We start from the raw sequence: 43,501 nt of genomic DNA on the forward strand, positions 1-43,501 counted from the left end.
ATGGCGAATAATCTGCCACTTTTTTTGTTAATTTATTGTAAAGATTTGTTAGGGTAAGAAAGCGTTGCTTTGGTTTTTTTGGGGGAGTGGCGTTTTTTATGGGGTTGGGTGGTTTTTAAAGGAAGTTATAGTTAAGCGTTTGGCACTGAGTCGTTTGATAAAGGTATAAATTGTTCTATAGATAGTAATATCGGACGTGCAGTAATTAATCATTATAAATTATTGCTTATGATTAACAAGAAAAAGATTTTTCCTATCTAACGAATAAAAATTTAGATTACTTATTTTGGTATTTTCCATCCTAAAATAGCTTTCAGTATAAAATTAGCTTTTCAATGGAAAAAACGCTCTGCTTTATAAAACAGAGCGTTTGGAAGAAAATAGAAAATAGAAAATAGAAAAAAGAATAGAAAAATTAGAACTCCATTAGTTCCTTTTCTTTGTCAGCAAGCACTGCATCTAATTTTTTAATTGCGGCATCGGTCGCTTTTTGGATTAAATCTTGTGCTTTACGCTCATCATCTTCAGAGATTTCTTTATCTTTTAGTAACGCTTTGATTTGGTCGTTAGCATCACGGCGAATATTACGGATTGATACTCGGCCTTGTTCTGCTTCGTTACGGACAATTTTAGTTAAATCGCGACGGCGTTCTTCAGTTAATGGCGGTAGGGGGACACGAATAACAGTACCAGCTGACGCTGGGTTAAGCCCTAAATCTGATGTTAAGATTGCTTTTTCAATTAGTGGCGTAAGTGATTTGTCAAATACAGTAATCGCTAGCGTTCTTGCGTCTTCAGCAACAATGTTAGCTAGTTGGCGTAGTGGCGTAGGACTGCCGTAATATTCGACCATGATGCCATCTAATAAGCTTGGTGATGCGCGCCCTGTTCTTACTTTAGAAATGTGAGTTTGAAACGCATCGATGCTTTTTTCCATGCGCGTTTGCGCTTCTTTTTGAATCTCGTTTAACATAATAAAAACCTTATTTAAAATAAAAATAATTAGCAGGTTACGGTTGCTTTGTTATTAATTAATGTTCCTTCTGGTTCACCTAAAATGACACGACGCAATGCGCCTGGTTTATTCATGTTGAAAACACAGATAGGTAAATTGTGGTCACGCGCTAGCGTAAAAGCAGCTAAGTCCATGACTTTTAATTCGTCTTCGAGTACTTTGTCATAATTGAGTGTTTTGTAAAGTGTCGCATTAGGATCTTTTACAGGATCTGCAGAATAGACGCCATCAACTTTGGTAGCCTTTAAAACAACATCGGCTTCAATTTCAATGCCACGCAAACACGCTGCCGAGTCGGTTGTAAAAAATGGATTACCTGTACCTGCAGAAAGGATCACCACTTTACCATGACGAAGTAAGCTAATTGCTTCAGTCCAACGGTAATCATCGCATACGCCATTTAATGGAATGGCTGACATTAGGCGAGCGTTTACTTCAATTCGGTGTAATGCATCACGCATTGCAAGACCGTTCATGACAGTTGCTAGCATTCCCATGTGATCACCAACAACACGATTCATTCCTGCTTTTGCAAGACCTGCACCACGAAATAGGTTCCCCCCCCCAATCACAACTGCAACTTGAACGTTCATTTCAATTAATTCTTTGATTTCTTGCGCCATGCGATCAAGAACCGTTGCATCAATACCAAAGCCTTCGTCGCCTTGTAGCGCTTCACCACTGAGTTTTAGAAGAATACGTTTATAAAAAGGGGTTGCCATATAAAATCTCGCTATTTCGTTACTTGATTATTTAGCCAGTAAATACTAACAAATAATTATTTTAAGATATTTTGTAGATAAACAAAACCGCCTTAACGGCGGTTTTTTTAAACAATTAAGATTGTTTTGATATCGCTGCAACTTCTGCTGCAAAGTCAACTTCGACTTTTTCAATACCTTCACCCACTTCAAAACGGATGAATGAAGCAACTGCTGCGTTCTTTTCTTTTAATAAGTCACCAACAGTTTTTGATGGTTCCATTACAAATGGTTGACCAGTTAAAGAAACTTCACCAGTAAATTTACGCATACGACCTTCAACCATTTTTTCAGCGATTTCGCGTGGTTTACCAGATTGCATTGCAATGTCGATTTGGATGTTACGTTCATGTTCAACCACATCAGCAGGAACATCACTTGGATCAACGTATTCTGGTTTGCTTGCAGCAATGTGCATTGCGATGTGTTTAACTAACTCATCGTCAGCACCGTTTGCAGCAACTAATACACCAATACGAGCACCGTGTTGGTAACTACCTACTACGTCACCTGCAATTTCAGCAACACGACGAATACCGATGTTTTCACCGATTTTAGCGACTAATGCTGTGCGCTCTTCTTCAAATTTTGCTTGTAGGGTTGCAACATCAGTAATACGATCAGCTAATGCTGCTTGTGCTACTTTGTCACTAAATGCTAGGAAGCCTGCATCTTTTGCAACGAAGTCTGTTTCACAGTTGACTTCTAAAATAACACCGAATTTTTTGTCAGCAGCGATTTTAGAAATAATCACACCTTCAGCAGCAACACGGCCTGCTTTTTTAGCCGCTTTTGCTTGACCTGATTTACGCATGTTGTCAATTGCAAGTTCAATGTCGCCATTAGCTTCAACTAATGCTTTTTTACATTCCATCATGCCTGCGCCAGTTCTTTCGCGCAGTTCTTTTACCATAGAAGCGGTAACTTCAGCCATTTTTTAATCCTCTATTTAACCATTGTGATGATTTTCATTAGAATGGGTCGATTTGATTATTTTACAGATCGACCCTGAAAATATTTGAGTTTATTATTCAGCTGCTGGAGCTTCTTCAACAAAGCTTGCTTCAGAGACTGGAGATTGGTTTTGCTCACGACCCGCACGAACTGCATCAGCAACCGCATTTGCATATAATTGAATTGCGCGGATTGCGTCATCATTACCAGGAACGATGTAATCAATACCATCTGGATCTGAGTTAGTATCAACAACAGCAATGACTGGAATACCTAAATTGTTAGCTTCTTTGATAGCGATATGTTCATGGTCTGCACCAATAACAAAAATCATATCGGGTAAGCCACCCATATTTTTAATTCCACCCAAGCTATTTTCTAATTTAGCCATTTCACGAGCACGCATTAGTGCTTCTTTTTTGGTTAATTTGTCAAATGTACCATCACTAGCTTGTGTTTCTAAATCTTTTAGACGTTTGATTGATTGACGTACTGTTTTCCAGTTAGTCAACATACCACCTAACCAACGGTGATTAACGTAGTATTGTCCACAGCTTTCAGCCGCTTGTTTGATCGCTTCGCTAGCTGCACGCTTTGTACCAACAAATAAAATTTTACCTTTACGAGCGGCAACCTTGTTTAATTCAGCTAATGCTTCGTTGAACATAGGAACTGTTTTTTCAAGATTGATGATGTGAACTTTGTTACGTGCACCAAAAATAAATGGTTTCATTTTTGGGTTCCAATAACGAGTTTGGTGTCCAAAGTGTACACCCGCTTGTAACATATCGCGCATTGATACTGTAGTAGTCATGATTTCCTCATTTTGACGTTGGGGTTATGCCTCCACATATCCGCTTTATCCGACCTAATTGCATTAAGCAAAAGGCACCCCGGAAAAGTGTAATAATATGTGTGTGTTATAACGTTAATTAATCATTAAAAGTAATGCTGTTATTCACAGTTATTTTTGTAAAAAAATAATGCGAAATGTAGCGCGCGTTTTATACCATAAATTGTATAAAATTGCTAGCTTTTTATCTTTGCTGTTGGTGATTTTGTGTGGTTTGTTTTTTATTCGTTCGTGATTAGGCTGTTTATTGGTGGTAAGTATGGTAATAAATCGGAACAAAAAACTTCAATAAAATCAATGCCTTTCCTGACGGTTTTTTAGTGATTGTTAACGTCGTTCTGTAAGTAAGCACTTACAGAACGTTTATAGTAATTCGTTTATAATTAGTTGAATAACTTATGGCATTGTAGGCAGATCCAATCCCATATTCCGCCAAAGAATCCAGTTTCTTCAATATCCTGTAATGCAACAAGCGGTTGTTCGTTAATAACTTTGCCGTCTAGTAAAAATTGCATTTTACCTACGGCATTGCCTTTGGCGATTGGGGCATAGATATAATCGTCAATTTTATATTCTACTTGTACATCAGCAGCTCGTCCTTTTGGTACAGTAATAAATGCGCCATTAACGGCACCAAGTTGGATTTTGTTTTGATCACCATACCAAATCGATTCGGTAGCAACTGGGTTACCTGCTTTTACAGGATTTGCGGTTTCAAAAAATCGAAACCCCCAGACTAATAGCTTTTTACTTTCTGCTTCGCGACCTTTAAATGTGCGTCCGCCCAGTACCGCTGAAATTAAGCGGGTGTTGCCTTCTACCGCCGAGGCAACTAAGTTGTAGCCTGCAGCATTGGTGTGACCTGTTTTTATTCCGTCAACGTTTAATGTGGTGTCCCAAAGTAATCCGTTTCGGTTTAATTGTGGTTTGGATAGCGTGTAGGTAAATTCTTTTTCTTTATAAATAGAATATTCTTCAGGTAGGTCACGAATTAGTGCTTGACCTAAATATGCCATATCTTTGGCTGTGGTGTATTGTCCTGGTGCATCAAGTCCGTGTACAGTTTCAAAATGCGTATGGTTTAGTCCAATTTTTTTTGCATAATCATTCATTAAGTTAACAAATGCACCTTGGCTACCTGCTACATGTTCAGCCATAGCAATACAAGCATCATTACCTGATTGAATAATGATACCTTTGTTTAGATCAGAAACAGAAACCGTTTTACCGACTTCTAAAAACATTAGTGATGAGCCTTTTAATATTGGGTTACCCGTTGCCCAAGCATCTTTACTGACAACAACCATATCATCATTTTTTATGCGACCTGATTGTAATGCTTGCCCAACCACATAGCTGGTCATCATTTTAGTTAAGCTTGCAGGATCGCGCTGCTGTTCGGCATTATATTGTGCTAAAATTTCACCTGATTTTGCATCAATTAGAATGTAAGCTTCTGCGTCTAATTGCGGAATAGCAGGAATAGGAAATGCCATTTCAGCCGATGCCGATGAACAAATTGCAAGCGCTAAGAACGTAAAAGATAATTTAAATTTCTTTTTCATTTATTTAAATTCCGTTAAATATTTTTGGATAACATGTATCGATGAGTGTGTATAGACATCATAATGCCAAAACTTGCCATTAATACAATTAGGGATGAGCCACCGTAACTTATTAGTGGTAATGGTACACCAACAACAGGCAAGATTCCACTGACCATACCAATATTAATGAACACATAAATAAAAAATACTAAAATAAGTCCACCAGAAAGGATCCGTCCAAAGGTGGTTTGCGCCTGCGCTGCAATAAATAGCCCTCGCACAATTAGGCATAAAAATAAGATCAGTAAGATGACGGAGCCAATAAAACCAAACTCTTCAGCAATAACTGAAAAAATAAAGTCGGTATGCCGTTCAGGTAAAAATTCAAGTTGCGATTGTGTGCCTTCAAGCCATCCTTTTCCCCATATACCGCCCGATCCTATTGCTATTTTTGATTGAATAATATGGTAACCAGCCCCACTTGGGTCAAGTTCAGGGTTGATGAGCATAAGTACACGTTTTTGCTGATAATCATGCATTAAACAAAACCACATAATCGGTAAAAAAACAGCAATTAAAATAAGTGCAATAAGAATATAGCGCCAGCTCATGCCTGCTAAAAAGATAATAAAAATGCCTGACATGGCTATCAATATAGCAGTCCCTAAATCGGGTTGCATAGCCACCAGTAATGTGGGTACCCCAATGATAGCAAGTGTTTGTAACGTGGTCTTTAATGGTGGTGGACATCCATCACGGTGAATGAATTTAGCAACCATTAATGGTACAGCAATTTTGGCAATTTCAGAGGGTTGAAATCGCAATACACCTAAATCTAACCAACGTTGGGCTCCTTTACTGGTATAACCAAAAATATCTACCAGTAATAAGATTAAAATACAAACCACATAGAGATATGGCGCCCATTTTTCATAAGTTCTGGGCGAAAATTGCGCCAATATAATCATAGCAGCAAAACCAAGTAATATTTGTATTGCTCGCTTTTGTATCATGTCGATACTTTGTCCTGTTGCACTCCAAAGAATATAAAGGCTATAACCCAGTAATAACGTTATAAATAAAAAGAACAGGGGATCAATATGTATTTTTTGCCAAAAACTCTTTTTAATATTATTCATTATTAGTCCTCTGTTTCTGTATTGGTTGACGGTTGGTTGAGCTCGGTAGAATTGTTGCCTAAAAGGTAAAAATCCAATATTTTACGTGCTACCGCACCACCGTTCGAGCTACCACCCCCGCCGTTTTCTAAAACAATGGCTAAGGCTATTTTTGGTTTATCATAAGGCGCATACGCAATAAATAATGCATGATCGCGTAAATGTTCAGGTATTTTATGGGCGTTATAGATTTCGTCTTGCTTTAAGCCATAAACCTGTGCAGTACCCGATTTTCCCGCTGCTTGATATTTTGCATCAGCATAAATTTTGCGTGCTGTTCCTCGTGCACCAAACATAACTCGGTGCATACCTTCTTTAACAAGCGACCAATAAGCTGGGTTAACATCAACTAGGCTAGTTGCTTCGATATAATTATTTGAATCAACTTGAGGTTGCTGTTCATTAGAATTTAAAATATCGCTCTTTTTATATAATAAAAAGTGTGGTGTATAGGTTTTGCCGTTATTGATCAACGTTGTTAGTGCTTTGGCCATTTGTATTGGAGTTGCTGTCCAATAACCTTGTCCTATGCCAACAGGTATAGTATCACCTTGTAACCAAGACTTTTTATGCCGTTTGATTTTCCACTCACGACTAGGCATTACTGCTCGTGTTTCTTCATTTGGCGAAATATCTATGCCTGTTCGCTCACCATAACCAAATTTACTCATCCATAAGTTTAAGCGATCAATGCCCATGTCATAAGCAACTTGGTAAAAGTAGGTATCAACCGATTCCTCAATGGCTTTTAATACATCAACACGACCATGTCCCCATTTAAGCCAATCTCGATAACGTCGTTCTGTACCCGGTAATTGCCACCAACCAGGATCGTTAACTACGCTTTTTGGGGTCACTACACCTTCACTTAATGCCGCAATAGAAATAAACGGCTTAACAGTCGAAGCCGGTGGATAAGCACCGAGTAAAGCTCGATTAAAAAGCGGTTTACTTGGGTCTTTGAGTAATTCACTATATTTAGTGCTTGATATCCCACCCACAAACGGGTTGGAATCATAACTTGGGCTTGAAACTAAAGCTAATATTTCACCATTATTAGGGTCAATTGCCACCACAGCTGCTTTACGTCCAGCTAGTAATTGTTCAATATATAGTTGCAATTTAAGGTTGATAGATAAATAGATATCTTCGCCCGCTTGGGGGGGATTTTTATTTAGTTGACGAACAATACGTCCGCGGCTGTTAACTTCAACTTTTTCATAACCCGGGGTTCCGTGTAATACATCTTCGTAGTATTTTTCGATACCCATTTTACCAATATTAAAAGTAGCTACATAATCGCTGGTTTTATTTTCATCTTCTAGACGTTGTTTATCTTGGCTGTTAATTTTAGAAATATATCCAAGAATATGGGTTAGTGATGCCCCATAAGGGTAATAACGATGCTGTATATCCACTATGGAGACATATGGAAAGCGGTGTTGATCAACAACAAAACGCGCAATCTGTTCTTGAGTTAAGTTATTTTTTAATGGGACAGGTCTGTGCGCTTTATAATTTCGGCGCTCTTTTTGGAAATTTTCGATATCTTCGTCAGTTAAATCAACAATTTTTTTTAATTCATTAAATTGTTCATTCAGGTTTTTTACCTTATCAGGAATGATGTTTAATTGATATGTGATATTGTTAATGGCCAATGGGGTGCCATTACGGTCATAAATCATGCCGCGATTAGGTGGAATAGGTATAATTTCAATGCGATTATCATTGGATTTGGTGCTGTAATAACCGTAATTTACAATCTGCAATCCAGCAAGGTTTACAAGCAAAACAATAATTAAAATGATAATGACAATAAATGAAAACAACGCTCTACGAAAAAATAAATTTGCTTCTGCTGAGTGATCTCGAATGTTTGTTTTCCTTTTTTTGCTTGAAATAGGGATAACAATACTCCTCTAAATGTTTTTTTCTGTTTGTGGTTTATGTTGCTGTTCTTCCCATTTATCATAAGCATTAACAATTTTGGCAACCACTGGATGGCGTACCACATCTTCGCTATTGAAAAAATTAAAGCTGATTTCATCAACTTTACTTAGTACCTCAATGGCATGGCGTAAGCCCGATTTTTGATGACGTGGTAAATCTATTTGAGTAATATCACCAGTAATTACCGCTTTAGAATTAAAGCCGATACGGGTTAAAAACATTTTCATTTGTTCAATTGTGGTGTTTTGGCTTTCATCAAGAATAATAAAGGCGTCATTAAGCGTACGCCCACGCATATAAGCTAGTGGTGCGACTTCAATCACGCTTTTTTCAATCAGTTTTTCAACTTTTTCAAAGCCAAGCATTTCAAATAAAGCATCGTAAAGTGGACGTAAGTAAGGATCCACTTTTTGACTTAAATCACCTGGTAAAAAGCCTAACTTTTCACCAGCCTCGACAGCGGGTCGGGTTAGTACAATGCGGCGAATTTGCTGTTTTTCAAGTGCATCTACTGCTGCCGCCACAGCTAAATAGGTTTTACCTGTTCCTGCTGGCCCTATACCGAACGAGATGTCATAATCTAAAACATGAGCAATATATTGAGCTTGATTAGCCGTTCGGGGTTTGATAATACCCCGTTTGGTTTTTATCATCACTAGCTTTCCGCCTTGATGATCAATATAAGCAGGTAAGTGTTCACTTGCTTTTTGTAAAGCACCTGACTCTTTTATTGCTAGATGTATTTGTTCAGGCTCAATATCAATAACTTTATCTTTGATTTGGGTATGTTGATAAAGGGATTGTAAAATATCAATAGTTGCTTGAACGCAGATACTGTCACCTGTTATTGTAAATAAATTACCTCGGTGATTAATTTCAATACCAAGTCTGCGCTCTAGCTGTTTAATATTGTCATTATAAGGACCACAAAGACTATTAAGACGCTGATTATCAGCAGGTTCTAGCATGGTTTCATTTGTCGTAATATTCAAAGATAAGTCCTCTAATTTTAATATTAATCACTAATGCGTCCTTCACACAAAGAACACTTTTCAACACCTTTTAAAAAGTCCATATTGCACTGATGGCAAGATACGATGTTTCCGTTAACAACATTGTCAACAGCTCTTATTGATTGACTTCCATCAAATCCTTGTGATTTTAATTTATTGACTAACATTGAAATAGGCGTTCCGCTTTTTAACTCTTGCTCAACATATGATGCAACTTGTTCTTCAAATGTTGGTGGTACATATTCAAGTACCTTTTCGTTATAGTCATTATTACATTCATTACACTTGATATAACGACCTAATGTTTCAAAACTAAAAATAGGAATAAAAAACAACGTAAAATATTTTGCCATTTTTATTTGTGTGTATTTTTGCTGTTTTTCATCAGTAGTAATATTTTGTTGCGAACAGCAATTTGGGCAATTAAATTGTCCACTATGTTCGTTAACTTCCCTTCCACGAGTTCCAAAAATAATAAACATTTTCTTTCCTATCCTTTTATTTAATAACTTTTTAATTTTTATTATAAAAACTAGTTAAATGGTTTTCTTTTTATGGTTGATAAATACCAACACCTAAATCGTTTTCTTTTCGAGTTCGCGATATCACTGACATTGGAGATTCATTTACCCGCAAATCCATTTCATCTTCGGTACGAATAACTTTACCACGCAATGAATTTGGATAAACATCAGTTATTTCAACATCAACAAATTTACCAATCATATCAGGATTGCCTTCAAAGTTAACAATTCGATTGTTTTCAGTTCGGCCTGTTAATTCCATCAGGTCTTTTTTAGAAGGACCTTCAACTAAAATGCGTTGTACAGTATTTAACATTCGGCGACTAAATTGCATGGCTTGTTGATTGATTCGTTCTTGAAGAATGTATAAACGTTGTTTTTTCTCTTCTTCTGATACGTTATCTTCCATTTCAGCAGCAGGTGTACCTGGGCGAGCTGAATAAACAAAGCTATAGCTTAAATCAAAATTTACATCGGCAATAAGCTTCATAGTTTGTTCAAAGTCTTCTTGTGTTTCCCCAGGGAATCCAACAATAAAGTCAGAGCTAATTTGAATATCTGGTCGAACTTTACGTAGTTTGCGAATAATTGATTTATATTCAAGCGCTGTATGCGTTCGTTTCATTAGGTTTAATATGCGATCTGATCCACTTTGTACCGGTAAATGTAAAAAACTCACCAGTTCAGGCGTATCACGATAAACATCAATAATATCATCGGTAAATTCAATTGGGTGACTGGTAGTAAAACGAATGCGATCAATCCCGTCAATAGCCGCAACTAAACGTAATAACTCAGCAAATGAACAAATATCACCATCAAATGTTGGTCCACGATAAGCATTAACATTTTGCCCAAGTAAATTTACTTCTCGCACACCTTGTTCAGCAAGTTGTGCTATTTCATAAATTACATCATCACAAGGTCTGCTAACTTCTTCCCCTCGAGTATAAGGGACAACGCAATAAGTACAATATTTATTGCATCCTTCCATAATTGAAACAAATGCTGTTGGACCTTCGCTACGCGGTTCAGGTAATCGATCGAATTTTTCTATTTCAGGAAAGCTGACATCAACCACATGATTGCCGTTACCACTTTTTATTTGTTCTATCATTTCTGGTAAGCGGTGGAATGTTTGTGGTCCAAAAATAATATCTACAAATGGGGCACGTTTGCGAATATGCGCACCTTCTTGAGATGCCACACACCCCCCGACACCAATAATGATATTTGGGTTGTGCTGTTTTAAGTTTTTCCAACGACCTAACTGGTGGAAGACTTTTTCTTGAGCTTTTTCCCGAATAGAACAAGTGTTAAGTAATAAGATATCGGCTTCTTCAGCGTTGTCTGTTAAGGTTAATCCGTGGGTAGATTCAAGGAGATCGGCCATTTTTGTCGAATCATATTCGTTCATTTGGCAGCCCCAAGTTTTGATATGTAATTTTTTGCTCATCAATAACTCAGCTATATTAATTGTTAAAATGAAAACGGGTTTAAATCCGCGATTTTAGCGTGCCATATTGTAATCTTTTGTTATTGTAGGGTCTATAATAAATTAAAAAATGACAATATAAAGTAAAGCTTGTTTTTATGACTTTAAATAAAAGGTAATAAGTGAGTTAAATAAGTTGTCATTAAAAATATTAAATATAAAACAATAAGTTAATTTAGTGTTCTTTTTTTTGTTAATAAAAAATATAAAAAAATTAAAAAAGGTTTATTTATTTATCAAAAAACAATCAATTATGATAATCATTCTTTTTTATATATTTTTATTTTATGCTATTATCCGCGGCAAATTGCGGTAACAAATGAAGTGTTTAATATATGACAAAGACATTTAGTCCAACAAAACGCCTTTTTATTAAAGGTATTATTGCTACATGTTTGTTATCTGTTACTCGTGTTGGCTTTGCTATAAATAAAGCCCAAGTTGTTGCTGTGCGTGTTTGGCCTTCGTCAACCTATACACGAATTACGTTAGAATCTAATATTGGCTTAACTTATAAGAGTGCTTCGCTTTTTAATCCTAATCGTATTGTTATTGATATTGATAATATCGATTTAACCCCTACACTTAAAACGATTTCATCAAAAGTACTAAATCACGATCCTTTTATAAAATCAATCAGCGTTATTAAGCTAAATTCTAATACAATCAGAATTATGATCGAATTAAAGCAAGAGGTAGAGCCTAATACCTTTAAATTATCACCTGTTGCAGAATTTAAACATCGTTTAGTTATGGATCTTTACCCATTAAAATCATCTGCAACACAAAACGATGATCCTTTACTTTCACTATTAGAAGAATATAAAGCAGGCGATCTTAGTAAAAAACAAGCTCAAATAAAAACACCAATAAATAAAAAGAAAAATGCACCTATTATTGTTATGCTCGATCCTGGCCATGGAGGGGAAGATCCCGGTGCAATCGGCTACAGTAGAACCCGTGAAAAAGATATCGTTTTGCAAATTGCTCGTCGAACTTATAACTTGCTTAGAAAAGAGCCTAATATTAAAGTCTATATGACTCGTAATGAGGATGTTTTTATTCCCTTAAAAGTAAGAGTTGCTAAAGCAAGATCACTTCATGCTGATCTGTTTATTTCTATTCATGCAGATGCTTTTGCTAATCGTTCAGTAGGAGGGTCATCTGTTTTTGCTTTATCAACCCGTGGAGCAAGTAGTTCCGCTGCTAGTTATTTAGCACAAACTCAAAATGAAGCCGATCAAATAGGTGGTGTTAGCCGTAGTGGTGATAAGTATTTGGATAATACTATTTTAGATTTGGTTCAAAAAACAACACTAAGCAATGGAGTGTTACTTGGTAATGCTATTTTAAATCGAATGAAAAAAGTGAATAAAATGCATAAACCATCACTTGAAAAGGCAGGATTTGCCGTGTTAAAAGCACCCGATATTCCATCTGTTTTAGTTGAAACAGCCTTTATTAGTAATATCAGTGAAGAAAAGAAATTAAAGACTGCTTCGTTCCAAAATCAAGTATCTAAATCAATTGTTGATGGTATTAAAGATTATTTGAAAAAACGTAAAAATTAAAACTATTGAATAATAATTAAACATCTTTGGGCTTCTAATTCCGGTATTGTCAGTTTGATATTTTGCTTAATGGTAAAACCCGTTGGTATAGGATCTATATCACTTCCTTTTAAAGCATAGAAAGCTCCTTTTTGATTTGGTAAATGTTTACACCAACTAAGCATATCTTGTAAAGAAGCAAAAGCTCGGCTAATAACACCATCAAACTTTTTATCGTTATACTCTTCTATTCGGCTTTGTATTGGTGTGATATTTGTTAATTTGAGTTCAAACTGAACTTGCTTTAAAAAGCGAATACGTTTACCTAAACTATCAACTAGATCAAATTGTTTATCTGGATTAATAATTGCCAGTGGAACTCCCGGTAATCCAGGGCCAGTACCAACATCAATAAAGGTGTTTCCTGTTAAATAAGGTGATACCATTAAACTATCCATAATGTGTTTGACTAGCATTTCATTAGGATCACGTACAGCGGTTAAGTTGTAAGCCTTATTCCATTTATTGAGCATTTCAACGTAATGGATCAATTGATCTATTTGTGATCCAGTAATCAAAAGATCCGTTTGATCAATTAGGTTAGTGAGTTTCTTTTTTAACATAATTCTTCTTTTTTAAATAAACTAATAACATTGAAATAGCTGCAGGCGTTATTCCTGATATGCGTGAAGCTTGCCCTATAGAAACCGGTTTGTGTTGCTTTAATTTAGCAACCACTTCGTTTGATAATCCTGATATTTCAGCATAATCAATATGTTCAGGAATTAGTGTTTCTTCGTTGCGTTTTTGGCGTTCAATTTCTTCAATTTGCAGTTTAATATAACCATCATATTTAACTTGAATTTCAACTTGTTCAGCAGCTTGTGCATCAGTTAATCCAGGTGCAAATAGCGAAAGTGATTTTAAGGTTTGGTAATTCATTTCAGGCCGTTTAAGTAGCTCTTCACCATTGGCTTCTTTGGTTAAATTAGCACTTAATACTGCGTTGACTTCGTCAATTGTTTCTATATGAGGATGAACCCATATATCACGCAGACGTGCTCTTTCTTGTTCAATGGCTTCGAATTTTTCATTAAAACGTTGCCAGCGATAATCATCTACCATGCCAAGGTTACGGCCAATTTCTGTTAAACGAATGTCTGCATTATCTTCACGTAACATTAAACGATATTCAGCACGAGAAGTAAACATACGATATGGCTCGTTAGTACCAAGTGTGCAAAGATCATCTACTAGTACACCTAAGTAAGCTTGATCCCGTGTTGGATGCCATTGATCTTGATCATACGCAAAACGAGCTGCATTTAAACCTGCTAGCATGCCTTGAGCGGCAGCTTCTTCATAGCCTGTTGTGCCGTTAATTTGTCCAGCTAAAAATAAACCTTTGATCACTTTACTTTCAAGTGTTGGCTTAAGATCTCTTGGATCAAAATAATCGTATTCGATCGCGTAACCTGGTCTGACGATATTTGCATTTTCAAGCCCTTTCATGCTACGAACAAAAGCAAGCTGAGTGTCAAAAGGTAGACTTGTTGAGATCCCATTTGGATAGATTTCATTGCTATCTAATCCTTCCGGCTCTAAATAGATCTGATGTGAATTTCGATCAGCAAAACGCATGATCTTATCTTCGATCGATGGGCAATATCTTGGCCCTACACCTTCAATGATCCCTGTATACATTGGGCTACGATCTAAATTAGATCTGATTATATCGTGTGTTTTTTCGTTTGTACTTGTTATATAGCAAGGGATCTGTTTTGGATGATCACTTGAATTGCCTAAAAATGAGAAAACAGGTACAGGATCGTCGCCATATTGTGTGCCTAATTTTGAAAAATCAATCGTTCTTGCATCAATACGGGGTGGGGTACCTGTTTTTAAGCGTCCCATTCTGAATGGATATTGATGTAGTGATTTTGATAAACCAATTGAAGCAGGATCACCTGTTCTGCCACCACTATAATTATCAAGTCCTATGTGGATCTTTCCGTCTAAAAAAGTACCTGTTGTTAAGACTACAGTTTTAGCTTTAAATGATACTCCCATTTGGGTTTTAACACCGATGATCTGATCGTTTTCAATGATCACATCTTCAACTGATTGTTGAAATAACATGAGGTTTTCTTGATTTTCAAGTGCTGTTCTAATTGCTTTGCAATAGAGGGATCGATCTGCTTGTGCTCGTGTAGCTCTAACCGCAGGACCTTTACTGCTGTTTAATATTCTAAATTGGATCCCAGCATGATCAATAGCCTGAGCCATTAAACCACCCATGGCGTCAATTTCTTTAACCAAGTGACCTTTGCCAATACCACCAATGGCAGGATTACAAGACATTTGTCCTAATGTATTGATATTGTGGGTTAAAAGTAGTGTTTTTCTTCCCATTCTTGCTGATGCCATTGCTGCTTCTGTTCCTGCATGGCCTCCACCAACGATGATGACATCAAAAAGATCTGGATAAAACATAAAAAGCCTCATATTTATTTTGTGTACAGGTGATCTCTATTTTAGATCGGGTGATTTGGTTTATTTAGCGTAGGGAATTTTACTCATCTTTTTGGTTACGTCAAATGATCTATTTTGATCGCGCTTTAAATTAAATAAGATCTTTTAGATGATCTTTTTATTTTTATTATTATTACGTTGGATCCTTTTTGTGGGTAACTCTATTTTTTTATTATTTTATTAGATCTTAACGATCGCTTAATTGTGTTAATTGATCGGATCTTTTTTGTTTTAATTCTGTTGATAAGTGTTATTGTTATTCACAATTGATTTTTAGTTTTAGGTTGTTAATAGGCTTATAACAACTTATGATCCCGTTTTGTCACAGAGTTATCCACAAAAAAATAAATCTGTTTGCTTAATTTTTAACTTTTATTGGTTTTATTTTATACTTAGGTGAGTGGTTTACTATTTTATGATCTTATTATGTGCTCAAAATGATTCTATAAAGTTTAAAGTTATTAAATTATATTTTTTTAATTAAAATTATTTAGTTTAGCTTATCTTTATTTTTTATTAATGGGTAAATTAACTTGTATTTGTGTGACTTAAAAGTATGGGGTAGATAATTTAGAGTGTAGGATATTTTTCTTTTCTATAAAACTTATTGATTTTTATAAAAGCAAATTTATACTTAACATAATTGTATTTTTATAATGAGGTTATTTTATTACTCTTTCGCAGCTGCCTTTGCCATTTTTGTTACCTAATAATGAGACTTTTGATAGTTTTTATGTAGGTGATAATCGATTATTGTTTGATTCATTACAAACTTTACTAAGTAAAGAGGGTTTTAATGTCTTTTATATATGGTCGGCTAGTGCTGCGGGTCGAACTCACCTTTTACATGCCTCAAGCCAACATAAGTTAGCTAGTTATATTCCATTAAAACAGTATTATCACTTAGTGCCAGAAATATTACAGGGACTAGATAATTACGATTTGGTTTGTTTAGATGATATTGATGCAATAGCAGGTCATAAATATTGGGAAGAGGCTATTTTTGATTTATTCAATCGGTTGACTGAAAAAAATGTGAGCAAATTATTAATAACTGCAAATGCACCACCTAAACAAATTTCTTTTATATTACCTGATTTAGTTTCTAGATTATCTTGGGGACAAGTTTATCAATTAAAAGAGCTTAGCGATGATGATAAGCTTAAAGCTTTACAATTAAGAGCACAACTAAGTGGGTTTGAATTATCAACAGAAGTTGGGTTATTTTTATTAAAGCGCGTTAATCGTGATATGCGTACACTGTTTTCTTTGTTGGAAAAGTTTGAAGTAGCTACGCTTGCGCAACAACGTAAGTTAACTATCCCCTTTATTAAACATATTTTGGATTTGTAATATGATTAAAAAACCTGAAGCTATCGTTTTTTTTGATTTAGATGGAACATTATTTAATAGTCAAATTGATGTATCCCTCAGTTCTCTTGAAGCCATAAAAAAATTAAGACAAAATAATATAGCACCAATAATTGCAAGTGGTAGAACACCTTGTGAAGTTACTGGTTTAATAGAAAAAACTAAGATTGATTCTATTATTGGTATGAATGGGCAAGTAGTTATTTACGAAAAGGAATTGGTTTATACTAATAGTATTGATAAAAATGTTATCGCAAGAATTTATGAATTTTCTAAACATGAAATGAATATACCGCTTTCATTTTATAATTATCAAAAGATGCGAGTTTCAGAAGATAGCCTGCCAACTAAGACCTTTTATAATTATTTAAAACAAGAAGTCCCGCTTATTGATCATGAAATCTATTTAAGAGAGCCAATCCAAATGCTGTTATTGTTATGTGAACAAGGTGAGTCAAATTATCGGGATAGGTTTCCTGAATTAACATTTATTCGTAATACGCCTTATTGCGTTGATGTCTTTAATCATGGTGGTTCTAAAGGTAATGGTATTACTAAACTATTACAAAATAAGGGGTTTACTGATGTACCAACTTATGCTTTTGGTGATGGAATGAATGATTTTGAAATGTTTTTAACGGTTGATCATCCTATTGCTATGGGGAATGCTGTTGATGAATTAAAAGATAAAGCTGAATTTGTGACAGATACCAATGATAATGATGGCATTGCTAATGCATTGAAAAAATTTGGATTGATTTAATTTTCTATTTAAAAAAAATCATCTAATATTAACAATTAGATGATTTTTATAGTTAGATTTTATTTATTGTTAGTGATGCTTAAAACCAACATTATTATTGCCAAAGCAGTTGTCATAGTCATATCCCGTTAGTTCTTTGACTAAGTTTCTTATTTCTGGTGTTGCATCTTGTTTTTTACCACCATTTTTCAGTCTTTCTAGTTCTTGAATAATTTGTGCGTGAGTAGATTTATCTAATTTCATGCGGTATGTAAATATAATACCTAAAATGGCCATTCCACATACCCCAACAATCATTACTAAGTTGATGGCATCTACGGCACTTTGTGGTTGTACACTGTTGACCCCTGAGACAAATCCAGAAAACTTCAATACGAGTCCTAGAATAAAAACAATTGTTGCTCGCATTAGTTTACCAGCCATGGTCATTGCACCTGCGTAGATACCTTCACGGCGCCTTCCAGTTAATACTTCATCAATATCTGCTAGAAATGTATAAACACTCCAAGGAATGTAATAAACCCCACCAGTACCTAATCCAAACCAAATTGTGATACCAACAACAATCCAAGTTATATTTGGCATATTAAAGTAGTAGATACCAATATAACCAATTACAGAAGATATAACGATTAATATAGCAATTACAAAAGGACGTTTGAATCCGCGTTTTACACACCATGCCATAAAAAATGCAGTCGAAATTAACTGGCATATACTACTTAAACTATTCATTTCTGATACAAATGTTTTTGGTTGACCTAAATTGAAAACCACAAAATAGGTAAATGTTGCAGCGAACAACCATTCAGCACCAAAACCGAATAAGTACATGCCTAAATGGTTTCTGAATGTTTTTAAGCGGAATGTTGAAAATACGTCAGAAAATAATTTAATTATACTTTCCCAAAGACCAGATGTTGTTTCGTCTTCTATTTCATCAACAGATTTTTCCCAACTATTGGTATATAGTAAAATAAGTGCTATAGCCATAATAGTGGCATAGGTAATACCGGTAAGTAAGAATGGTAATGGTGAGTCTTTACCATTGAATAGATAGAAAAATATACCCGGTATTGCTGCCGCTAAGAAGTTTGCAACTTTACCAAACATCGCTTTTGAACCTGCTAAATAGGTTCTTTGATCAAAGTTTTTGGTCATTTCTACTGGTAATGTGTTGTATGGAATCATTATCATTGTATAAATGAACTCAAATAGAATATAGGTTGTTAAGTAGTACCAAAAGTTCATTCCATCAACCCATAGTAACGGGTAAATAATCATACAAGGGATTGCTAATAAGATGAAAAACCGACGACGTCCAAAACGACGTCCTAGTTTGGTATGATTAAAATTATCGGTAATAAACCCCATCAATGGATTTAAGATAACATCTAAATAGGTTGCTATTGAAAATATTAATGTTGCTTGAAAAGCCGAGAGGTCACAAAAAGTTGTATAAAAGTAAAGTAGCCAAGCAGCACTAATAGCCAGCGCACCACTTCCTATTAAGTTACCACTACCATACGAAAATCGAGTTAGTGTGGTTATTTTTTTTTGATTGTCAGCCATAAATTACTTTCCTTTAATAATGAAATGACGTTTTAAAAATATTGCTTAAAGGATACTAAATTTATTAAAATTTACTTTAATTTTTTTTTAGAAATGTGATATTGGTAACAAATTATTTATTTTTTAGGGATTAATTTATTCTTTTATTTTAAATAAATTTATATATATCATTGAGTTACAAAAAAACACTGATTGTTTTTCTAAACTGTGATCTTATTAACAGAAAAATTTATTAAAAACATAAAAAATATAAAACAATATTTCAAAAATAAAAAAACTAAAAATAAGGTAATGGTAATGGGGAAAATAAAATTAAAAAAAATTTCTTTAATGATATTTATTTCAACATTTTCGGTATATGCATTTGCTGGCCCAGGTCAAACTACTTTTCAATATGAACATAACTGGAAGTCAATGGATAGGATTCATGCTGATACTTTAAAGTTAATCCATAAAACGGATGATAATTGGCAATATGAATTTAAATTTGGTGTGAATGAAGGTGGTGGAAATAAACGTGATGTTTTATATGATGATATGTATGGTGGTTCAGGTGGAGTTGTGATCCAAAAAACATTTGGTCTTCCTAATGGTTGGGGGGCATTAATTCCTGCATTAGAGTTAGGGTTTGGTAAAGATTTAACCCTTTATCAACCTGGTTTGAAGTATAGCTATAAATTCAATAGTGATTGGTCAAGTAGTTTGCGTTACCGCTATGAATGGAAAAAAATATCTCAAGCAGAGCGGTATAAAATTGCAAAAATTTCCGGTAATGAAGTTAAATATATTTCAAGTAGTAATACAGGAAGGCATCGTTTAGATTGGGCATTAGCTTATTCAGGAATAAAGGCATTTAATCTTGCCTATACCTTTAATTACTATATTGGTGACTTTACCAATCAATCATATAAGGCATTGAAAAATGAATTAGTCAAAAATAAATATAAGGCTTATAACAATAAAAAAACAGATTATGAACAAGAATTTAAAGTAACTTATAACTACTCAAAATTGCTTCGCCCATATTTTTCTATTTCTGATGTTTCCAAAAACAAAACAACTGATACTCGACAAGCAAAATTTAAAGTCGGTTTTAATTACGCTTTTGGAAAATCAAATAATACAGAGTCTAATTTTACTTATAAAACTTATTTTAAATATGTTCATAATTATGGTTTAAGCTCTCGTTATCATAGTGATAATTTTGGTTTGCATCTTGACTTTGATAAGCAAGGTTATCTTGGTATTGGGGTAACAACTTATAATCAATTGAAGGATAGAGTCTTTTTTGATGATTTAGTTTCAAACTATTATCAAATATATGGTGGTTATAATTTCTATCTTGCTGATAATTGGATTTTAACACCAAATATGGAAGTAAGATTTTATTCCGGTGGTGGATATAAAGCTAAAAGCAAAGAAAATATTCCTCATTATCAATTAGGTGATGTTAGTGATTCACAACGACCAGGTATGCGATACGCACCAGCATTGAAATTAACTTGGTTATCAAACAACGATCTTTCATTTTATGGCCAATATCGATTTGAGTATCGTAAAGTTTCCCGTAATAAACGAGAAGATAGTGTTCAAGGTTATGTTGATAATCGTTCACGTAATCGTTTTGATATTGGAGCTCATTATGTTTTATCTCCTGATTGGAATATAGGATATCGCTTTTCATATCTAAAGGGTAATTATGTATTACAAAATGATAAAAAATATGATTATCAACAAGAAGTAGATATTAATTGGCAAGCCACAAAAGATTGGCAAATTAATTTTGCTGCGGAAGATATTGCTAAAAAAGTACATTCTAGTGCCAGAGAAACAAAGTTAGCTCTTGGATTAAGTTACTTATTTTAGTGATATAAACAATAATAAAATATGTATTTGTGGTGTAGCTATGATAAAAAAATCAATTTTAAGCCTTTTAATTTTTGCTTTTTCAGGAAACCAAGCTATTGCTAGTACGTTATTACAAGGCTATGTTTATGTTAATAAACCTGTTGCTAATGCATCAGTGATAATTCGTGATGTAAATAATAAAACCTTAACTACTACGACTGATGAACAAGGATTTTATCAGCAAGATATTTCACAATTATCTGCACCATTAGTTTTGTTTTCTGATAATAATTTACTTCATAGAGGTGGGCAAAAAGGAAGATGTGCTGGTAATTGTATTACATCATTAGTTAATGTATTACAAAAAGATAAGGTTAATACAGCTAATATTAACCCATTTACAGATTATTTTGTAAGTGAAGTTGCTAACCAAATGTCTTTTATTGGTCCAGAACAGTTGATTGAGAGTGGTGTTTTTTCAACTATAAGCGATGATATTTTAATCAAAGCAAGGCAGAAATTTTATATAAGGTTTAATCATGCATTGCAACAAGTTGGGATTACTGATCAATTATTTGATCCTGTGAGTGGAAGTGATCCTAATATAAATCGTTTATTTGATTTAATTATTTTTAATCGAGGGTATGATTCTTCTAGTGGGCAAGTTGGGGCTACAGTGCTATTGGATATGCGTTTTAAGCCTATTAGTGAGCAATCTATTTTTGATTATGGACTCGTTGTTGAGCAAAAAAATGAAAATATTAATGCTCAAAAAAGGATATTTATTCTTAGTGATTCAACAGCTTCTCATTATGATGCTAAAGTCTATCCGAGAATGGGGTGGGGGCAGGTTTTTGATCAGTTTATTGATAAAAGTGCCAATATTGTGGTGATAAATGGTGCTCAATCGGGACGTTCTAGTCGTAGTTTTTATGATGAAGGATGGTTTGATTTAATGGCTCCGTTAATGAAAAAAGGTGATTATATGATCATCGCTTTTGGTCATAATGATGAAAAATGTGATTCAAGTAATACCAAGCGAGGACAGGCCGATGTAAGCCATTTATGTACATATCCTAATGATGCAAATAATCGTAAGCAGTTTCCTGCTGATAATGAAAATATGTCTTTTCAAACTTCACTTGAGCGCTATATTAATTTTGCTAAACAGAAGCAAATGACGCCAATTTTAATGACTCCTGTTACACGATTCCGCGATGCTAATAATAAAATTGCTTTTCAAAATCAAAGTATAGATCCAGTTAGCCATACTCATTATACGAGTAATAAATTAGGTTTTGCTTACTGGGGGGATTATTCTCAAACAATAAAATATACGGCTAAAGTTAATAAAGTTGCTTTAATAGATGTAGAGTCATTAAGTATTGAATTTGCTAATCAACATAAAAATGATTGGCAATCTTACTGGCTGGTTGTTGATCCTAATGATCCAAAATTTCCGTACTACAAAACACAGTCTTCAGGAGTAATTGATCATCCTGATACGACTCATTTTCAAGAAAAAGGTGCATTAGCAATAGCTAAAATTATAGCTAATGCTATTAACCATTATTTTACCTTAAAAAAAGGCGTCGTTATTGATCAAAGTCAGGTCAATCAATAAAAAGTAAGGTATTTATTAAATGAAAAAATTAATGGTAGTCATTTTTATTTCTTTTGCTATAAATTTATATGCTTCAACAAGCCATGCTTTATTGCCTGCACAAATAAAAGTTAAACAAGCTCTTGATGTTGCTCCAATAGGAGGGTTTGGTAGCTATGATTTAAAGAAAAATAGCGGAACGATCGGTGGATCTCAAGCTAATAAAAATATGATCTTTTTGGTAAGCAATAAAAAAGATCTTTTGGATGCGATCATGATAAATAAAGATCAGCCGCGTATTATTCAAGTCGTTGGGAAAATTGATCTTAGTGATAATAAGCCATATAAAAACTTTGAAGATCAAAAGTCACGATCCTTAATAAATATTCCTAGTAATACAACATTAATTGGTATTGGTGATAATGCTGGCTTTATCAATGGTTCGATAGTGCTGTCTAAGGTAAATAATGTCATTATTCGTAATTTGAAAATTGAAGCGCCGGTTGATATTGAACCAAAATTTGAAACGGGTGATGGATGGAATGCTGAATGGGATGGTATTAACATTATTACTTCAACTTATGTTTGGATTGATCATGTGACTTTTACTGATGGTCAATTCACCGATGATAAGTACCTAGAAAAAGACGGATGGAAATATGTTCAGCATGATGGTTTATTAGATATTAAGCGAGGTAGTGATTTTATTACTATTTCTTATTGCTTATTTGAAAACCATGATAAAACCATGCTGATTGGCCATAGTGATAAGAATGAAGCTCAAGATGGAAATAAATTAAATATCACTCTGCATCATAATGTTTTTTCTAATATTCGCCAACGGGCACCAAGAGTAAGATTTGGCAAAATCCATCTTTATAACAATTTGTTTAAAGGCTCTGTTTATCAGTCAAAAACAGCTTATCCTTATCTTTATTCAATAGGTTTAGGCGTTAAAAGTAGTGTTATTTCTGAAAGTAATCAGTTTATGATTGATGGTCTGAAAGACAGCTGCAAAATTGCTAAGTCGTTCAAAGGCGATAACCTCCGTGATAGTCATTCTTTATTTAATCAACTAACTCTTAATTTGTCATCCTGTGGTTTTGATAACAACGTTACTTGGTCTGTTCCTTATCAATATCATTTAGATGATATTAGTTATTTTACTAATAATTACAATAAGTTAGTTGGTAATGGAAAACTTTGATAATTCAAAATAAACAAAAATTAGGATATATAATGAAAAAAATATTAACTTCGGCGCTTTGTATATCAGCGCTTTATGTTGGTACTGCTGGTGCACAAGAATGGAAAGTGGTAGCTTTTGGTCAATCAACTGATTTAAATTTTGCTTCACTTATTAAACCTGAAAAAGTAGGAATAAATAATGCTTGGATAGCAGGTCAAAAATCATATTTAATTCCTAACCAGACTTATGAATTACCTGCTGATTTTTATCTTGAAAGCAGAGGCGGTAAAATTGCCAACTCTCATGATGGGATGGTTGTTTTTTATACTAAACTTCCAGTTGATCAGACCTTTACATTAGAAAGTGATGTGACATTAGAACAAATTGGCCCTGAAGTTGATGGTAAAACTCCCGCAGCGCAAGAAGCGGTTGGCTTATTTGCTCGAGATACTATTGGCGTTGCCAGAAAAGAGCCTCAGCCAGCTGGCTATGAGGAGTTTCCTAATGCTTCGAATGTAATTATGAATGCATTAATTACGCAGAATAAAAGAAATGATGATTTAGTAAAAGTAACAGCATTAGTACGTGATGGTGTGATAAAAGCTTGGGGTAATGAAGGTATATCAATTAATAAAAATGATTATGTTCAAAACGTGAATTATGTTGAGGTTAAAAATATGCATTTAACCCTAACAAGAACTTCAGATAAATTCATGTTAGAGATGAAGGACAATACAACAGGTACAGTAAAAAAATGGCAAATGAATGATTATTCTGGTTTTATGAATCAACAAGATAATGAGAATATTTATGTCGGTTTTTTTGCTTCTAGAAATGCTAAAGTTGAATTTAAAAATTCTGCTTTAACGCTTGGCAATGAACATGTTAATTATGATAAATTGCCAGTGAAACCACCTGTAATTGCGGATATTAAACCCACTTTAATATTATCTTCACCGCAAGAGGTATACAATAAAGACTATACGTTACAATTTTTTCCAAATACTTCTGGTACTGTTTTTGTAAAAGAGCTTAATAAAACACTTAATGCCAAAGTTGGTGAATTATTACAATTTACAACTGAGTTAAAACAAGGAAGTAATACTTTTAGCGTTGAATTTAAAGATCAAACTAAAAAAAATAACCAAAACTTTACTATAAATTTGGGTAAATCAACTATTGAAAACTTATCTAATATTATTGTTTCACCGACAGGTAAAAATAACAATAAGGGAACAAAACAATCACCTGTTGATTTACAAACAGCAATTAATAGTATTGAACCCAATGGGGTGATTTATTTAATGGATGGTTATTATGATGGTGTAACTATTCCTGCAACATTAAGTGGTTTACCTGGAAAATTTAAAACTATTGAGGCGATGAATAAACATAAAGCTGTTTTTATTAATAAAACATTTGATTTGGACAGTTCTTATTGGTCGATAAAACAAGTTATTTTTGACGGTAATATTGATGGTAAAGACAATAAACCTGCTTATTTAAGAATTTCTGGTAATCATAATATAATCGATCAAGTTGTCACTCGTAATAATAGTGATACAGGATTAGCTATTTCAGCTAAAAGTAAAAATCGACTATTTTGGCCTTCTTATAATTTAGTTATGAATTCAGATTCTTATAATAATATGGATAAATCAGGTAAAAATGCTGATGGTTTTGCCGCAAAATTGGGTGTTGGAAAAGGCAATGTTTTTAGAGGATGTATTGCTCATAATAATACAGATGATGGATTTGATTTGTATAATAAAATTGAAGATGGTCCTAATGAACCTGTTTTGATTGATAGTTCTGTTACTTATTCTAATGGTTTTCCTTTTTCTAAACCAAATATTGCTAAAGGTAGTATTGGTAATGGTTTTAAATTAGGTGCAGAAGGGCAACCAGTTAACCATAAAATTATTAATTCTATAGCGTTAAATAACAATATGGATGGTTTTTCTGATAATTTTAATACTGGTTCTTATAGTATTAATAATAATATAGCTATTAATAGTGCAAGATATAATTATATTTTACGTGCTAATCCATATACTTTTTTAAAGCCGGTTGTTACTTTTGAACATAACTATTCTATTCGTGATAGCTGGCAATCAGTAATTGAAGATTCTTTGGGACCACAAGTCAATGTAAAAGATTTTCAATCTGTGACCCGTAATCAATTGTGGAAAGATGATGTTGAATTTACAATTACACGAGATCAATACGGAAATATAGTTTTACCAAAAGCATTAAAAGAATTAATTGATAAACACTTTGTTAAATATAATTAGTGTTAAAGCTTAGCGCTAAGCCTATTATTAGGTTTAGTGCTTTTCATTGAGATAATTATTCAACAGTGGTTTCGCTAAAATTTTTTTATTTAGTAATATTATTAAGTTATAGTTAATTTTTGTGAATTTACTCACATTTAGTGTTTTATAACTACCTAACTGTGGGGATAAATAAGTTTAATAGTTTTTTATATAGTTAATGTGATTATGGTAAGTTTATTATTTGCCATTTCTTGCAATCGAAATTACTTTTTGAAATGGCAAAATAACGCTAATTAATCTAATAAGCTTTTGATGTAGGCTGTAATTTGAGGATCTTGGCTGTTTTCAAATAGACATTTTTGGAAACGCTCACCTTTGATTGCATCTTTAAGTAATGATTGATCAATGGATTTTAATGATTCAATTAAGCTTTTACCTGCAGCATTTTTCATTTCGTTTAAAATGATAGCATTCGCATTTTGTGATTCACGACGCTCAGGTGGATAACCTAAACCTTTTTCACCTTCAAATGCTTTTTCAAAAATATAACGTGCATTAAGCTCAGCTCCCCAGCCGAAACCTTTGGCAAAGGCCAGTGATAATGCATTACCATTATTAACTTGAGCAAATAAATAAGCATCAGTTGGTTCAATACAGTAACCACAGTTAACACCAGGAAAAGCATTTAACGCCATAAGAGCTCCTTGTCCTGTACCACAGCCGGTAATAACAAAGTCAACCGCTTTACTATTTAATAAGATAGCGCTAATAATGCCTAAATGAACGTAAGTTAATTTGTTGTCGTTGTCACCATCCATTCCTACATTGAAAACAGTATGTCCATGTTTTTCAGTTACATTTTTTAATTCATTTAGAATAATTGGATTTTTAGCCGCTTGGCTAAATTCATTCATTAGTGCTATTTTCATGATTTACCTCTATTTTTTAAGTAATAACAAATTATAAAAAAACAGTTTTTGTTATTGTTATTAATATATTTTGTTTTTATTATAAGCTATAAAAAAAATATATCAATTTTTTAACTAAAATAAAATGATGTTTTAATAAATTTATTGCAATGTGATAAAAGTCACAAAACCATCTCTTTTTTTATATTACTATAGCCAAAAATAATAATTTAACGTCTTTTATTCTTTTAATTTTTTTTAAATTTAGGGAGTTTATATGGCTAAAGGGAATATTGTAAAATTATCATTTTCTTCTTTTATTGATGATGATTCAAAAAATGAAATTATTCGTTTAACACCTGAAGGAGTTTTATGTCATCGTAATTATTTTTACCAAAAATGTTTTACAAATGATGGAAAAAAAATTCTTTTCGCCGGAGAATTTGACACTAATCGTAACTATTATTTACTTGATATTGAAAACCAGACAGCAAAACAACTAACGGAAGGATCTGGTGATAATACTTTTGGTGGTTTTTTATCTCCTGACGATAAATTTCTATATTACGTTAAAAATGAACGGAATTTACAACAAGTAAACCTCGAAACTTTAGAAGAAAAAAATGTTTATACTGTACCTGAACAATGGGTTGGTTATGGTACTTGGGTGGCCAATAGTGATTGTACTGAGATTGTTGGTATTGAAATTGATAAAAAAGACTGGACGCCGTTAACTGATTGGAACATTTTTAAAGCATTTTATAGTAAAAATCCACATTGTCGTTTGATCAAAATTGATATAGTAACTGGTGTCTCTACAACCGTTATTGACCAAAATGTTTGGTTAGGACATCCTATTTTTAGGCCTTTTGATGATAATACCGTTGCCTTCTGTCATGAAGGACCTCATGACTTAGTGGATGCAAGAATATGGTTAGTGGATCGTGATGGTAAAAATGAACGTAAAGTTCATGATAATTTGGCTGGTGAAAGTTGTACTCACGAGTTTTGGGTTCCGAATGGATCTGGGCTTGCTTATGTTTCATATATAAAACATAAGCAAGAGCGTTATATTCGTCTTTATAATCCTGTTACTAATGAAGATAAAGAAATTATGGAAATGCCTGCTTGCTCACATTTAATGAGTAACTTTGATGGTTCTCTTTATATTGGTGACGGAACAGGAAGTCCTGTGGATGTAGTTGATACCAGTAGTTATAAAATTGAAAATGACCCTTGGTTATATATTTTGGCGCCTAAAACTAAAACGGCTCATAAATTAGTCAAACATAATAGCTCTTGGCGAGTATTAGATGGCGATCGCCAAGTGACTCATCCTCATCCATCGTTTTCGCCTGATAATCAATATGTTTTATACTCGTGTGATGCGCAAGATGAGCCTGCTCTTTATTTAACAAAAGTACCTGCTAATATTTTAAAAGAAATGTGATAGCCCCTGTTTTGTTCGTCATAAATATAATGGAGAAATAACTATGTCGATTTTAAATAAATTTTCACTTGAAAATAAAGTTGCACTTGTTACTGGTGCTTCTTACGGTATTGGTTTTGAAATTGCCAAATCCCTTGCTTCAGCTGGGGCAAAAATCGTATTTAATGATGTTGTACCTGAAAATTTACAGAAAGGGCTTGATTCATATAAAGCTGAAGGTATTAACGCACACGGATATTTATTTGATATTACTGATGAAAAATCCGTTGAAAAAGCTATTGCACAAATTGAACAACAACATGGTGTGATTGATATTTTGGTGAATAATGCTGGGATTATTCAACGTAAATCAATGTTGGAAACCAGTGCCGCTGATTATAGAAAAATTATTGATATTGATTTAACAGGTCAGTTTATTATGGCAAAAGCAGTATTGCCGTCTATGATCAAAAAAGGTAGCGGAAAAATTATTAATATTTGTTCTATGATGAGTGAGTTAGGGCGAGAAACAGTAGTAGGATATGCGTCAGCCAAAGGCGGTTTAAAAATGTTAACCAAAAACATTTGTTCTGAATTTGGAAGCGCTAATATTCAATGTAATGGTATTGGTCCTGGTTATATTGCTACACCACAAACGGCGCCATTACGTGAAAAACAAGCTGATGGATCTCGTCACCCATTTGATCAGTTCATTATTGCTAAAACACCTGCCGGCCGTTGGGGTACTCCAGATGATTTAGCTGGAGCGGCTGTTTTTTTAGCATCTGATGCATCAAATTTTGTTAATGGTCACATTTTGTATGTTGATGGCGGTATTTTAGCATATATCGGTAAACAGCCTTAATTGAATACTAACCAAAATTGACTGATATAAGAGATAAAAAGTTTTTGCTTTATTATCTCTTTAATGTTTTAAATATTTAGGAGATCTGTATGTTTTGTTTTAATTCAGATTGTGAATTAATTGATTTAGGTAGTGGTGTTAAACGTAAGATATTAGCTCATGATGGGAATTTGATGGCAGTTGAAGTTCATTTTGAAGCTGGTGCAATTGGTATTATGCATCATCACCCACATGAACAATTAACGTATGTTTTATCAGGTGAATTTGAATTTACTATTGGTAATGAAACTAAAATTGTTCGTGCTGGTGATACTTTATATAAGAAACCAAATATTGAACATGGTTGTGTTTGTAAACAGGCTGGCGTATTAATTGATATGTTTACTCCGCAAAGATTGGATTTTTTATAAAATAGCTAGTAACTAGTCATGATTATATATGATATAATTTCGAGAATTTTAGTTCGTTCTAATTTATCATTTTATAATTAAATAATGACTAATTATTGTAAGGAGATGTGCTTATCATGAACGATAGTTCACCAGAATCCGTTGCTTCAGTTTTGAAAGTTTTTGGGATTTTAGAGGCTTTATCTGAGTCAAAAGACATTGCAATATCAGAATTATCGCAAAAAGTAATGATGCCCAAAAGCACAGCTTATCGTTTTTTACAAACTATGAAATCGTTAGGTTACGTTAATCAAGAAGAAGATTCAGACAAGTATTCATTGAATTTGAAACTTCTTGATTTAGGTAACCGAGTACTTTATCACCAAAATTTTTTGGCTATTGCTGATTTGGAAATGAGAAAATTACGGGATAAAACTAAAGAAACTATCCATTTAGCTGTTCGTGAAGGTGATCAAATAATCTATGTTAATAAAGTTGCTTCCGAACAATATAGTCTTTGTTTAACTTCTAAAATTGGTAATCAAGCTGCAATTCACGCTAGCGGGCTCGGTAAAGTTTTATTAGCTTGGTTAGACGATGAAAGCAAAAAGAACTTGGTTAATAATATTGATTTTGTAAGGTATACACCAAAAACGATTACTAGCAAAGAGGCTTTTTTATTAGAACTTGATGAAGTTAAACGTTGTGGATATGGTAAAGATGATGAAGAATCTGAGCTTGGATTACGATGTTTTGCAGTGCCGATTTATAATCGCTTAGGTAATATCATTGCAGCATTGAGTTTATCAACATCTATTTTTAGATGTAATACGGCGGAAGAAGAAGCGAAACAGGTTAGTGAAATTAGCCAATCTGCGGCAAAAATATCAGAATTGATTGGTTTCAATAAGCAATCAAAATCTTTGGATTAATTGCAGTAATTATTGATATATCACCCCCAAATATACTGCTTGGCTAGCTCCGGTAACTTTAGGAATATTCGAAGGAATATGATTTATTCGGCAATAAGCAAGCCAAGCAAAAGCGATTGCTTCCATATCATTACTATTTATTCCTATTTCATCTGTTGCCATAACCTGCCAGTTTGGTAGTAATTCTGTTAATCTTTGCATAATAATCGGGTTTTTTGCTCCCCCACCACAAACTAGTAACTGACAAGGTAATTGTTTTTCAATAGTTAATTTATTAATTTCACGCTCAATAGATGAAGCCGTAAATTCAATTAATGTTGCTTGTATATCTTGAGGCGGTAATTGGCTATGAGTAAGTTTTTTATGTAACCAAGGTAAATTAAATAACTCACGTCCTGTACTTTTAGGTGCTGGTATTTTGAAATAATCTTCATTAAATAATTTATTCAATAAGTCTTGGCTAACTTTTCCTTTTTTTGCCCACAGTCCATCTTTATCATAACTTTTACCTAGATTTTGATTTATCCAGCAATCAAGTAGTACGTTCCCCGGTCCTGTATCGTAACCAATAGTAGGATGGTTAGGAATTAATACTGAAATGTTACTAATTCCTCCTATATTTAATACTACACGATTAATTTGTGGATCTTGTAGTACCGCTTTATGAAAAGCGGGTACCAGCGGTGCTCCTTGCCCTCCATATGCCATATCTTTTCGACGAAAATCGGCAATGGTGGTGATTCCTGTTTTTGCAGCGATAATATTGGCATCGCCAATTTGTAAGGTAAATGGATTTTCACCGTTTGGTGCATGGTAAATAGTTTGCCCGTGGCAACCAATTGCTTTTACTTGTTGTTTATCTATTTTATTGTCTTTTAAAAATTGATTGATACTATCGGCAAATAACCTACCAAGCTGATGGTCTAATTCACCCAGATTTTGTAATGTGGTTTGCTTTGTTTCACATAATGTTAATAATTGCTGCTTTAAGTCGGTGGGCATTGGGTAACAACTACTAGCTATTGATGTGATATTCTTTCCAATAATATTAACTATAGCAATATCAATTCCATCCATGCTGGTTCCTGACATCACACCAATATATAAATTTTGCATAATTTTATCCTTGTCGAATGATTCGCCCTGTTTTGATGTCTTTAATTTCGGATGGTTGCGCTCGATGGCCTGTTTCGCCTTCTAAAATCGGAAAATTCTGGCCAAACTGTTTGGCTACTTCGATGGCTGTTTTACAAGGTTCACGGTTAGAAAGATTAGCACTGGTTGAAACTATCGGTTTGCCATAAAGATCGCATAGTTTACAAACTAAGGGATGACTGGTGACCCGCACTGCAATTGAGTCAAATTTACCCGTCAAAAAGTAGGGGGTTTTTTTATTTTTAGGAAAAATCCAAGTAATAGGTCCTGGCCAGTTAGTAAGTGCTAACTGTTTTTGTTCATTAGTGATAGCTAATTCATCTATATAGGGAATCAGTTGTTGGTAATGACTAGCAATTAAAATCAAGCCTTTATCCACTGAACGGTGTTTTAGTTGTAATAGCTTTAATACGGCTAATTCACAATCAGGATCACAACCTAAACCAAAAACGGCTTCAGTAGGGTAAGCAATTACTTCGCCATTTTTTAAACAATTATTGATTTCTGGTAAAGTTAATAAATTAGCCATTAAATTTGAATATGAGCTGAGTATAAATGTGATTTATATTAACCCTAGGTCGTAGGTTTTGTAAATTGGTATTATTTAGCTTTTAAATCGTTATAATAATAAGTTTTAAGCGCTATTGTTACTCCCAGTTTATTTGGGGATAATTGTTAGCTGTAAGTTCAACAACTTGTTGTATATTAATAACTTTAAGTCTTGAATCAATCATTTTTTTTAGTCCTCGAGCTTCTATATCGCTGTTTATAATATAGCAATGCTCGGTTTTGTTCATAATATCATTCAATAATGAGTTGTTTTTTAGAGCTAGAAAAACACCATTTTGCCAGAATAATACGGCGTCTTGAGCTGATATTAATTGTGGATTTATGGTTGATTGATTTGTTGTTGATATAGTATGTAGCATTATTTTTACTTCTTATACTAAAACGTAGTATTTCCTGATAAGTTTTTTACAAAGCCAAGCTTATCTTGGTTAGTACATCTTTGATGGTTATTAGTATATAATGAGAACTATTTATTGAGCAAAGAATTCATCATGAAACCAATTATTTTAAGCGATGAGCAACAAACTATTTTGTTTGGTAGTAAACTTGCCAAACTGTGTTTAAACTATTTATCTGAGCATGATGATACAATTGTTATCTATTTAATTGGTGATCTTGGTGCCGGTAAAACGACGTTTAGTCGTGGTTTTTTACAGCAATTAGGACATGTTGGTAATGTAAAAAGCCCAACTTATACGTTAGTAGAACAGTATCAATTTGATAATTTTTCAGTTTATCATTTTGATTTGTACCGGCTTTGTGACCCAGAAGAGCTAGAGTTTATGGGAATTCGTGAATATTTTTCTTCACGAGCAATTTGTTTAATTGAGTGGCCGCAGCAAGCTAACGGTATTTTGCCAAGTGCAGATCTTGAAATTGATTTAGCTTATTTAGAGCTTGAACGAACCGTTTTAGTACAGGCAACAAGCAAGAAAGGTCAAACGATTATTAATTTATTACAATAGAAATAAACAATGAAAAAACTACTCACTTTTTTTATGTTATTACTGCTTTGTAGTTCTGCTTATGCAGCTAAAGTTGTAATTGCTGTTGATGCGGGGCATGGTGGTAAAGATTCTGGCGCAATAGGAAAAAATAATTTGTATGAAAAGACTGTTACTTTTTCAATTGCAAAAAAATTAACTAATTTGTTGAATAAAGATTCTAATTTTAAGGGGGTGCTAACCCGTACCAGTGATAATTTTATTTCGGTTTCTCAACGTTCAGAAATTGCTCGTAAAAATAAAGCTAATTTATTAGTTTCTGTTCATGCCGATGCCGCACCAAATAGGAGTGCAACAGGTGCCTCAGTCTGGGTTTTGTCGACTAAACGTGCTGATACAGAGCTTGGTCGTTGGCTTGAACAAGACGAAAAGCAGTCACAATTATTAGGTGGAGCAGGTGATGCGCTTAGTGATGATCACGATCCCCATTTGAGTCAAGCGGTATTAGATTTACAGTTTTCTTATTCTCAACAAGTGGGTTACGAGCTAGCAAAGCAAGTATTAAAAGAGATGAAGGGAACAATAAAATTACATAAATCAGTTCCTGAACATGCAAGTTTAGGCGTATTACGTTCGCCAGATATCCCATCTATTTTAGTTGAGGTTGGTTTTATTTCTAATCAAAATGAAGAAACTTTACTTGGTAGTAATGCTCATCAAGATAAAATAGCTAAAGCTATTTATCAAGGTATAAAAAATTATGTTAAACAAAATCCAAAATTTGGAGAGCAGCATTAATGGCAATTCATATTCTTTCACCCCAATTAGCTAATCAAATCGCAGCTGGTGAGGTGGTAGAACGTCCAGCTTCTGTTATTAAAGAGTTAGTTGAAAATAGCCTTGATGCGGGTAGTACTCAAATTGATATAGAGCTTGAGCAAGGTGGTTGTAAGTTAATTCGTATTCGTGACAATGGCTGCGGTATTGCGAAAGATGAATTGGCTTTAGCGCTTGCGCGTCATGCAACCAGTAAAATTAGTTCATTAGATGATTTAGATGCGATTATTAGTCTTGGTTTCCGTGGTGAGGCTTTAGCGAGTATTAGCTCGGTTGCTAGATTGACATTAACATCACGCACTTTAGAACAATCTGAGGCATGGCAAGTTTATGCTGAAGGTCGAGATATGAAGCCTATTATTAAACCAGCGGCTCACCCAGTGGGATCTACTGTGGAAGTGCTTGATCTGTTTTATAATACGCCTGCAAGGCGTCGTTTTTTAAAAACAGAAAAAACCGAATTTATGCATATCGAGGAATTTGTTCGGCGTATTGCGCTATCTCGTCCTGATGTAACTTTTAATTTGCAACATAATGGTAAATTAATAAAACAGTATCGTTTATCTTCTCTAGAAAAAAGGGTTGAATTAGTTTGTGGACGATCTTTTATGCAAAAAGCGATAAAACTTGACTGGCAGCATGATGATTTGCTTATTCAAGGTTGGGTTACTAGTAGTGAAGTAAGTAATTTACAATATTTTTATGTAAATGGTCGAGTTATCAAAGATAAATTACTGAATCATGCGTTACGTCAAGCTTATGTTAGTCGAACTAATGAGCAACAGAGCTATGTGATTTTTTTAAAAATTGATCCTAAGCAAGTCGATGTTAATGTTCATCCAACTAAACATGAAGTCCGTTTTCATGAAGCTAGGCTAGTTCATGATTTTGTTTATCAAGCGATTGTTATGGCGCTTGATTCTAATCTACCAGTAACAGAAGAAAAACCAACAATAACGCCCAATCGTCAAGCTGCGGGTGAAAATATTTTTAACCAACAAACGATTCATAAACCCTATCAGGTAATTAATGAGCCAAAGAAAAAAACAAGTAATTATATTAAAGAAAATGCGTTGTATGGTCAGTTAGTCCATGTTGAACCTTTTCAAGGAGTCACACAAATTGAGTTCAAAAAGCCAATTTCAGTAGTAGAAGAAGATAAAATCACTGAACCACAAAAAGCGGTGATTGAAGCATTATTTCCTAAACGAAATACATCATTACAATCATTGAAGAATCAAATTGATAGTTCAAAATTAGTTCAATTTGGTCGGGTGCTAACGGTTATCCAACCTGACGTTGCTTTACTTGAAAAATATGAAGATAATCAGCAAAAATTAATGCTAATGAAATTACCTATTGCTCAACAAAAAGTTATCGAGATTAAGTTATTGTCACAAGAATCTGAAAAATTGCTTATCCCATTAACCATTTTAATTAATCATAAAGAGCAGCAAGTTCTTATTACTAATCAAACACAATTAAATTCTTTAGGGTTTGATTTTTATATTGATAAAGCAAAGCTATATTTGCAAAATGTTCCTAAAACATTACGCTCTATCAATTGGCAAAAAGTGTTACCTGCTTTAATCGCTTTTATTTTGTCATCAGAAAAGGACTTTTTCGAACCAACTCAAATTTCAGCTTGGTTAGCTAGCCAGTATAATGATAATTATGCAGCAAATTGGAGTGTGGATAACGTAGTTCATTTACTTGCTCAGTTAGAACAAGTGGATATTAATTTGTTACATCAAGAATCATTTTTATATCCGATTGATATACAATTTTTAACACAATCAGTTTTATCATGAACAAACCAAAAATTATTTCGCTAATGGGACCAACAGCTTCTGGTAAAACAGCATTTGCTATGATGCTTTATGATCGTTATCCCGTTGATATTATAAGTGTCGATTCAGCTTTAATTTATCGTGGTATGGATATTGGTACCGCTAAGCCAACTAAAGAAGAACAAAAAAAGTATCCACATAAATTGATTGATATTTGTGATCCAGCAGAAAGTTATTCAGCTGCAAATTTCCGGCAGGATGCATTGATGGAAATTGAAAAGTCATTGGAAAAGGGGCGAATTCCTCTATTGGTAGGTGGTACCATGCTCTATTTTAAAGCTTTGATCGAAGGGCTTTCTCCTCTTCCTGCGGCTAATAGTGAAATTCGTGAGCAAATAGAGAATAAAGCTAATAAATTAGGGTGGAAAGCGATTCATGAAGAATTAAAAAAAGTGGATCCTGTTTCTGCTGAAAGAATTCATCCTAATGATCCTCAACGTCTTAATCGAGCATTAGAGGTATATTTGATTTCAGGTAAAAGCCTAACAGAACTTACACGAGAAAGTGGTAAAGCATTACCATACGATATTATGCAATTTGCTATTATGCCGCAAGATAGATCTCAATTACATGAGCGTATTGAGCAACGTTTTTTACAAATGCTTGATGACGGATTTGAAAATGAAGTTAAAGTACTCATGCAGCGAGCTGATTTGCATTTAAATTTGCCTTCTATTCGTTGTGTTGGTTATCGTCAAATGTGGGAATATTTAAATGGTGATACAAGTTATGACGAAATGGTTTTTAAAGGTATTTGTGCCACAAGACAATTAGCTAAAAGACAAATTACGTGGCTTCGTAATTGGAAGCAACCCGTTACATGGTTAGATTCTAATAATATTATTAGTAACGTCTTTGATCATGTTTTCTGACTTTAAATTTATTTTTGTTTTTTTAGTATTTATTTTCTATTATTTTGTAAATTTATTAAAATTTTAGTTATTTTTGCATAAATTTAAACTGACTGGTTTAATAGCTGGGTTTTTTGTGTTATTTTGGTACACGTTAAACAAGTATCTTATATTTAAAATTAAATAGATATTTATTTTTTATTACAGTTATTTTACCATCACATTATTATCATTTTAAAGGATAAACTCATGTCAAAAGGGCAGTCATTACAAGATCCTTATTTAAATTTGCTTCGTCGAGAGCATATTCCAGTGTCAATTTATTTAGTTAATGGTATTAAGCTGCAAGGACAAATTGAATCATTTGATCAGTTTGTTATTTTGTTAAAAAATACTGTCAGCCAAATGGTATATAAACACGCTATTTCAACAGTTGTCCCATCTAGACCTATTTCTGGACTATTAGTGTCTCAATCTGAAGAGGAAGATGAAAGCTAATATTTTAGTGGAGAATTTACTTGTTTGAACGATATAAAGGTGGTGAAACTGCCTTATTAGTCCATGTATTCTTCCCCCAAGAAAGCGATATCGAGGATCTTAAAGAGTTTGAAGTTTTAGTTTCTTCTGCTCAAATAGATATTCTCGATATTGTGACAACTTCAAGAAAAGCGCCTCAGACCAAATATTTTATTGGTGAAGGTAAAGCGCAAGAGGTAGCAGAAAAGGTTAAGCAACTTGATGCTTCTGTTATTTTAGTCAACCATACTTTAACTCCCTCCCAAGAACGTAACTTAGAACAATTGTGTAAATGCCGTGTTGTTGATAGAACAGGCTTAATTCTTGATATTTTTGCGCAACGCGCCAGAACTCATGAAGGTAAATTGCAAGTTGAATTAGCGCAATTACAGCATCTTTCTACCCGTTTAGTTCGGGGTTGGACACATTTAGAACGACAAAAAGGTGGGATTGGTTTACGTGGGCCCGGTGAAACTCAATTAGAAACAGATAGAAGGTTGATTCGTCATCGTATTCAGTTAATTTTATCAAGACTTGCTAAAGTTGAAAAACAGCGTAATCAAAATCGTCAATCAAGAAATAAAGCTGATTTATCAACAGTATCTTTAGTTGGATATACTAATGCTGGTAAATCAACACTATTTAATGCATTAACAAATGCAAATGTGTATGCTGCTAATCAGCTATTTGCTACACTTGATCCAACGCTACGAAGAGTTATTGTTGATGATGTTGGTGAAGTTGTTTTAGCTGATACTGTTGGTTTTATTCGCCATTTACCTCATGATCTTATTGCGGCTTTTAAAGCAACATTACTTGAAACGCAAGAAGCAACATTGTTACTACATGTCATTGACGCAGCAGATCCTAATTTATTGGATAATATGCATGCCGTTGATGAAGTGTTGCTTGAAATCGATGCTCACGAAATTCCAACATTACTTGTTATGAATAAAATTGATTTAATAGAAGGTAAACAACCAAGTATTGATCGAGATGAACATGGTATGCCAATTCGAGTTTGGATTTCAGCGCAAAATGGTTTAGGATTAGATCTTTTATTTATTGCATTAAAAGAAAGGCTTTCTAAACAAATTCAAGTTTGTCAATTAAGCTTACCAACTCATTTGGCAAGGCTTAGAAGTCGTTTTTATCAGCTAAATGCGGTAGAACATGAATTTATTAATGATGATGGTAGTTTTCATTTAGATGTGAGAATGCCTTTAATTGAATGGAATCGTCTCTGTAAACAAGAGCCAGATCTGTTATACTTAATCGATAAACAAAATAGCAACTAATTGTTAAATGGAGCATATAAATATGGCGTGGAATCAGCCCGGTAATAACGGACAAGATAACGATCCATGGGGTAATAATAATAACAAAAAACCAACTAATAATTCGTCTACTGGTTTATTTGATAACGTTAAGAAATTATTTAAAAAAGGTAATTTTGGTAATAATAGAGGTGGCTCTGGGATTAAATTACCGATGAATACTACTAGAATTATTGTATCTGTAGTTGTTTTACTGGTTATTATTTGGGGTATGAGCGGTTTTTATGTTATCAATCAAAATGAACGTGGTGTGGTTACTCGCTTTGGTAAAGTTCAACCCGAAATTATTCAGCCTGGATTAAATTGGAATCTACCTTTAGTTGATAAAGTGTATAAAGTTGATACACAAAGTACGCATAATTTTAATCTAGACGGTTTTATGATAACAACCGGTGATGATTTGGGTTTTGTTGGTATGAAGGTAGAATATAGCGTTGTCGATCCTATTAAATATTTATTTAATGTCACTAATGTTAAAGATAGCCTACAACAAGCAGCGGATAGTGCTTTGCATACTGAATTTGATAGATCTGGTGTGAATAGTGACCTTACAGATGGTAGTTCTGAACTAGTAAATCGTATAAAAGATGAGTTAACTAATATTATCAGTAATTATAATATGGGAATTGGTATAGTAGATATTAATTTCCAAACAGTTAGTCCTTCTCAAGCAGTACAAGAAGCTTTTAGTAATGTTATGAAAGCTCAGAAAGATAAAAAAAATGAAATAAATGAAGCTATAAATAAAAAGAATAAACAAATTGAAGAAGCAAAAACTCAATCTGCTGTTATGCTAGCTAATGCAAATGCATATAAAGTAAAAGTGGAACTTGAAGCTGCTGGTGATGTGGCTCGTTTTGAAAAAATCTTACCACAATATAAAGTGGCACCAGAACTTATAAAAGAACATTTATATATTGAAACGATGGAAAGGATATTAGCCAAAACTAGCAAAATTATAGTTAATGATAAAAGTGGAAATTTAATGGTTCTACCATTAGAACAACTGTTAAAAAATAAAAATGAAAAAAATTCTAATTTAGGGGCTTTACCAAACCAAAATAGTAAAGATACATCGAGTTCTTCTGAAGCAGTAAAAGATCAGTCTCAGACAACAGTGGAATCACCTAAAGAGGTTAAAAACAGCACGAATAACTCTAATGTCGGCAATACTGCGCGGACTCCACGGTTTTTAGGGAAATAAGGAGATAAATATGCGCAAATTATTGATTCCTATAATATTGATTTTAGTTGGTTTGTTTTTTTCTAGTGCTTATGTTGTTGAAGAAGGAACTCGTGGTGTTGTTTTACGATTTAATAAAATTATAAAATTATCTGATCCTGGATTGCATTTTAAAATTCCGGGAATGGATAAGGTTAAAGTTATTGATGCTAAGATCCGAACTATTAATAATTCAAATAACACGGATCGGGATCAAAAATTCATAACTCGTGAAAATAAAGATTTAGTTGTTAATTATTTTGTACAATGGAGAGTTGTTGATTTTAATCGATACTACGAAGCTATTACTACAGGAAATAATAGTGTTGAAAATTTATTGTTTGCTCAAGTAAATAGTTGTTTAAAGACTGAAATTGGCAAACTAGATACTATTGATATTCTTAATGGTTCTCATACTTCTATTTTGGCGAGTATTAAAAATGCATTAAACGCTCCCACTCAGGAAACTGTTGAAAATAAATCAGCAGAAAATATTGTTAATGAGGCTGAAAAAGATTCTGAAAGTAATAAAATAAGTATAAAATCTTTTGGTATTGAAATTGTTGATATTCGTATAAAGAAAATTGATTTTCCTCAAGAAGTGTCTAAATCTATTTATGAAAAAATGAAAGAAAATCAATACGATCAAGGTGTTAATAGAGCGAATGAAATACAAGCAGAGGCGACACTGGAAGTCACAAAAATATTATCTGAAGCTGAACGGCAATCTCAAGCTATTCGTGGAGAAGGAGATGCTAATGCGGCTAAAATTTATGCTGATGCTTTTAGTAATGATGTAGAATTTTTTAGTTTTATCCGTAGTTTGAAAGCTTATGAACAAAGCTTTACAGGTAATGATGTCATGGTTATTAGCCCTGACAGTGAGTTTTTGCAATATATGAAATTAAAATCTAATAATTAAATGAGTAAATAATCTATGAGTAATAATGTTGTTGTGTTAGGTACACAATGGGGTGATGAAGGCAAAGGTAAAGTTGTTGATTTACTCACAGAAAAAGCAAAGTATGTTGTTCGTTATCAAGGTGGGCACAATGCTGGTCACACATTAGTGATTAATGGTGAAAAAACAGTATTACATTTAATTCCATCAGGTATTTTACGTAATGATGTAATAAGCATTATTGCAAATGGTGTTGTGCTATGCCCTGATGCTTTGATGAAAGAAATGAAAGAGTTAGAAAATAGCGGCATTCCTGTTAAAGAAAGGCTTCTTATTTCTGAATCATGTCCTTTAATTTTGCCTTATCATATTGCGTTAGATCAAGCTCGTGAAAAAGCGCGTGGCAGTAAAGCTATTGGAACAACTGGGCGTGGTATTGGGCCAGCTTATGAAGATAAAGTTGCTCGTCGTGGACTCCGTGTTGGTGATTTACGCGATCGCCAAGCTTTTGCTGAAAAACTAAAAGAAGTGATGGAGTATCATAATTTTCAATTAGTTAATTATTATAAAGCAGAAGCTGTAGACTATCAGAAAGTTTTAGATGATACATTAGCAATTGCCGATATTCTGATCTCAATGATTGCTGATGTGCCTGCTTTATTGGAAGATGCCCGTAAAAAAGGCGAAAAGATCATGTTTGAAGGTGCACAAGGTACATTACTTGATATTGATCATGGCACTTATCCTTTTGTTACTTCTTCTAATACTACAGCTGGTGGCGTTGCGACAGGTTCTGGTTTTGGTCCTCGCTATGTTGGTTATGTACTTGGTATTGTTAAGGCTTACTCTACACGTGTTGGTGCTGGCCCATTCCCAACAGAGTTATTTGATGATGTGGGTGAATACCTTTGTAAGCAAGGTAATGAATTTGGTGCAACGACAGGTCGCCGTCGTCGTACAGGGTGGCTTGATGCAGTTGCTGTTCGTAAAGCAGTACAACTCAATTCTGTTTCTGGATTTTGTTTAACTAAACTTGATGTATTAGATGGGCTTAAGGAAGTAAAAATCTGCGTTGGTTATCAATTACCAGACGGTAATGTGATAAAAAATGCACCAGCAGCAGCTGAAGAGTGGAGTTTAGTCAAACCTGTTTATGAATCAATGCCTGGTTGGAGTGAGTCAACTTTTGGTGTTAAGCGTTATGATGCCTTGCCACAAGCAGCAAAAGATTATATTAAACGAATTGAGGAGTTGACTGAAACGCCAATTGATATAATCTCAACAGGTCCAGATCGTAGTGAAACAATGATTTTGCGCGATCCTTATGAAGCATAACTTAGTTTATTAAAAATCGGGACTATATCCCGATTTTTTATTTTGGAATATATTAGTTAATAAACATAAAGGTAATTATGACAAGATTAGGTACTCCGTTATCACCGGCTTCAACTAAAGTATTACTATGTGGTGCAGGCGAACTAGCTAAAGAAGTTGTTATTGAGTTACAGCGATTGGGGTGTGAAGTGATTGCGGTGGATCGTTATCCAGATGCACCGGCAATGCAAGTCGCTCATCGTTACCATATTGTTAATATGTTAGATGGTGATGCTTTAAAAAAAATCATTGAAATAGAAAAACCAGATTATATTGTTCCTGAAATAGAAGCAATTGCAACCAATACATTAATTGAATTGGAAAAAGATGGTTTTACCGTTATTCCTACTGCAAAAGCCACACAATTGACTATGAATCGGGAAGGTATTCGTCGACTTGCTGCCGAAGAATTAAACTTACCTACATCCTCCTATCGGTTTGCATCAAATGAAGAAGAGTATAAAGCAGCGGTTAAGGAACTTGGTTTTCCTTGTTTGGTTAAACCAGTTATGAGCTCTTCAGGTAAAGGGCAATCTTTATTAAAAAGTGAAGCAGATATTGAATCTTCATGGAAATATGCGCAAGAAGGTGGGCGAGCGGGCGGTGGAAAAGTTGTCATTGAAGGCTTTATTGATTTTGATTATGAGGTGACATTGTTAACCGTTAGGCATATTCATGGGGTTTCATTTTGTGAACCTATCGGACATCGTCAAGAAAAAGGTGATTACCGAGAATCTTGGCAACCACAGCAAATGTCCAACAAGGCATTAAACTTAGCAAAAGACATTGCAACTAAAATAACTGATGCTTTAGGTGGGCGTGGTTTGTTTGGTGTGGAATTATTTGTTAAAGGTGATCAAGTTTGGTTTAACGAAGTTTCTCCTCGTCCTCATGATACAGGTATGGTTACACTTATTTCACAAAATTTATCTGAATTTGCATTACATGCTAGAGCAATATTAGGACTACCTATTCCTATTATTGAACAATATGGAGCAAGCGCTTCAGCCGTTTTAATGGTAGAGGGGAATTCAAAACAAGTTTCTTTTGCTAATTTAGATAAAGCATTAAGTGAGCCACAAACAGATTTGCGTCTATTTGGCAAACCAGAAGTAAAAGGAATAAGAAGAATGGGCGTTGCACTAGCTAAAGCGGTAACACCCAAAGAAGCGATTAATAAGGCTATTAATGTAGTAAAACAAATAAAAATAACCTTATAAAAGTGTGTTTTGTGCAAAAAAAAATCACTTAATTCAAAAAAAGCAAATTTTTTAAAATAGGGGTTGACGTCTAGGAGTGAAGTGAGTAACATACGCAACCCTTGAGACAGCGAAGTAAAGCGACGAAATGTTGAGTTAATTAAACGCTGTTAGCTCTTTAAAAAGAAGAAACAGACAATCTGTGTGGGCACTTGCGAGACAAAAGAT

37 protein-coding genes and 1 pseudogene are annotated in these 43,501 nt (G+C 33.8%); 21 read left to right on the plus strand and 17 right to left on the minus strand.

Features of this window, described 5'->3' with window-relative positions:
• Positions 1 to 415: 415 nt before the first annotated feature.
• From frr to miaB, 10 genes are all read right to left on the minus strand, one after another.
• Positions 416 to 973, minus strand: a complete 558-nt coding sequence (frr, locus tag GQ596_RS09105; RefSeq protein WP_160401368.1) for a ribosome recycling factor — start codon at positions 971 to 973, stop codon at positions 416 to 418.
• A 29-nt stretch (positions 974 to 1,002) separates the two neighbouring features.
• The gene (gene pyrH, locus GQ596_RS09110; protein WP_160401369.1) at positions 1,003 to 1,737 is read right to left on the minus strand and encodes a UMP kinase; all 735 of its coding nucleotides are present in this window, start codon (positions 1,735 to 1,737) and stop codon (positions 1,003 to 1,005) included.
• A 115-nt stretch (positions 1,738 to 1,852) separates the two neighbouring features.
• Positions 1,853 to 2,710 carry a translation elongation factor Ts gene (gene tsf / locus GQ596_RS09115; RefSeq protein ID WP_160401370.1) on the minus strand — a complete coding sequence of 286 codons (858 nt, stop codon included), beginning with the start codon at positions 2,708 to 2,710 and terminating at the stop codon, positions 1,853 to 1,855.
• 93 nt (positions 2,711 to 2,803) lie between these two features.
• On the minus strand, positions 2,804 to 3,544 hold the full coding sequence (gene rpsB / locus GQ596_RS09120; protein ID WP_160401371.1) for a 30S ribosomal protein S2: 741 nt from the start codon (positions 3,542 to 3,544) through the stop codon (positions 2,804 to 2,806).
• A gap of 422 nt (positions 3,545 to 3,966) precedes the next feature.
• Complete coding sequence (locus GQ596_RS09125; RefSeq protein WP_160401372.1) at positions 3,967 to 5,148, minus strand: serine hydrolase; 1,182 nt, start codon at positions 5,146 to 5,148, stop codon at positions 3,967 to 3,969.
• A gap of 14 nt (positions 5,149 to 5,162) precedes the next feature.
• Positions 5,163 to 6,269: a peptidoglycan glycosyltransferase MrdB gene (gene mrdB, locus GQ596_RS09130; protein WP_160401373.1), complete on the minus strand. Its 1,107-nt coding sequence runs from the start codon at positions 6,267 to 6,269 to the stop codon at positions 5,163 to 5,165.
• Between the two features lie 2 nt (positions 6,270 to 6,271).
• Entirely contained in the window at positions 6,272 to 8,209 is a 1,938-nt protein-coding gene (gene mrdA / locus GQ596_RS09135) for a penicillin-binding protein 2 (RefSeq protein WP_160401401.1), read from the minus strand.
• An 18-nt stretch (positions 8,210 to 8,227) separates the two neighbouring features.
• A complete protein-coding gene (locus tag GQ596_RS09140) occupies positions 8,228 to 9,250 on the minus strand; it encodes a PhoH family protein (protein WP_237398399.1) in 1,023 nt (340 codons plus the stop codon).
• A gap of 23 nt (positions 9,251 to 9,273) precedes the next feature.
• Positions 9,274 to 9,753 (minus strand): hypothetical protein, encoded by a 480-nt coding sequence (locus GQ596_RS09145; protein WP_160401374.1) that lies wholly within the window; start codon positions 9,751 to 9,753, stop codon positions 9,274 to 9,276.
• 70 nt (positions 9,754 to 9,823) lie between these two features.
• Positions 9,824 to 11,251: a tRNA (N6-isopentenyl adenosine(37)-C2)-methylthiotransferase MiaB gene (gene miaB, locus GQ596_RS09150; protein ID WP_160401375.1), complete on the minus strand. Its 1,428-nt coding sequence runs from the start codon at positions 11,249 to 11,251 to the stop codon at positions 9,824 to 9,826.
• A gap of 374 nt (positions 11,252 to 11,625) precedes the next feature.
• Here miaB and GQ596_RS09155 point away from each other — a divergent pair, with 374 nt between their 5' ends.
• Positions 11,626 to 12,861 carry an N-acetylmuramoyl-L-alanine amidase gene (locus GQ596_RS09155; RefSeq protein WP_160401376.1) on the plus strand — a complete coding sequence of 412 codons (1,236 nt, stop codon included), beginning with the start codon at positions 11,626 to 11,628 and terminating at the stop codon, positions 12,859 to 12,861.
• Between the two features lie 2 nt (positions 12,862 to 12,863).
• On the opposite strand, the gene rsmG is transcribed toward GQ596_RS09155, so the two are convergent.
• Together rsmG and mnmG are read right to left on the minus strand one after the other, a co-directional pair.
• Positions 12,864 to 13,463, minus strand: a complete 600-nt coding sequence (gene rsmG / locus GQ596_RS09160) for a 16S rRNA (guanine(527)-N(7))-methyltransferase RsmG (RefSeq protein WP_160401377.1) — start codon at positions 13,461 to 13,463, stop codon at positions 12,864 to 12,866.
• Positions 13,441 to 15,333 (minus strand): tRNA uridine-5-carboxymethylaminomethyl(34) synthesis enzyme MnmG, encoded by a 1,893-nt coding sequence (mnmG, locus tag GQ596_RS09165; protein ID WP_160401378.1) that lies wholly within the window; start codon positions 15,331 to 15,333, stop codon positions 13,441 to 13,443. Before mnmG ends, rsmG begins: the two co-directional genes overlap by 23 nt.
• A 708-nt stretch (positions 15,334 to 16,041) precedes the next feature.
• On the opposite strand from mnmG, the gene hda reads away from it, so the two are divergent.
• Both hda and GQ596_RS09175 read left to right on the plus strand, forming a co-directional pair.
• Positions 16,042 to 16,725, plus strand: a complete 684-nt coding sequence (gene hda / locus GQ596_RS09170; protein WP_160401403.1) for a DnaA inactivator Hda — start codon at positions 16,042 to 16,044, stop codon at positions 16,723 to 16,725.
• Between the two features lies 1 nt (position 16,726).
• On the plus strand, positions 16,727 to 17,506 hold the full coding sequence (locus tag GQ596_RS09175) for a Cof-type HAD-IIB family hydrolase (RefSeq protein WP_160401379.1): 780 nt from the start codon (positions 16,727 to 16,729) through the stop codon (positions 17,504 to 17,506).
• 69 nt (positions 17,507 to 17,575) lie between these two features.
• Here GQ596_RS09175 and GQ596_RS09180 read toward each other — a convergent pair whose 3' ends face one another.
• On the minus strand, positions 17,576 to 19,078 hold the full coding sequence (locus GQ596_RS09180) for an MFS transporter (protein ID WP_160401380.1): 1,503 nt from the start codon (positions 19,076 to 19,078) through the stop codon (positions 17,576 to 17,578).
• Positions 19,079 to 19,375: 297 nt separating this feature from the next.
• Between GQ596_RS09180 and GQ596_RS09185 the strand changes: the two genes are divergently transcribed.
• The 4 genes from GQ596_RS09185 to GQ596_RS09200 are packed head-to-tail and all read left to right on the plus strand — an operon-like array spanning position 19,376 to position 26,012.
• Entirely contained in the window at positions 19,376 to 20,944 is a 1,569-nt protein-coding gene (locus GQ596_RS09185; RefSeq protein ID WP_160401381.1) for an oligogalacturonate-specific porin KdgM family protein, read from the plus strand.
• A gap of 40 nt (positions 20,945 to 20,984) precedes the next feature.
• On the plus strand, positions 20,985 to 22,550 hold the full coding sequence (locus GQ596_RS09190; RefSeq protein WP_160401382.1) for an SGNH/GDSL hydrolase family protein: 1,566 nt from the start codon (positions 20,985 to 20,987) through the stop codon (positions 22,548 to 22,550).
• A gap of 19 nt (positions 22,551 to 22,569) precedes the next feature.
• Positions 22,570 to 23,736, plus strand: coding sequence for a polysaccharide lyase family 1 protein (locus GQ596_RS09195; protein WP_202113786.1), 1,167 nt, complete (start codon positions 22,570 to 22,572; stop codon positions 23,734 to 23,736).
• A gap of 32 nt (positions 23,737 to 23,768) precedes the next feature.
• Complete coding sequence (locus GQ596_RS09200) at positions 23,769 to 26,012, plus strand: exopolygalacturonate lyase (protein WP_160401383.1); 2,244 nt, start codon at positions 23,769 to 23,771, stop codon at positions 26,010 to 26,012.
• A 275-nt stretch (positions 26,013 to 26,287) separates the two neighbouring features.
• Here GQ596_RS09200 and GQ596_RS09205 read toward each other — a convergent pair whose 3' ends face one another.
• The gene (locus GQ596_RS09205) at positions 26,288 to 26,923 is read right to left on the minus strand and encodes an RpiB/LacA/LacB family sugar-phosphate isomerase (RefSeq protein ID WP_160401384.1); all 636 of its coding nucleotides are present in this window, start codon (positions 26,921 to 26,923) and stop codon (positions 26,288 to 26,290) included.
• 256 nt (positions 26,924 to 27,179) lie between these two features.
• Here GQ596_RS09205 and GQ596_RS09210 point away from each other — a divergent pair, with 256 nt between their 5' ends.
• From GQ596_RS09210 to kdgR, 4 genes are all read left to right on the plus strand, one after another.
• A complete protein-coding gene (locus tag GQ596_RS09210) occupies positions 27,180 to 28,352 on the plus strand; it encodes an oligogalacturonate lyase family protein (protein WP_160401385.1) in 1,173 nt (390 codons plus the stop codon).
• Positions 28,353 to 28,401: 49 nt separating this feature from the next.
• A complete protein-coding gene (locus tag GQ596_RS09215) occupies positions 28,402 to 29,196 on the plus strand; it encodes a gluconate 5-dehydrogenase (protein ID WP_160401405.1) in 795 nt (264 codons plus the stop codon).
• A gap of 89 nt (positions 29,197 to 29,285) precedes the next feature.
• Positions 29,286 to 29,606, plus strand: a complete 321-nt coding sequence (locus GQ596_RS09220; RefSeq protein ID WP_160401386.1) for a cupin domain-containing protein — start codon at positions 29,286 to 29,288, stop codon at positions 29,604 to 29,606.
• Positions 29,607 to 29,722: 116 nt separating this feature from the next.
• Complete coding sequence (kdgR, locus tag GQ596_RS09225) at positions 29,723 to 30,517, plus strand: DNA-binding transcriptional regulator KdgR (RefSeq protein ID WP_160401387.1); 795 nt, start codon at positions 29,723 to 29,725, stop codon at positions 30,515 to 30,517.
• A gap of 9 nt (positions 30,518 to 30,526) precedes the next feature.
• Here the strand turns inward: kdgR and GQ596_RS09230 are convergent, their stop codons facing one another.
• From GQ596_RS09230 to tusB, 3 genes are all read right to left on the minus strand, one after another.
• Entirely contained in the window at positions 30,527 to 31,633 is a 1,107-nt protein-coding gene (locus GQ596_RS09230; protein WP_160401388.1) for an anhydro-N-acetylmuramic acid kinase, read from the minus strand.
• 4 nt (positions 31,634 to 31,637) lie between these two features.
• On the minus strand, positions 31,638 to 32,201 hold the full coding sequence (locus tag GQ596_RS09235) for a Sua5/YciO/YrdC/YwlC family protein (RefSeq protein ID WP_160401389.1): 564 nt from the start codon (positions 32,199 to 32,201) through the stop codon (positions 31,638 to 31,640).
• A 118-nt stretch (positions 32,202 to 32,319) separates the two neighbouring features.
• Positions 32,320 to 32,601: a sulfurtransferase complex subunit TusB gene (gene tusB / locus GQ596_RS09240; protein ID WP_160401390.1), complete on the minus strand. Its 282-nt coding sequence runs from the start codon at positions 32,599 to 32,601 to the stop codon at positions 32,320 to 32,322.
• 132 nt (positions 32,602 to 32,733) lie between these two features.
• Between tusB and tsaE the strand changes: the two genes are divergently transcribed.
• The 10 genes and pseudogenes from tsaE to purT all read left to right on the plus strand — a co-directional run bounded on the left by tsaE (position 32,734) and on the right by purT (position 43,294).
• Positions 32,734 to 33,207 carry a tRNA (adenosine(37)-N6)-threonylcarbamoyltransferase complex ATPase subunit type 1 TsaE gene (gene tsaE, locus GQ596_RS09245; RefSeq protein WP_160401391.1) on the plus strand — a complete coding sequence of 158 codons (474 nt, stop codon included), beginning with the start codon at positions 32,734 to 32,736 and terminating at the stop codon, positions 33,205 to 33,207.
• 51 nt (positions 33,208 to 33,258) lie between these two features.
• Positions 33,259 to 33,963, plus strand: a pseudogene (locus tag GQ596_RS09250) (N-acetylmuramoyl-L-alanine amidase); the annotation flags it as partial.
• A gap of 20 nt (positions 33,964 to 33,983) precedes the next feature.
• A complete protein-coding gene (gene mutL, locus GQ596_RS09255) occupies positions 33,984 to 35,834 on the plus strand; it encodes a DNA mismatch repair endonuclease MutL (RefSeq protein ID WP_160401393.1) in 1,851 nt (616 codons plus the stop codon).
• On the plus strand, positions 35,831 to 36,745 hold the full coding sequence (gene miaA / locus GQ596_RS09260; protein ID WP_160401394.1) for a tRNA (adenosine(37)-N6)-dimethylallyltransferase MiaA: 915 nt from the start codon (positions 35,831 to 35,833) through the stop codon (positions 36,743 to 36,745). Before mutL ends, miaA begins: the two co-directional genes overlap by 4 nt.
• A gap of 228 nt (positions 36,746 to 36,973) precedes the next feature.
• Positions 36,974 to 37,222 (plus strand): RNA chaperone Hfq, encoded by a 249-nt coding sequence (hfq, locus tag GQ596_RS09265; protein WP_160401395.1) that lies wholly within the window; start codon positions 36,974 to 36,976, stop codon positions 37,220 to 37,222.
• A gap of 20 nt (positions 37,223 to 37,242) precedes the next feature.
• Positions 37,243 to 38,538, plus strand: coding sequence for a ribosome rescue GTPase HflX (gene hflX, locus GQ596_RS09270; RefSeq protein ID WP_160401396.1), 1,296 nt, complete (start codon positions 37,243 to 37,245; stop codon positions 38,536 to 38,538).
• A gap of 22 nt (positions 38,539 to 38,560) precedes the next feature.
• On the plus strand, positions 38,561 to 39,781 hold the full coding sequence (hflK, locus tag GQ596_RS09275) for an FtsH protease activity modulator HflK (protein WP_160401397.1): 1,221 nt from the start codon (positions 38,561 to 38,563) through the stop codon (positions 39,779 to 39,781).
• A 10-nt stretch (positions 39,782 to 39,791) separates the two neighbouring features.
• Entirely contained in the window at positions 39,792 to 40,721 is a 930-nt protein-coding gene (gene hflC, locus GQ596_RS09280) for a protease modulator HflC (protein ID WP_160401398.1), read from the plus strand.
• 15 nt (positions 40,722 to 40,736) lie between these two features.
• Entirely contained in the window at positions 40,737 to 42,035 is a 1,299-nt protein-coding gene (locus GQ596_RS09285) for an adenylosuccinate synthase (RefSeq protein WP_160401399.1), read from the plus strand.
• Positions 42,036 to 42,112: 77 nt separating this feature from the next.
• A complete protein-coding gene (gene purT, locus GQ596_RS09290; protein ID WP_160401400.1) occupies positions 42,113 to 43,294 on the plus strand; it encodes a formate-dependent phosphoribosylglycinamide formyltransferase in 1,182 nt (393 codons plus the stop codon).
• Positions 43,295 to 43,501: the final 207 nt, after the last annotated feature.

It is taken from the genome of Gilliamella sp. Pra-s60 (assembly GCF_009795755.1).
GTDB lineage: Bacteria > Pseudomonadota > Gammaproteobacteria > Enterobacterales > Orbaceae > Gilliamella.

What these genes read in the sequence shown, in the direction of transcription:
- frr (WP_160401368.1), bottom strand. Translation starts at nt 973, where the DNA reads ATGTTAAACGAGATTCAAAAAGAAGCGCAAACGCGCATGGAAAAAAGC.
- pyrH (WP_160401369.1), bottom strand. Translation starts at nt 1,737, where the DNA reads ATGGCAACCCCTTTTTATAAACGTATTCTTCTAAAACTCAGTGGTGAA.
- tsf (WP_160401370.1), bottom strand. Translation starts at nt 2,710, where the DNA reads ATGGCTGAAGTTACCGCTTCTATGGTAAAAGAACTGCGCGAAAGAACT.
- rpsB (WP_160401371.1), bottom strand. Translation starts at nt 3,544, where the DNA reads ATGACTACTACAGTATCAATGCGCGATATGTTACAAGCGGGTGTACAC.
- GQ596_RS09125 (WP_160401372.1), bottom strand. Translation starts at nt 5,148, where the DNA reads ATGAAAAAGAAATTTAAATTATCTTTTACGTTCTTAGCGCTTGCAATT.
- mrdB (WP_160401373.1), bottom strand. Translation starts at nt 6,269, where the DNA reads ATGAATAATATTAAAAAGAGTTTTTGGCAAAAAATACATATTGATCCC.
- GQ596_RS09145 (WP_160401374.1), bottom strand. Translation starts at nt 9,753, where the DNA reads ATGTTTATTATTTTTGGAACTCGTGGAAGGGAAGTTAACGAACATAGT.
- miaB (WP_160401375.1), bottom strand. Translation starts at nt 11,251, where the DNA reads ATGAGCAAAAAATTACATATCAAAACTTGGGGCTGCCAAATGAACGAA.
- GQ596_RS09155 (WP_160401376.1), top strand. Translation starts at nt 11,626, where the DNA reads ATGACAAAGACATTTAGTCCAACAAAACGCCTTTTTATTAAAGGTATT.
- rsmG (WP_160401377.1), bottom strand. Translation starts at nt 13,463, where the DNA reads ATGTTAAAAAAGAAACTCACTAACCTAATTGATCAAACGGATCTTTTG.
- mnmG (WP_160401378.1), bottom strand. Translation starts at nt 15,333, where the DNA reads ATGTTTTATCCAGATCTTTTTGATGTCATCATCGTTGGTGGAGGCCAT.
- GQ596_RS09175 (WP_160401379.1), top strand. Translation starts at nt 16,727, where the DNA reads ATGATTAAAAAACCTGAAGCTATCGTTTTTTTTGATTTAGATGGAACA.
- GQ596_RS09180 (WP_160401380.1), bottom strand. Translation starts at nt 19,078, where the DNA reads ATGGCTGACAATCAAAAAAAAATAACCACACTAACTCGATTTTCGTAT.
- GQ596_RS09185 (WP_160401381.1), top strand. Translation starts at nt 19,376, where the DNA reads ATGGGGAAAATAAAATTAAAAAAAATTTCTTTAATGATATTTATTTCA.
- GQ596_RS09190 (WP_160401382.1), top strand. Translation starts at nt 20,985, where the DNA reads ATGATAAAAAAATCAATTTTAAGCCTTTTAATTTTTGCTTTTTCAGGA.
- GQ596_RS09195 (WP_202113786.1), top strand. Translation starts at nt 22,570, where the DNA reads ATGAAAAAATTAATGGTAGTCATTTTTATTTCTTTTGCTATAAATTTA.
- GQ596_RS09200 (WP_160401383.1), top strand. Translation starts at nt 23,769, where the DNA reads ATGAAAAAAATATTAACTTCGGCGCTTTGTATATCAGCGCTTTATGTT.
- GQ596_RS09205 (WP_160401384.1), bottom strand. Translation starts at nt 26,923, where the DNA reads ATGAAAATAGCACTAATGAATGAATTTAGCCAAGCGGCTAAAAATCCA.
- GQ596_RS09210 (WP_160401385.1), top strand. Translation starts at nt 27,180, where the DNA reads ATGGCTAAAGGGAATATTGTAAAATTATCATTTTCTTCTTTTATTGAT.
- GQ596_RS09220 (WP_160401386.1), top strand. Translation starts at nt 29,286, where the DNA reads ATGTTTTGTTTTAATTCAGATTGTGAATTAATTGATTTAGGTAGTGGT.
- kdgR (WP_160401387.1), top strand. Translation starts at nt 29,723, where the DNA reads ATGAACGATAGTTCACCAGAATCCGTTGCTTCAGTTTTGAAAGTTTTT.
- GQ596_RS09230 (WP_160401388.1), bottom strand. Translation starts at nt 31,633, where the DNA reads ATGCAAAATTTATATATTGGTGTGATGTCAGGAACCAGCATGGATGGA.
- GQ596_RS09235 (WP_160401389.1), bottom strand. Translation starts at nt 32,201, where the DNA reads ATGGCTAATTTATTAACTTTACCAGAAATCAATAATTGTTTAAAAAAT.
- tusB (WP_160401390.1), bottom strand. Translation starts at nt 32,601, where the DNA reads ATGCTACATACTATATCAACAACAAATCAATCAACCATAAATCCACAA.
- tsaE (WP_160401391.1), top strand. Translation starts at nt 32,734, where the DNA reads ATGAAACCAATTATTTTAAGCGATGAGCAACAAACTATTTTGTTTGGT.
- mutL (WP_160401393.1), top strand. Translation starts at nt 33,984, where the DNA reads ATGGCAATTCATATTCTTTCACCCCAATTAGCTAATCAAATCGCAGCT.
- miaA (WP_160401394.1), top strand. Translation starts at nt 35,831, where the DNA reads ATGAACAAACCAAAAATTATTTCGCTAATGGGACCAACAGCTTCTGGT.
- hfq (WP_160401395.1), top strand. Translation starts at nt 36,974, where the DNA reads ATGTCAAAAGGGCAGTCATTACAAGATCCTTATTTAAATTTGCTTCGT.
- hflK (WP_160401397.1), top strand. Translation starts at nt 38,561, where the DNA reads ATGGCGTGGAATCAGCCCGGTAATAACGGACAAGATAACGATCCATGG.
- hflC (WP_160401398.1), top strand. Translation starts at nt 39,792, where the DNA reads ATGCGCAAATTATTGATTCCTATAATATTGATTTTAGTTGGTTTGTTT.
- GQ596_RS09285 (WP_160401399.1), top strand. Translation starts at nt 40,737, where the DNA reads ATGAGTAATAATGTTGTTGTGTTAGGTACACAATGGGGTGATGAAGGC.
- purT (WP_160401400.1), top strand. Translation starts at nt 42,113, where the DNA reads ATGACAAGATTAGGTACTCCGTTATCACCGGCTTCAACTAAAGTATTA.